This is a genomic window from Pseudomonas sp. HN8-3, from assembly GCF_020790195.1.
In the GTDB taxonomy this organism is placed as follows: Bacteria; Pseudomonadota; Gammaproteobacteria; order Pseudomonadales; family Pseudomonadaceae; genus Aquipseudomonas; species Aquipseudomonas synxantha_A.
Window position 1 is genome coordinate 2,972,280 of the sequence record NZ_CP086206.1, and the last position, 57,671, is coordinate 3,029,950.

At 58.2% G+C, this 57,671-nt stretch carries 45 protein-coding genes and 2 pseudogenes (1 of these 47 only partly in view); 26 read left to right on the top strand and 21 right to left on the bottom strand.

What is annotated here, in order from left to right:
* The first annotated feature begins 155 nt into the window (after positions 1-155).
* A complete protein-coding gene (locus tag LJX92_RS13010) occupies positions 156-1,085 on the top strand; it encodes a cupin (protein ID WP_032875291.1) in 930 nt (309 codons plus the stop codon).
* A gap of 1 nt (position 1,086) precedes the next feature.
* Here the strand turns inward: LJX92_RS13010 and LJX92_RS13015 are convergent, their stop codons facing one another.
* Positions 1,087-1,992 (bottom strand): LysR family transcriptional regulator, encoded by a 906-nt coding sequence (locus LJX92_RS13015; protein ID WP_148853229.1) that lies wholly within the window; start codon positions 1,990-1,992, stop codon positions 1,087-1,089.
* A 207-nt stretch (positions 1,993-2,199) separates the two neighbouring features.
* Between LJX92_RS13015 and LJX92_RS13020 the strand changes: the two genes are divergently transcribed.
* The gene (locus LJX92_RS13020; RefSeq protein WP_228309868.1) at positions 2,200-3,921 is read left to right on the top strand and encodes a hydrogenase maturation protein; all 1,722 of its coding nucleotides are present in this window, start codon (positions 2,200-2,202) and stop codon (positions 3,919-3,921) included.
* A gap of 149 nt (positions 3,922-4,070) precedes the next feature.
* Positions 4,071-4,679 carry a dTMP kinase gene (locus tag LJX92_RS13025; RefSeq protein ID WP_103735177.1) on the top strand — a complete coding sequence of 203 codons (609 nt, stop codon included), beginning with the start codon at positions 4,071-4,073 and terminating at the stop codon, positions 4,677-4,679.
* Positions 4,680-4,808: 129 nt separating this feature from the next.
* Here the strand turns inward: LJX92_RS13025 and LJX92_RS13030 are convergent, their stop codons facing one another.
* Positions 4,809-6,239: an amino acid permease gene (locus LJX92_RS13030; protein ID WP_228309869.1), complete on the bottom strand. Its 1,431-nt coding sequence runs from the start codon at positions 6,237-6,239 to the stop codon at positions 4,809-4,811.
* A 191-nt stretch (positions 6,240-6,430) separates the two neighbouring features.
* Positions 6,431-7,465, bottom strand: a complete 1,035-nt coding sequence (locus LJX92_RS13035; protein ID WP_228309870.1) for a histone deacetylase family protein — start codon at positions 7,463-7,465, stop codon at positions 6,431-6,433.
* A gap of 119 nt (positions 7,466-7,584) precedes the next feature.
* Between LJX92_RS13035 and LJX92_RS13040 the strand changes: the two genes are divergently transcribed.
* Both LJX92_RS13040 and LJX92_RS13045 read left to right on the top strand, forming a co-directional pair.
* A complete protein-coding gene (locus LJX92_RS13040) occupies positions 7,585-8,085 on the top strand; it encodes an Lrp/AsnC family transcriptional regulator (protein ID WP_216091352.1) in 501 nt (166 codons plus the stop codon).
* 50 nt (positions 8,086-8,135) lie between these two features.
* Positions 8,136-8,834, top strand: a pseudogene (locus LJX92_RS13045) (IS3 family transposase); the annotation flags it as partial.
* A 237-nt stretch (positions 8,835-9,071) separates the two neighbouring features.
* Here LJX92_RS13045 and LJX92_RS13050 read toward each other — a convergent pair.
* The 3 genes and pseudogenes from LJX92_RS13050 to LJX92_RS27120 form a co-directional block, all read right to left on the bottom strand.
* Positions 9,072-9,506 (bottom strand): hypothetical protein, encoded by a 435-nt coding sequence (locus tag LJX92_RS13050; protein WP_050549419.1) that lies wholly within the window; start codon positions 9,504-9,506, stop codon positions 9,072-9,074.
* 194 nt (positions 9,507-9,700) lie between these two features.
* Positions 9,701-10,564 (bottom strand): methyl-accepting chemotaxis protein, encoded by an 864-nt coding sequence (locus LJX92_RS27115; protein WP_410457907.1) that lies wholly within the window; start codon positions 10,562-10,564, stop codon positions 9,701-9,703.
* A gap of 42 nt (positions 10,565-10,606) precedes the next feature.
* Positions 10,607-11,314: pseudogene (locus LJX92_RS27120) on the bottom strand (methyl-accepting chemotaxis protein); the annotation flags it as partial.
* 159 nt (positions 11,315-11,473) lie between these two features.
* Here LJX92_RS27120 and LJX92_RS13060 point away from each other — a divergent pair.
* Positions 11,474-12,685 carry a multidrug effflux MFS transporter gene (locus LJX92_RS13060; RefSeq protein WP_032875311.1) on the top strand — a complete coding sequence of 404 codons (1,212 nt, stop codon included), beginning with the start codon at positions 11,474-11,476 and terminating at the stop codon, positions 12,683-12,685.
* 22 nt (positions 12,686-12,707) lie between these two features.
* On the opposite strand, the gene LJX92_RS13065 is transcribed toward LJX92_RS13060, so the two are convergent.
* Entirely contained in the window at positions 12,708-13,622 is a 915-nt protein-coding gene (locus LJX92_RS13065; RefSeq protein WP_103735172.1) for a site-specific integrase, read from the bottom strand.
* Between the two features lie 106 nt (positions 13,623-13,728).
* Entirely contained in the window at positions 13,729-14,541 is an 813-nt protein-coding gene (locus tag LJX92_RS13070; RefSeq protein WP_228309871.1) for a M949_RS01915 family surface polysaccharide biosynthesis protein, read from the bottom strand.
* A 410-nt stretch (positions 14,542-14,951) separates the two neighbouring features.
* On the opposite strand from LJX92_RS13070, the gene arnC reads away from it, so the two are divergent.
* The 12 genes from arnC to LJX92_RS13130 all read left to right on the top strand — a co-directional run bounded on the left by arnC (position 14,952) and on the right by LJX92_RS13130 (position 28,048).
* The gene (gene arnC, locus LJX92_RS13075; RefSeq protein ID WP_228309872.1) at positions 14,952-15,998 is read left to right on the top strand and encodes an undecaprenyl-phosphate 4-deoxy-4-formamido-L-arabinose transferase; all 1,047 of its coding nucleotides are present in this window, start codon (positions 14,952-14,954) and stop codon (positions 15,996-15,998) included.
* A complete protein-coding gene (gene arnA / locus LJX92_RS13080) occupies positions 15,995-17,986 on the top strand; it encodes a bifunctional UDP-4-amino-4-deoxy-L-arabinose formyltransferase/UDP-glucuronic acid oxidase ArnA (protein WP_228309873.1) in 1,992 nt (663 codons plus the stop codon). The genes arnC and arnA overlap by 4 nt, the downstream gene beginning before the upstream one ends.
* Positions 17,986-18,870, top strand: coding sequence for a 4-deoxy-4-formamido-L-arabinose-phosphoundecaprenol deformylase (gene arnD / locus LJX92_RS13085; RefSeq protein WP_103735168.1), 885 nt, complete (start codon positions 17,986-17,988; stop codon positions 18,868-18,870). Before arnA ends, arnD begins: the two co-directional genes overlap by 1 nt.
* Positions 18,867-20,522 carry a lipid IV(A) 4-amino-4-deoxy-L-arabinosyltransferase gene (gene arnT / locus LJX92_RS13090; RefSeq protein ID WP_228309874.1) on the top strand — a complete coding sequence of 552 codons (1,656 nt, stop codon included), beginning with the start codon at positions 18,867-18,869 and terminating at the stop codon, positions 20,520-20,522. The genes arnD and arnT overlap by 4 nt, the downstream gene beginning before the upstream one ends.
* Positions 20,519-20,866 (top strand): 4-amino-4-deoxy-L-arabinose-phosphoundecaprenol flippase subunit ArnE, encoded by a 348-nt coding sequence (arnE, locus tag LJX92_RS13095; RefSeq protein WP_032875331.1) that lies wholly within the window; start codon positions 20,519-20,521, stop codon positions 20,864-20,866. The genes arnT and arnE overlap by 4 nt, the downstream gene beginning before the upstream one ends.
* Entirely contained in the window at positions 20,863-21,276 is a 414-nt protein-coding gene (arnF, locus tag LJX92_RS13100) for a 4-amino-4-deoxy-L-arabinose-phosphoundecaprenol flippase subunit ArnF (protein ID WP_078821367.1), read from the top strand. Before arnE ends, arnF begins: the two co-directional genes overlap by 4 nt.
* On the top strand, positions 21,273-22,655 hold the full coding sequence (locus LJX92_RS13105) for a UDP-glucose dehydrogenase family protein (RefSeq protein WP_032875337.1): 1,383 nt from the start codon (positions 21,273-21,275) through the stop codon (positions 22,653-22,655). The genes arnF and LJX92_RS13105 overlap by 4 nt, the downstream gene beginning before the upstream one ends.
* On the top strand, positions 22,656-24,278 hold the full coding sequence (locus LJX92_RS13110; RefSeq protein ID WP_223018319.1) for an ArnT family glycosyltransferase: 1,623 nt from the start codon (positions 22,656-22,658) through the stop codon (positions 24,276-24,278).
* Between the two features lie 333 nt (positions 24,279-24,611).
* Complete coding sequence (locus tag LJX92_RS13115) at positions 24,612-24,788, top strand: hypothetical protein (RefSeq protein ID WP_078821364.1); 177 nt, start codon at positions 24,612-24,614, stop codon at positions 24,786-24,788.
* 165 nt (positions 24,789-24,953) lie between these two features.
* Positions 24,954-25,661: an HPP family protein gene (locus LJX92_RS13120; RefSeq protein ID WP_078821363.1), complete on the top strand. Its 708-nt coding sequence runs from the start codon at positions 24,954-24,956 to the stop codon at positions 25,659-25,661.
* A 131-nt stretch (positions 25,662-25,792) separates the two neighbouring features.
* The gene (locus tag LJX92_RS13125) at positions 25,793-26,893 is read left to right on the top strand and encodes an enoyl-CoA hydratase/isomerase family protein (RefSeq protein WP_228309876.1); all 1,101 of its coding nucleotides are present in this window, start codon (positions 25,793-25,795) and stop codon (positions 26,891-26,893) included.
* 3 nt (positions 26,894-26,896) lie between these two features.
* The gene (locus LJX92_RS13130; RefSeq protein WP_148853335.1) at positions 26,897-28,048 is read left to right on the top strand and encodes an acyl-CoA dehydrogenase family protein; all 1,152 of its coding nucleotides are present in this window, start codon (positions 26,897-26,899) and stop codon (positions 28,046-28,048) included.
* Positions 28,049-28,184: 136 nt separating this feature from the next.
* On the opposite strand, the gene LJX92_RS13135 is transcribed toward LJX92_RS13130, so the two are convergent.
* From LJX92_RS13135 to LJX92_RS13155, 5 genes are read right to left on the bottom strand one after another with little or no spacing between them, the layout of a single operon-like run.
* Positions 28,185-28,958, bottom strand: a complete 774-nt coding sequence (locus LJX92_RS13135; protein ID WP_103735162.1) for an enoyl-CoA hydratase — start codon at positions 28,956-28,958, stop codon at positions 28,185-28,187.
* An 11-nt stretch (positions 28,959-28,969) separates the two neighbouring features.
* Positions 28,970-30,097 (bottom strand): acyl-CoA dehydrogenase, encoded by a 1,128-nt coding sequence (locus LJX92_RS13140; protein ID WP_228309877.1) that lies wholly within the window; start codon positions 30,095-30,097, stop codon positions 28,970-28,972.
* 9 nt (positions 30,098-30,106) lie between these two features.
* Positions 30,107-31,291: an acetyl-CoA C-acyltransferase gene (locus tag LJX92_RS13145; protein ID WP_228309878.1), complete on the bottom strand. Its 1,185-nt coding sequence runs from the start codon at positions 31,289-31,291 to the stop codon at positions 30,107-30,109.
* Positions 31,292-31,302: 11 nt separating this feature from the next.
* On the bottom strand, positions 31,303-32,070 hold the full coding sequence (locus LJX92_RS13150) for an SDR family NAD(P)-dependent oxidoreductase (RefSeq protein WP_005788301.1): 768 nt from the start codon (positions 32,068-32,070) through the stop codon (positions 31,303-31,305).
* A gap of 21 nt (positions 32,071-32,091) precedes the next feature.
* The gene (locus LJX92_RS13155) at positions 32,092-33,741 is read right to left on the bottom strand and encodes an AMP-binding protein (protein WP_228309879.1); all 1,650 of its coding nucleotides are present in this window, start codon (positions 33,739-33,741) and stop codon (positions 32,092-32,094) included.
* 245 nt (positions 33,742-33,986) lie between these two features.
* Between LJX92_RS13155 and LJX92_RS13160 the strand changes: the two genes are divergently transcribed.
* The 4 genes from LJX92_RS13160 to LJX92_RS13175 all read left to right on the top strand — a co-directional run bounded on the left by LJX92_RS13160 (position 33,987) and on the right by LJX92_RS13175 (position 39,317).
* A complete protein-coding gene (locus LJX92_RS13160; protein ID WP_103735159.1) occupies positions 33,987-34,880 on the top strand; it encodes a bestrophin family protein in 894 nt (297 codons plus the stop codon).
* Between the two features lie 76 nt (positions 34,881-34,956).
* A complete protein-coding gene (locus LJX92_RS13165; RefSeq protein ID WP_032875361.1) occupies positions 34,957-36,015 on the top strand; it encodes a tetratricopeptide repeat protein in 1,059 nt (352 codons plus the stop codon).
* A gap of 132 nt (positions 36,016-36,147) precedes the next feature.
* Positions 36,148-37,650, top strand: a complete 1,503-nt coding sequence (locus LJX92_RS13170; protein ID WP_228308367.1) for an ATPase domain-containing protein — start codon at positions 36,148-36,150, stop codon at positions 37,648-37,650.
* A gap of 71 nt (positions 37,651-37,721) precedes the next feature.
* Entirely contained in the window at positions 37,722-39,317 is a 1,596-nt protein-coding gene (locus LJX92_RS13175) for an ATP-binding protein (protein WP_228309906.1), read from the top strand.
* A 55-nt stretch (positions 39,318-39,372) separates the two neighbouring features.
* On the opposite strand, the gene LJX92_RS13180 is transcribed toward LJX92_RS13175, so the two are convergent.
* The 6 genes from LJX92_RS13180 to LJX92_RS13205 all read right to left on the bottom strand — a co-directional run bounded on the left by LJX92_RS13180 (position 39,373) and on the right by LJX92_RS13205 (position 50,141).
* Complete coding sequence (locus LJX92_RS13180; RefSeq protein WP_228308368.1) at positions 39,373-43,212, bottom strand: hypothetical protein; 3,840 nt, start codon at positions 43,210-43,212, stop codon at positions 39,373-39,375.
* A gap of 361 nt (positions 43,213-43,573) precedes the next feature.
* Complete coding sequence (locus LJX92_RS13185; protein ID WP_005788286.1) at positions 43,574-43,951, bottom strand: response regulator; 378 nt, start codon at positions 43,949-43,951, stop codon at positions 43,574-43,576.
* A 78-nt stretch (positions 43,952-44,029) separates the two neighbouring features.
* The gene (locus tag LJX92_RS13190; RefSeq protein WP_078821356.1) at positions 44,030-45,223 is read right to left on the bottom strand and encodes a hybrid sensor histidine kinase/response regulator; all 1,194 of its coding nucleotides are present in this window, start codon (positions 45,221-45,223) and stop codon (positions 44,030-44,032) included.
* Positions 45,217-45,816 (bottom strand): chemotaxis protein CheB, encoded by a 600-nt coding sequence (locus LJX92_RS13195; protein ID WP_005788283.1) that lies wholly within the window; start codon positions 45,814-45,816, stop codon positions 45,217-45,219. Before LJX92_RS13195 ends, LJX92_RS13190 begins: the two co-directional genes overlap by 7 nt.
* Complete coding sequence (locus LJX92_RS13200) at positions 45,813-46,643, bottom strand: CheR family methyltransferase (RefSeq protein WP_171905487.1); 831 nt, start codon at positions 46,641-46,643, stop codon at positions 45,813-45,815. Before LJX92_RS13200 ends, LJX92_RS13195 begins: the two co-directional genes overlap by 4 nt.
* Positions 46,644-50,141 carry a response regulator gene (locus tag LJX92_RS13205; protein WP_032875383.1) on the bottom strand — a complete coding sequence of 1,166 codons (3,498 nt, stop codon included), beginning with the start codon at positions 50,139-50,141 and terminating at the stop codon, positions 46,644-46,646.
* 283 nt (positions 50,142-50,424) lie between these two features.
* On the opposite strand from LJX92_RS13205, the gene LJX92_RS13210 reads away from it, so the two are divergent.
* The 3 genes from LJX92_RS13210 (at position 50,425) to LJX92_RS13220 (ending at position 56,094) form a co-directional block, all read left to right on the top strand.
* Entirely contained in the window at positions 50,425-54,012 is a 3,588-nt protein-coding gene (locus LJX92_RS13210) for a hypothetical protein (RefSeq protein WP_228308369.1), read from the top strand.
* A 197-nt stretch (positions 54,013-54,209) separates the two neighbouring features.
* On the top strand, positions 54,210-54,572 hold the full coding sequence (locus LJX92_RS13215; RefSeq protein WP_078821353.1) for a response regulator: 363 nt from the start codon (positions 54,210-54,212) through the stop codon (positions 54,570-54,572).
* A 121-nt stretch (positions 54,573-54,693) separates the two neighbouring features.
* Positions 54,694-56,094 carry a DUF1254 domain-containing protein gene (locus LJX92_RS13220; RefSeq protein WP_228308370.1) on the top strand — a complete coding sequence of 467 codons (1,401 nt, stop codon included), beginning with the start codon at positions 54,694-54,696 and terminating at the stop codon, positions 56,092-56,094.
* Positions 56,095-56,113: 19 nt separating this feature from the next.
* Here LJX92_RS13220 and LJX92_RS13225 read toward each other — a convergent pair whose 3' ends face one another.
* Together LJX92_RS13225 and LJX92_RS13230 are read right to left on the bottom strand one after the other, a co-directional pair.
* Positions 56,114-56,785, bottom strand: a complete 672-nt coding sequence (locus LJX92_RS13225) for a DUF3313 domain-containing protein (protein ID WP_228308371.1) — start codon at positions 56,783-56,785, stop codon at positions 56,114-56,116.
* A 105-nt stretch (positions 56,786-56,890) separates the two neighbouring features.
* The gene (locus tag LJX92_RS13230) at positions 56,891-57,385 is read right to left on the bottom strand and encodes a hypothetical protein (RefSeq protein ID WP_032875395.1); all 495 of its coding nucleotides are present in this window, start codon (positions 57,383-57,385) and stop codon (positions 56,891-56,893) included.
* Between the two features lie 165 nt (positions 57,386-57,550).
* Between LJX92_RS13230 and LJX92_RS13235 the strand changes: the two genes are divergently transcribed.
* A protein-coding gene (locus tag LJX92_RS13235; protein ID WP_103735153.1) for an aspartate/glutamate racemase family protein crosses the window boundary here: on the top strand, positions 57,551-57,671 show its beginning. It continues 572 nt past the right edge of the window; 121 of the gene's 693 nt are visible here — the first part of the coding sequence; its start codon is at positions 57,551-57,553; its stop codon lies beyond the right edge, outside the window.

Sequence of the window (57,671 nt, forward strand, 5' to 3'; positions counted from 1 at the left end):
AGCGGTGTCGACAGGGAGCCAAGCACCTCCCCATTTCGCATAACTGCTGTGCAGTACCAGGGATTAATCCGCCTGCGCGCACTGCCTATAGTTCATTCACACACCGCAGCGTTTAAAAGCGCTGCGGGCTCCAGCCAAAAACTGAGATGAGCCTGATGAACGAATTCAACCCTGTGCCGACGGATATAAACCAAATGGACGCCGAGTACTTCGAGTACAGCAAAGCGGCCAACCCCATCAGTGCCAACCTTATTGCGCGCATTCCCTACCACAGCTTTCCCGCCTCGTTATACGACAGTGGCCCTTCACGCGTGGTACCGCTGGACCTCAGCGACGCTTTGGGCTGCGAAGGCCCTGCGACAGGCCCCGGGCTGTGCGCGAATTTCATGCGCCTTAACCGTGGCGACACGCTGACCGTGCAACCCAATGCGACGTCCCAGGTGTTCTACGTGATCGCCGGCGAGGGCAGCGTGGTTCAGGGCGAACATGAGATTCAATGGTCAAAAGGTTGCTTTATGGCCTTGCCTGGCTTGCAGGCAGCACACTTCAGCGCCCGCCAGGATGCCCGTCTTTACTACGTGCACGATGAACCGTTATTGCGTTACCTGGGGGTGGCACGCAGCGCAGACCGCTTCGCACCGACGCTGTACCCCGCAGAACTGGCTAACGCCAAGCTGCGTGAAGCGGCCGACGATCCTCGTGCGCAAGACCGCAGCCGCATCAGCATTTTGCTGGGCAACCGCAATTTCCCCCAGACGCGCACCGTGACCCATGTGCTGTGGGCCATGTATGGGATCCTGCCGGCAGGCTCGGTACAGAAACCTCACCGGCATCAGTCGATTGCGCTGGACTTCATTATTGATTGCCCGCCGGGGTGTTACTCGCTGGTGGGCACCGAGTTGGACGCGGACGGGCAGATCCGCAATCCGCAGCGGGTGGACTGGTCGCCTGGCCTGGCATTTGTCACGCCGCCGGGGTACTGGCACGCGCACTTCAATGAATCGGACACCGAGGCGTTCCTGATTCCGATTCAGGACGCAGGGCTGCAAACCTATCTGCGCTCCCTGGATATTCGTTTCAGTTGAGTCATGTCCACTCAGGCGTTTCGCCCAGTCGCTCAACGATAAAGTCGATAAAGCACCTGACCTTGGACGACACGATGCGCTTGGGCGGGTAGACAAACCACACGGCGAAGTCGCGCTCGACATCGCGTATTTGCCATTGCGGCAGCCACACGAGCAACTCGCCGGCCTGGATGCTCTGGGCGACCAACCAATCCGGCAAAAGGGCAAAGCCCAGCCCCTGGCGTGCGGCGATCAGTTGTGCGTCGAGATCATTTATCCGAATGCAGCCGTTGTGCAGCAGCGGTGATACCTGGTCGCCGCAGTCAAAGCTGATAGCGCCCGTAGGCAGCGTACCCAACACCGCGGGCAAACCGGCGAGGTCGGCAGGGGTTGAGGGTGCAGGGTGCTGCCTGGCAAAAGCCGGGCTGACCACCACACGGTAATGGCCATCGCAGAGTTTGCGGGCCTTGAGCGTCGAATCGGCCAGCGCGCCAATGCGTATGGCTAGATCGACGCCGGCATGAATCAGGTTGACCTGAGCATTATCCAATACCAATTCCACACTGATTTGCGGGTAGCGCGCGCAAAAGTCCTTCAAGGCTGGAAGGATGTGATGGCGGGCGAATGCCGGCGGCAGGTTGAGCTTCAACAAGCCCCTGGGCTGCTGGTTCAACGCAGACGTCGCCGCCTTGGCGTGTTCCAGTTCATCCAGCACCCTGCGGGCGTGCATCAGGAAGGTCTGGCCGCCTTCGGTCAGGTGCAAGGTGCGCGTGGAGCGGTTGAACAACGCGATACCCAGGTCCTGCTCAAGATCCTTTATATAGCGTGAAACCGTGGACGCCTTGATCCCCAAACGCTCGGCTGCGCGGGAGAAGTTATTGCCTTCGGCAGCTTCGACGAAGGCGGTGAGGGCACTGAAATAGTCCAAGGGCAGCCTCGGGGCAGGGCAGGAAAGTTGGCAGGTTGTTGAAGTTTGCAGGGCGCTGTCAACTCGAAACTATCGTCATTTGCTGGCACAAGCTTGATCCTGGTCAGGTAACGCTGCTGCCACGCTCTATAACCTTGAGCTTCCATCAAAGGCCAGGGACGGCTCAAGGAGCACCTCTGGTTGCCCAATCTCAAGGAAGAGTCAGCCATGCGATCATTGAAGATCCTGTTGTTATCCTCGGCATTCAACGGTTTGACCCAGCGGGCCTGGCTGGATTTGCGCCAGGCGGGTCACGACCCCAGCGTTGTGGTATTCACCGATGAAACTACGGTGTGTCGCCACGTCGAGGCGTCAGGCGCCGACCTGGTGATCTGCCCATTCCTGAAGGACCGTGTACCACAGCAGCTATGGAGCCACCCGCAGCGCCCGGTGGTGATCATCCATCCCGGCATCGTCGGTGACCGTGGCGCCAGCGCACTGGACTGGGCCATCACCCAGCAGGTCCGGCGCTGGGGCGTCACGGCCCTGCAGGCCGTGGAGGAAATGGACGCCGGGCCGATCTGGTCGACCTGTGAATTCGACATGCCCGCCGATGTACGCAAATCCGAGCTGTACAACGGCCCGGTGAGTGACGCGGCGATCGTCTGCATCCGCGACGTGGTGGAAAAATTCGCCAATGGCTTCGTCCCGGAGCCCCTCGACTACACGCAACCTAGCGTTATCGGGCGGTTGCAGCCGAACATGACCCAGGCTGACCGCACCTTCAGTTGGTTCGATTGCGCAAGCTTCATCAAGCGCAGCATCGACGCCGCCGACGGCCAACCCGGGGTGTTGGCAAGCCTGCTGGGCGGGCAATATTACCTGTACGACGCGCACTTGGACTCACGCCAGGGCACCCCGGGAGACATCCTCGCGGTACAGGACGACGCCGTGTTGGTGGCAGCAGGGGATCACAGCCTGTGGATCGGCTCGCTCAAACGCAAGGCCCAGCCAGGGGAGGAGACCTTCAAGCTGCCGGCTCGCCATGTCTTGGCTGAACAACTGGCTGACATTCCGGTGTTGAACAGCTCGATCGCGCAACAAAGCTTCAATGCGCTGGCCTATCAACCGATTCGCTACCGGGAGGCCGGTCACGTCGGCGAACTGACATTCGAGTTCTACAACGGCGCCATGAGCACCGAACAATGCCAACGACTGGTGGCAGCATTGCACTGGGCCAAGGCGCGAGACACCCAAGTGTTGTTGATCAAGGGCGGGCGAGGGAGCTTTTCCAATGGTGTACACCTCAATGTCATCCAGGCCGCCAAAGTGCCGGGGCTGGAAGCCTGGGCCAATATTCAAGCCATCGACGATGTGTGCCGAGAGCTGCTAACCGCCAGGCAACTGGTGATCAGCGGCCTGACCGGCAGTGCGGGCGCAGGCGGCGTGATGCTCGCGCTGGCCGCTGATATTGTCTTGGCACGTGAGGGCGTAGTGCTCAACCCGCATTACAAAACCATGGGGCTCTATGGCTCCGAATACTGGACCTACAGCCTGCCCCGAGCCGTAGGCCGTGAGATCGCGCACAAGCTCACCGAAGAGTGCCTGCCCGTCAGTGCCGTCCAGGCCTTGCAGCACGGCATGGTTCAGGACATCGGCCCACGCTGCCCACACGCCTTTGATCTGTGGCTCTCTCAACAGGCCCAAAGCGCGCTGACCGATGAGAAGTATCTGTACGCACGCACCCGTAAAGCCACGCTGGATAGTCAGCAGGTTGAACGTTGCCGCGAACATGAGCTGGTACAGATGCAGTTGGATATGGTGCAAAACCGCCAACAGTTTGCCGAAAAGTGCCGAAACTTCGTGTTTAAACGCAAAACCTGCCAGACCCCGCAGCGCTTGATCGCGCCCTGGGCGGTGACGTACGAGGCCGAAGTCCCGGAATGCTGAATGGCTGACCGATCCTCTACGGTCGACGCGGGAAGGGCCCAGCCTCGCATTGGGCAATAGGGTTCCCCATAATGGAGGCCAATTCGCCCAAACGCTCAGACCAGAGGCCCCATGGAACTGCACAACCTCAACGATAACGCAGCGCTCGTATGAATCGTGCGCTGTTTATTTCGTTGGATGGGCCCAAGGGCACCGGCAAAACCACGCTGTTGGAGGCCGTTACGACAGCATTGAGGGCCGACAACAAAAAGGTTGTCCGCCTGTGCGAGCGCAAGAGCGATCCCTATCGAGCGCAAACGATGGCTCTGGTTAACACATTCGCCAGAGACCCCAGCCGGGATCTGGAACTTGAGGTGTGTGAACGCTTTGCCGACAGCCGTCGCTGGATTACCCGGCACGTACTGGCTGCCCAGCCACCTGACAGCATCATCCTGATGGACCGTTGGTACCCCTCCGATGCCGCGTTTCGGCGGTTGATACCGTTTAAAGACATTCTTGCGCTGAACCTTGATCGACAGGTGCAAGTGCCGGATCTACATGTGGGGGTTGTCACCACTGCGCAAATATCCTGGGCGAGGGCAGCGGCAAGGCGACGCGGGCTGAGCAGTACGGTGATGCATAAGCTGGAGGAGCAGGTTGTGTGTACAGAGGCGTTTGAGCGGGCGGTTGTGGGGCAGGGGTGGGTGATGTGTCGCAATGAAGGGACGATTGAGGAGGCGATGAGGCGGGTGGTTTCGCAGATATATAAAGTCCTTTGATCGAATTCAACATGAAGGGCGCTAGGCTAAAAACAGAACGGCTGCGACACATCAGTAGCTTCAATAAGGTTTCCCTCGTACCCCCTAGAGTTCCACGCCAGGAGGTACGAGAGAGGTAAGCCATAGCCCTTAAACCAATCCTTCGCGTTTGTATTGATTTGCCGAACTGTCAGCGGGCTTGGGTTTTCTGGAACAGGTCAGCTGGTAAGCAATTGCCAACCATAGGAACCATCCCGGCATGACCATCAACGCAATTCGGGTATCTGGTCTCAATGCCAGCAGACAAAGAACAAAGCCCAGAAACGCCAAAGAGAACCAGGCCATCGGCGCACCGCCAGGCATCTTGTAGGCCGATTTTGCATGCAGGTCAGGACGAGTTTTGCAATAGGCAATGTACGACGCGAGGATCGTCGACCAAGTGAAAATCACCAGAATTGCTGACACGGTAGAGACGATGGTGAACGCGGTCATGACTTCTGGAACGATGAACAGCAACAACACGCCCAGCAGCATCAACAAGGTGGTGAACGCCAAACTCAGCAGAGGCACGCTGTTGCTCGACAGACGCCGGAAAATCCCCGGAGCGTTGTCCTGATTGGCCAGCCCGAACAGCATCCGGCTGGATGAAAATACGCCACTGTTGGCCGATGAGGCGGCGGATGTCAGCACCACAAAGTTGACGATACCGGCTGCTGCGGGGAACCCCGCAACCAGAAACAGCTCGACGAAGGGGCTCTTGTTGGGCGAAACCTGTTGCCAGGAAGTCACTGCAATAATGCAGGCCAGTGCCAGCACATAAAACAAGATGATTCTGAGCGGAATCGAGTTGATGGCTTTAGGCAGGGTCTTTTCGGGGGAGCGCGTTTCGGCGGCTGCGGTGCCGATCAGCTCGGTGCCCGCAAATGAGAAAATCGCCATCTGAAACCCGGCAAAGAAACCGAACAAGCCGTTGGGGAATGCGCCCTGTTTATCCAGCAAGTGGTTCAGGGACGCAGTGACGCCACTGGGTGAGACAAAGGAGCTGGCAATCATCACCATGCTCACGCCAATCAGGGCAACGACGGCAATGATTTTGATGATCGCGAACCAGAACTCCACTTCACCGAAGAGCCTGACAGTCAGCACGTTCAAGGCGAACAGTGTTATCAGCATGCCGATGGCCGGTATCCAGGCGGGTAAATCAGGGAACCAATACTGAAAAAATCCACCCACCACAACTGCATCACCTATCACTGCAACGCTCCAGCTTAGCCAATATGACCAGCCGAGAAAGAATGCTGCGCGTGGGCCAAGATAGGCACCGGCAAAATCAGCGAAGGTTTTGAAGTTCAAGTTGGAAAGTAACATTTCGCCCATGGCACGCATGACGAAGTAGACGAACAGACCGATGATCATATAGATGAGGATGATCGACGTGCCGGAGAGGGCGATGATCTTCCCGGACCCCATGAACAGGCCTGTCCCGATAGCACCGCCCATGGCCATTAACTGAATGTGACGATTGCTGAGCGTGCGCTGCAGCGCGGGCTGTTCAACCCGTTCGGACGGAGTCGATTTCATTACAAAACCTCTTGATTTTATGTTTTTGAGTTTTGGTAGAAAAGTGGGAATCACGTGACCTTGATAGAGATGTAATGGCTACTGACGGTGGTGGTTTGCGGATGGCAGGCTTTTCCTCCGCTAACAAGGTGCACGGCCAATAAAAAGAGTCATGTTTTTGTTCTCCGATTCAACAGTCGAAAGGCTGCGATTCAGGCGCGTTTGCTCTCGTAACCATGCAGCACATTGACGGCATTGATCCCGATTTCATCAACCATGTACCCGCCTTCCATCACAAACAGGGCAGGGCAGCCCACGCCGGCTATCAGCTCGCCGATGCCGATGAAGTCTTCGCTTTCAAGCAAAAAGTGGCTGATGGGGTCGTCCTTGAAGGTGTCGACGCCCAGTGAAATAACCAGCACTTCAGGGGCAAATTGTTGGAGTTTCTTGCAGGCGTGGAGCAAGGCGTTGCGGTAGCTTTCCCAAGAGGTGTTCTTCGGCAGCGGATAGTTCAGGTTGTAACCTTCGCCGTGACCAGCGCCGACTTCGTGGCTGTAGCCTGAGTAGTACGGGTAGGACACCGTCGGTTCGCCGTGCAGCGAGACAAACATGACGTCACTGCGCCCGTAGAAAATATTCTGGGTACCGTTGCCATGATGAAAGTCGACATCCAATACCGCGACACGCTTGGCGCCTCGGGTAATAGCCTGCTGTGCGGCAATGGCTGCGTTGTTCAGATAGCAATAGCCGCCCATGTATTCACGTGCTGCGTGATGGCCGGGCGGGCGGCATAGGGCAAAGGCACTGTCGTGACCTTCATCGATCAGCGCCAGTCCGGTCAGCGCGATATCGGCACTGGTTTTTACCGCTTGCCAGGTGGTGGCGGTAATGGGGGAGCCGGCGTCCATGGCGTAGAAACCCAGCTTGCCGTCGATGAAACTCGGAACTTGCTCGTTGGCCAGATCACGCACTGGCCATACCAGCGGCAAGGCGTCGTGGGTGCGCCCGGTTGCACACCATTCAGACCAGGCAGATTCCAGAAAAGTTACGTAGCGCTCGCTGTGCGCGTTGACATAGCACGACCGATCAAATGCTCGCGGTTCGATGATCTGGCCAAGACCTACCTGTTTGACCCGATTGTGGACGGTATCGGCCCGACTGGGCTGTTCGAAGGACGGCTTGAGCACGCCGTCTTTCAATTCGGTGCCGTGGTGCAAACGGTGGGAATCACTGAAAACTGTAAACATTGTGCGCATCCGTTGATGTGAGCCAGTGCAAATATTCTGTTCCGGCTCTGATGCGCTTTCTTTGCTTTGTTTTCGTGGTTTACTGGATTATTCGGGCGTTTTTACTCAGGAATGACGTAATGCAGAAAAAAACATCCAAACGCATCAGTCTCGATGACACCGACCTGGCGATTCTCGCGTTGCTGCAGGAGGATGCGAGTATTTCCAACTCCGAGCTCAGTGAGCGCTTGTCGTTAAGCCTGACACCTTGTTGGAGGCGGCGTAAGAGAATGGAGGAGGCGGGCGTGATTAAAGGCTACCAGGCGAACCTTGATCGACGAATGCTGGGGCTGGATATCATGGCGTTCGTGCACATCCGTTTTTCCACCCACGCCGACCATGCTCCCGATGCTTTTGAGGCGGTGATTGCTCAACTGCCTGAAGTGTTGTCTTGTCACAAGATCACCGGGGATGCCGATTACGTGCTGCAAGTGTTGGCAGAGGACCTTGATAGCTACAGTGACTTTATCGAACAGGTGCTCAGGCGTCAGGTGGGTATTGCGTCCATCCAGTCCAGTCTGGCTTTACGCGAAATTAAGACCAGTAGCCGTATCGCGATACCTAAATCGATTAAGGCGTGAATGGGCAGGGGTTAGACCACGAAGTGGAACCCTGTCTTTAACCGCATAGCCAAGGAGTGCGGCTGAAGTACGCCTTTATCAAGCAGCGCGCAGGCGACTATTCGATTTGACGGCTTTGCCTGACGCTGAAAGTCCATCCCAGCGGTTATTACGCCTGGCTGTCTGAGCCGCAATCTGTACGCGCTAAAGGCGACCAGCGACTGCTGGGTTTGATCAAGCATTCCTGGCTGGAGAGCGGCGGCGTTTATGGCTATCGCAAAATCCACGACGATCTGCGCGAGGTCGGTGAGGATTGTGGTCGTCATCGTGTGGCGAGGCTAATGCGTCTCGAAGGTCTGCGTTCTCAGACAGATTATCGACGCCGCCCTGGAAAGTACGGCGGTAAGCCAGCGGTCGTCTCACCCAATTTGCTGAAGCGCCACTTCGATGTTGTGGAACCCAACAAGGTTTGGGTAACCGACATCACGTACATTCGTACGTATGAAGGCTGGTTGTATTTGGCGGTGGTACTGGATCTGTTTTCTCGGCAGGTCGTTGGCTGGTCAATGAAGTCGCAGATGACCAGTGATTTGGCCATTGATGCGTTGTTGATGGCGGTTTGGAGGCGTAAGCCGAAGCAAGAGGTGATGGTTCATTCCGACCAAGGCAGCGAGATGTTCTACAACGTAAAACGCCGCCATGGTTTCAACAATCAGCTGTCGCCGGTAGGGTTTGAAAAGCGTTACGCAATGAGCTTGCAAGGTGTCTAGAGCATCCGGGGCGATTCAAGGTAACCGAGAAGAAGGACAGGATAGTCGTCAGTGACAGGGTTCCTTCACAATATCAAATTTAACATAATATACATTATGCGAACCACTGAGCCATCCTTCAGGGGCTCTGTTCGGCGCATTTCACTAAGCGACCTAGACCACCGCGCGCCAGATTCATAAGCAGCCATCGTTGCCCTCGCTGACCTGCCTCCGTTTGACCCTTGGGCCACCGGGCATTTACGGCGAGTCAGCACACGGTTCACCAACGCTGTGGTGAAATCGATAACGTTGCCCGTCATAACGCAGTACTGGGAAACAAGAGCCCGGGCCGCCGACCTCGACATCAGGCCAACCATTACTGCCTTTGCCAGGGAGAAACTCAGCGACGCCGCTTTCTTTGAGCATGAGTTTCCAGTGACCGTCAGTCTGCTGGCTGACTAGATAAAATCCAGTACCCGCTTGCCCATAACAGTCAGTGCTGCCTTCGGTAATCAACGCATCCGGCCGACCGTCGCCGTTCAGGTCCTTGATCAGCTCCATGGTTGCCGGCGTGTAGCTACCTGTTGTCTCGATTTCGCACTCCGACGTCTCTTGGTTAAATCCAGCAGCGCGGAAAGCTTTTATCTGCTCGCTACGCGGCAGTTCATCCGCCAGCGCCGTGGCACTGATCACGAAACATGCCACCCATAGACCTGACGTAAGCCTTCCCCGCATATAGACCGTCCCTTTATGATGCTCAAATGTAAAGTATCGTGCACGTACCCACACTAGCGTGAAGGATGAGCTAGCTCTGCCCTTATTATATAACCACTGACTATAACTAAACTAAATGACTATTTAGTTGAGTTATATATAGATAGGCCGGTTCACAACCTGAACCGATCCACCGACTGCGACAGCTTCCCCGCCAAACTCGACAATTCATCCGTCGTTGACGCCGTGTCTCCAATCACGCGGCTGTTGTTTTGCGACATACCTGCAATCATCTCCACCTGGTGAGCAATTTCATTGCTGGCCAGGCTTTGCTCGCTGATGGTGCGGGAAATATCGTTGACCAATTCGGTGGTGCTGAGCGTGGCCTGAAGGATCTCGCGAATGGCGCGTTCCACTTCGGCGGTAACGGCCATGCCCTTGTCCACTTGAGCAACGCCCTCCTCCATGCTGGTCACCGCTTCCCGGGTGTTCAGCTGGATGCGCCCGACCATACTGGCGATCTCCTGCGTGGATGCGCTGGTGCGTCCGGCCAGGCTGCGCACTTCATCGGCGACGACTGCAAAGCCGCGGCCCTGCTCACCTGCACGGGCGGCTTCGATGGCGGCGTTCAGGGCCAGCAGGTTGGTCTGGTCGGCGATGCCTTTGATCACTTGAATAATGCTGTAGATCGCCTCGGACTCCTTGTCCAGTGTGCGGATCACTTGGGCCGATTGCTGCGCTGAACGGGCAATGCCATCCATGTCGCTGACAACCTGGTGAATGACGCGGCCGCCGTCCTTGGCCAGGGTTTCTGCCTGGTTGGCCATGTCGAGGGCGCGTTGGGCGTGGCGAGTGATTTCCTCAATGCTGGCAGTCATTTCGCTAGCGGCGGCGGCCATGGTGCTGGCGGCGGCGCTTTGCTGTTGACTGCTGCCTGCGACTTCATGGCAACCCTGGCTCAGTTGTTCGCTCATGCCATTGACGCCGTGGGCGTTGCTGCGAACCACTTCAATCATGCCGCGCAAATCCCGCTGCATGGTGGCCAGGCTGCGAATCAGCGCACTGGCTTCATCGTGATTTCTGGGCTCGATAATAGGTTCGCTCAAGTTGCCATGGGCAATGCTGTCGGCAATGCGGCTGGCGGTACGCAGTGGCCCCATGATGCTCAGGATCACCCAGCGCCCTTGTGCCAGCAGCAGTAACAGGCTGGCGATCAGTACCACGGCCAGGGTCCAATTGGCGTGGCTGATGGTTTGTCGGGTACCGATACTGGTCAGTTGAGTCTTGTTTTCGATCAGTTCGCTCAAGGCCGCCATTTGATCTTCCAGCCGACTGAACGCGGCATTGAAGGTCTCCAGCTCACCACGGGCGGCTTCGGGGTTGTCCAGGGCCAGCGCGACGATACGCTCACCGGCGCTGATATAGGTATCCAGGCTGGGCTTGATGTTTTCCAGGCTCGCCTTGATTGCATCGTCCAACGGCTGCTTGAAGTTGTCCGCCAGCACCTGGCGAAAGTGTTCGGCATGTTCCTTGAGCGAGCTGTTGACCTGGGCCGGTGTGCTGGTGCTTTTGCCTAGCCCCACCAACATGGCCGACAGCACGTCGGCACGCAGGGCGTCGTGCATCATGTCGGCTTCCATGTGATTACGCAGCACGGTCATGCTGACGTCATTGTCCTGTACCGCATCGCCCATCCGGGTATTTCCCAAATAGCTGGCCAGGCTCATGATCAAGGCGGTGAGCAATCCGGTCCCAATCAACAGCATCAAGCGTAATTTGATCGTCATGCTGGTATCCCCGTGCCAGGACCATCGGTTGGGAATCCAACCGTTCAAGTGCTCACTGTTAGCTGTATCGGCAACAACTCCTTGTTAGTGAAGCCTAAGTTTGCGGATCTGCGCGTTTCACTTAAGCTGACCGTCCTTTGCTCCAGCCGGACCTGCCAAATGTCTCGAAGTATCGCCCATCTCGCCCTGCTGCTGGGCTTGATCACCGCCGTCGGCCCGTTTGCCATCGACATCTACCTGCCCGCGCTGCCAACCCTGGGCGCAAGCCTTGGGGCCTCACCGGCGGCGGTGCAGATGAGCCTCACCGTGTTCTTCATGGTCATTGGTGTGTGCCAGTTGTTCTACGGGCCGATCAGCGATGTGTTCGGGCGCAAACTGCCGATTTATGCGGGTTTGGTGATCTTTACCGTTGGCAGTATCGGCTGCGCATTGGCGCCGACGATCGAAGTATTGATCGGATTTCGTGCCATACAGGCGTTCGGTGCCTGTGCGGGGATGGTGATCCCGCGGGCGATCGTGCGCGACCTGTACACCGGCCATGAGGCAGCGCGCCTGATGGCTTTGCTGATGCTGGTGATGAGTGTTTCGCCAATCCTCGCGCCGCTGGCCGGCAGCCTGGTGATTTCGATCTGGAGTTGGCGCGAAGTATTTGCTGTGCTGGCGGTGGTCGCCGTGCTGTGCCTGGTCATGACCATCGTGCAACTACCGGAAACCCACCCGGCCGAACGCCGTTTGGGCAAGACCCTGGGCAATGCATTCGGCAGTTATGGAGCGCTGTTGCGCGACCCGGTATTCACCGGGTTATCGGTGGTGTGCGGGTTTGGCCTTGCGACCTTCTTTGTATTTATCGGCAGCGCGCCCTTCGTATACATCGAATATTTCGGCCTGACACCGACGCAGTTCAGCCTGTGTTTTGCCCTCAACGCCGCCTCGTTTTTTGCCATGAGCCAACTGACCGCACGCCTGAGCGCACGGTTTGGTCTGGCGCCGCTTATTCGTTGGTCGGTGGTCACAGTAGCCACGATCATGGCCCTGTTGGCAGCCACCACATTCTGGGGTGATAGCCTGCCCTTGATGATGGGCCTGCTGTTTATCGGGTTCGGTTTTCTCGGCCTGTTGCTGCCGGCGGCAGGTGTGCTGTCGCTGGAAGATCATGGCGCGGTGGCAGGCTCTGCGTCTGCCTTGCTTGGCGCGATCCAGATGGTTACCGCGGCCGTTTCGATGACCCTGGTGGGCGTGTTCGCCGACCATACTCCTGCACCGATGTTGATCGGCATTGCGCTATGTGCGCTTGCCGCGATGCTCACCACGTTGTGGACCTTGCGCCGGTTGCCGGCGCACCTGGCCTCAAGCGTCCCGCCCTCCTCCTGAGGCTTGCCCTACCCCGCCCAGCTCACAGATCAAAGCGGTCCACTGCCCTGCGCCGCTCATTGTCGTCGCGTACGTCGTAGCTGGCGGTGGTCTGGATATTGGTGTGATGCGCCAATTTCTGGGCAATCGACAAATCATGCTCTTCGATCACTCGGGTGATGAACGAACGGCGGAAATCATGGGGCATGATTTTCACACCCACCTGATCACCGCGCTGCCGAGCAATGTAATAAATCGCATGTTTGGTAATGCGTTCGCGCGTGATGTGGCTGCCCCGGCGGATACGGTTGAACAGAAAGGTGTCGTCCTGCTCACCTTCCTTGAGTTGTTCACGACGAAACTCAAGCCACGCCCGCAGTTTTGCGAACGCCCAGTCCGGCGCGTACTTGATCAGTTCCTTATTACCTTTGCCGATCACCCGCAGGCTGCGCTGATCAAAATTGATCTGCTCGAGGTCGAGATTGACCGACTCCGACTTGCGCATCCCGGAGCCATACAACAGGCCGATCACTGCGGCATCCCGCAGGCCCTGGGGCCGAGGATCGGCGGCGCATACATCGAGCATCTCGCGGATCAGTGTACGACGCAGGTTGCGGCCCTGCCCCAGGCGCGTACCGGCGGCAGCCTTGACCGAGCGCATCTTCAACAGGTGATCCTGGCTGATCAAGCTCATGCGCCACGCTTCATTCATCACTCCTCGTACCGCATTCACGTACAGCGATGAGGTATTCGGCGCATAGCCGTCCTCGCGCAATGCGGCCACCAGTGCGACGACGTGTTCGGGTTGCAGTAGATGCCAGTCAATGTCTTCGAGATTGAGGTCTTCGAAACCCAGGCGGTCGGCGGCATCCTGCAGCACGTAGCGCATGGTCAGTTGGCTGGAGGGCGCCAGGCGAGTGAGGTAGAGGGTCAGCGGGTTGCGGATAGTCTCGGTCAAGGGATCAGCCTTTGGATTAAATACATCAATCAACTCGTTGATTAATCGATGTATTTAGTGGGTTGGCGAAGACTGAGTCTAACCCAGGCGCGGCCCTGGCACAAAATCACGGCGCCAATTCGACTTCCTCTGCCGGTTCCTGCGGTTGCGCCAGGGACTGGCTCCAGTCAGCGTCCTGTCGCTGCATCAGCGCAAACCAATGCCCACGCATAAACGTCAGGTAGCCAGCCGGGGCCTTGGCAAAGTCCTTCTCGTCGCCATAGCAGCCTGGCAGTGGCAGTTCGGTGCCCTGCTCCTTGTACTGGCTGACCAACTTCTGTTGGGCCTCGACGCTGCAGTCAGTGGGCAAGGGCATGCCGCGCAGGGCACCGGCATCTTCGTCCCACCAACTGGCGCCGACGCGATCGAGGCCGCGCAGGCGATACTTGCCGGACTTGCCGACCCGCATGATCAGCTTGAACTCATTGGGGCTCACATCACTGGTACAGGTGCGCGAATAACCGACCGTGACCTGGGTATTGCCGTCGCGCAGCAGGTCGGTGACTTTGGTGGCCGCCTGATCAAAGCGCAGGCTGGCGTCGAACTCGCAGTGTTGCACGTCGTCGTGCAGCATCCAGACCCGCTTGGGGCGATCGCCCGTGAGCAGGTACTGCGCTGCGTAGACAAACGCCGACTGGGTGCCATCATCCTCCCGCTCGCTGACCTGCTCGGCGAGTACCAGCAGGTTCTTGCCCTGAAGGTCATCCCAGGTATAAGCAGCGACTTGCTTGCCGGGCACTTCCACACCTTCCGGCACCTGTTCGATGCTGGTCAGTGCGATCCCTTCATCGGCGCGTACGCTGGTGAAACAGGCCATCGTCATCAATAATCCCATCAACGCAGGCCGCAACTGGCCGCGCAAAAGCTGCACGCTATTCATCCGAGTACCCTGGCAAGAGATGGCTTACTTTACCGGCACTTGAGCGCCAATGCAGAGAAGATTGTTCAATCACCGGCATTGGCCGAGCGGGAGCGCCCGGATTGAACCAAACGCCCGGCACAGCGTTCCGATCTGACCATCCGGCCTGCACATGTAACGCCTTGATTACTTAGCTGAACCCTAGCTGTCTACCTGTCAAATAAACGAGTTTTTCATCCGCCTTTCATATTCGTTGCACACATTTGCGCTTAACCTTGTAAGCAGTACTTCAGGGCATTCCGTGGTTTATCGACTAACCTGTTGATTACGCTTTATCTTTAGCGCCGCGTTGTCATCTGCGGGCTGTAGTTCTGCCCGATGATTGCTGCTGTTTTCACGCGTCAAGTTGCTCCAGCCGAGGTCATGAAACTTTGAAACCCTACCCTATTCACTGCGTGTCGATCGTTATCCCGGTCTACAACGAACAAGAGAGCCTGCCGGAGCTGCTGCGTCGTACTACAGCAGCCTGCAAGCAGCTGGCCTACGAATACGAAATCATCCTGGTGGATGACGGTAGCCGCGACAATTCGGCCCAACTGCTCGAAGACGCCGCCGCTGAAGAAGGCAGCCATGTTGTAGCGGTGATCCTCAACCGCAACTACGGCCAGCACGCCGCGATCATGGCCGGCTTCGAACAGTGCCGTGGCGAAGTCGTAATCACCCTCGACGCCGACTTGCAGAACCCGCCGGAAGAGATCCCGCGCCTGGTGGAGCAAGCTGCCCTGGGCTACGACGTGGTCGCCACGGTGCGTAACAACCGCCAGGACTCAGCGTTCCGTCGCTGGCCGTCGCGCTTGATCAACCTGGCCGTGCAGCGCTCTACCGGCGTGGCCATGACCGACTACGGCTGCATGTTGCGTGCCTACCGCCGCACCATCGTCGACGCCATGCTCGCCTGCCGTGAACGCAGCACCTTCATCCCGATCCTGGCCAACGGCTTTGCCCGCCATACCACGGAAATCCTCGTGCACCACGCCGAGCGTGAGCACGGCGAGTCCAAATACAGCGCCATGCGCCTGATCAGCTTGATGTTCGACCTGCTGACCTGCATGACCACCACACCATTGCGCCTGCTGTCCATCGTCGGTTTCAGCCTCGCGGCGTTGGGCGTGCTGTTCGCCTTTGCGCTGATCGTCATGCGCCTGGCCTTCGGCGCCGATTGGGCGGGTGATGGTCTGTTCGTGCTGTTTGCGGTGCTGTTCGTGTTTACCGGTGGCCAGTTCATCGGCATGGGCCTGCTGGGCGAATACCTGGGCCGCATGTACAGCGATGTACGCGCCCGCCCGCGCTTCTTTATTGAAAAAGTGCTGCGCAACCAGCCGGCAGCACCGACTCCAGTCGTCGTCGTTGACGGCCTGGTGTCTTCCCATACTTCTACTTCTACTTCTACTTCTCCTTCGGATCAGGTTCAGTCATGAGTTCAAAAGCTGTTGTCTTCGCTTACCACGATATCGGCTGTGCAGGCATTGAAGCCCTGCTCGGTGCGGGTTACGACATTGCTGCCGTGTTCACCCATGCCGATGACCCCAAGGAAAACAATTTCTACGGCTCCGTCGCCCAGCTCTGCGCACGCCATGGCATCCCGGTGCACGCCCCGGAAGACGCCAACCACCCGCTGTGGGTCGAGCGCATCGCCAAGTTGAACCCGGAGTACATCTTCTCCTTCTACTACCGCAACCTGCTGAGCGAACCGTTGCTGGCCACCGCCCGCAAGGGCGCGTTCAACCTGCACGGTTCGTTGCTACCTAAATACCGTGGCCGCGCCCCGGCCAACTGGGTGTTGGTCAACGGCGAAACCGAAACCGGCGTCACCCTGCACCGCATGGTCAAGCGTGCCGATGCCGGCGCCATCCTCGCCCAGCAGAAAGTCAGCATCGACCGCACCGACACCGGCCTGAGCCTGCACGCCAAATTGCGTGATGCGGCCACAGCCTTGCTGCGCGACGCGCTGCCACAATTGGCCATGGGCAAGCTGACCGAAACCGCCCAGGACGAAAACCAAGCCACCTATTTTGGCCGCCGCACTGCCGCCGATGGCAAGCTGGACTGGAAAAAGCCTGCCGAACAACTGTTCAACCTGGTGCGCGCGGTGACGCAGCCGTACCCGGGCGCCTTCTGCGCAGTGGGCGAGCACAAGCTGATCGTATGGCAAGCCGACGTGGTCAAGGGCAACGACGGTTTGGCGCCAGGCCGTGTGATCAGCGTCAACCCGCTGCGTATTGCCTGCGGTGAAGACTCCTTGGTCATCAAGTTTGGCCAGCGTAACGAAAACGGCCTGTACCTGGCCGGCCCGGCCCTGGCCGATGAACTGGGCCTGGTGGATGGCTCCGTACTGCGTGGCGCCGAGTCTGGCCGCAAGCCACGTCGTACCCGCGTGTTGATCCTGGGCGTAAACGGCTTTATCGGTAACCACCTGTCCGAGCGCCTGCTGCGTGACGACCGTTACGAAGTCTATGGCCTGGACATCGGCTCCGACGCCATCGAGCGTCTGCGCAGCCACCCTAATTTCCATTATGTGGAAGGCGATATCAGCATCCACACCGAGTGGATCGAATACCACATCAAGAAATGCGACGTGGTCCTGCCATTGGTTGCCATCGCCACGCCAATCGAATACACCCGTAACCCACTGCGTGTGTTCGAACTGGACTTCGAAGAAAACCTCAAGCTGGTGCGCTACTGCGTCAAGTACAACAAGCGCGTGATCTTCCCCTCGACCTCCGAAGTCTATGGCATGTGCCAGGACCAGTATTTCGATGAAGACACCTCCAACCTGGTGGTCGGCCCGGTCAACAAGCAGCGCTGGATCTACTCGGTGTCCAAGCAGCTGCTGGACCGCGTGATCTGGGCCTACGGCGACAAGGGCCTGAAGTTCACCCTGTTCCGTCCGTTCAACTGGATGGGCCCGCGTCTGGACCGCCTTGACTCTGCGCGTATCGGCAGCTCCCGCGCCATTACCCAATTGATCCTGAACCTGGTGGAAGGTACGCCGATCCGTCTGTTCGACGGTGGTGAGCAGAAGCGTTGCTTCACCGACATTGCCGACGGTATCGAAGCGCTGGCGCGCATCATTGATAACGACAATGGCGTGTGCGACAGCCAGATCATCAACATCGGCAACCCGGAAAACGAAGCGAGCATCCGCCAGTTGGGCGAAGAGCTGCTGCGTCAGTTCGAGGCTCACCCACTGCGCCACAACTTCCCACCGTTCGCCGGTTTCCGCGACGTCGAAAGCAAGGCGTTCTATGGCACGGGCTACCAGGACGTGGCGCACCGCAAGCCGAGCATCGAGAACGCCAAGCGCCTGCTGAACTGGGAGCCGAGCGTGCAGATGAGCGAAACCATCGGCAACACGCTCGATTTCTTCCTGCGTGAAGCCATGCTTGAAATTGCGGATAAAAAGTAATGCAGGCAGGTCTTCGCATCGACGTCGATACCTACCGTGGCACCCGTGAAGGTGTGCCGCGGCTGCTCGAATCCCTGGATGAAGCCGGGGTAAAGGCGACGTTCTTCTTCAGTGTCGGCCCGGACAACATGGGCCGACATCTGTGGCGCCTGATTCGGCCACAGTTTTTGTGGAAGATGCTGCGTTCCAACGCCGTCGGCCTGTATGGCTGGGACATCTTGCTGGCCGGCACCGCCTGGCCAGGCAAGCCAATCGGCCGCGACCTGGGGCATCTGATGCGCCAGGCCAAGGCCGCCGGGCATGAAGTCGGCCTGCACGCCTGGGATCACCATGGCTGGCAGGCCAATACCGGGCGTTGGAGCGAGGCACAGCTGGTCGAGCAGATTCGGCGTGGTGTGCAGACTTTGAGCGACATTCTAGGCGAGCGCGTGGACTGTTCAGCCGCCGCCGGGTGGCGCGCCGACGAACGTGTGGTGCAAGCCAAGCAAGGCTTCAATTTTCGCTACAACAGTGATTGCCGGGGCACCAGCCTGTTTCGACCGACACTGGCCGATGGCAGCGCGGGCACCCCACAAATTCCGGTGGACCTGCCGACCTTCGACGAAGTCGTCGGGCCGGTGGTGGCTGCCAATGATTTCAACCGCTTCATCCTGGACCGGTTCAGCGCAGCGAAGCTGAACGTCTACACAATCCACGCAGAAGTTGAAGGGATTCTGATGGCCAATGATTTTCGTCAGTTGCTCGCCCAGGCAGGGCAGCGCGGCATTGATTTCAAACCCTTGGGTGATCTTCTGCCCGCAGATGTAACCACCCTGCCCCAACAAAAACTGGTGCGCGGCGCATTGAGCGGCCGCGAGGGTTGGCTGGGAGTACAGCAGGCATGATTCGTCGCTGGGCCTTGCCCCTGCTCCTGCTGGCGTTTGCCGCGTTTTACCTGCTGCCGCTGGCCACCCATGGCCTGTGGATTCCCGATGAAACCCGCTATGCGCAGATCAGCCAGGAAATGCTGCTGACCGGCAAATGGTCCTCACCGCACTTCATGGGCATTCGTTACTTCGAAAAACCCGCCGCGGGCTACTGGATGATTGCGCTGGGCCAGGCGATTTTCGGGCAGAACCTGTTCGGCGTGCGGTTTGCCTCGGCCTTGAGCAGCGCCTTGAGCATTGTGCTGGTTTACCTGGTATCCCGCCGGTTATGGAGCGACCCGCACAAAAGCCTGGTCAGCACCCTGCTGTACATGAGCTTCGTCAGCGTGGCGGCCCTCGGTGGTTATTCCAACCTGGACCCGCAGTTCACCTTCTGGGTCAACCTGACCGGCGTGGCGTTGTGGTTCTGCTTTGACAGCAGCACGCGGCGCGGCCGACTGTGGTCATGGGCGCTGTTGGGTTTCGCGTGCGGCATGGGCTTCATGACCAAGGGCTTCCTGGCCTGGTTGCTACCGGTATTGATCGCCCTGCCCTACGCCCTCTGGCAAAAACGCCTGGGTGAGTTGTGCACGTTTGGCGGCGTGGCCGTGGTGGTTGCAATTGCTGTCAGCGTGCCGTGGGCATTGGCTGTGCACCTGCAAGAACCGGACTACTGGCATTTCTTTTTCTGGCACGAGCACATCCAGCGCTTTGCCGGGGAAGATGCCCAGCACGCTGAGCCGTTCTGGTATTACCTGCCGCTGCTGGTAGCGTTCGCGCTACCGTGGGTAGCCCTGTTGCCGTCCACGCTCAAGCAGGCATGGCTGCAAAAGCGCGCGCCGAAAACCGCATTCCTGCTGCTATGGCTGTTGATGCCGCTGGCGTTTTTCAGCCTGGCCAAGGGCAAGTTGCCCTCCTACATCATGCCTTGCATGCTGCCCCTGGCGTTGCTGATGGGCTCGACCTTGAGCGACAAGCTCAAGCAAGGCCACGGTCGCGTCCTGCGCATCAATGGCTGGCTGAACCTGGCGATCGGTGTGCTGGTATTGCTGGCCCTCAGCTGGTTCCAGTTGAAAAAACCGGTGTACGAGCCGGGTGAGGAAACCTTCAGCCTGGTGCTGGTGTTCATCTTCCTGTTCGGTTGGATCGTGGTCAACCTGCTGCAAGCGGCACGGCCCTTGACGTTGTGGGCCGCGCCTCTGATTGGCAGTGGGCTACTAGTGGTTTTGGTGCCTGCGGCATTGCCCCATTCGGTGGTTTATAACAAGACCCCGGACCAGTTCATCATCGATCACATCGAGGAATTACAGCCCACTGTCGCCCTGTTGAGCAACGATCTGGGCGCTGCTTCTGCACTGTCCTGGCGTCTCAAACGACCGGATATCACGCTCTACAACACCTCGGGCGAGGTCAAGTACGGGCTGGCTTACGCCGACACGGCCCATCGGCTGGTCGACCGTAACGCGATCCAGGCATGGATGGCGCAAACCCGCCGCACCGGTGCCGTGGGTGTGGTGATGCGCGTCAACAGCCAAGGTGAAAAGGACGAGCTCGCGCTGCTGCCCACCGATGGCAAGCGTTATGCCCAAGGCAAGATCGTGATCCTGATTTTCCCGCAGGTCGCGCCATGACCACCCTGCTGCTGCTGCTCACAGCCTGCTTGCTCACCTGCATGGGCCAGGTATCGCAAAAGTTTGCCGTGGAAAGCTGGCGGAACCTGCCTCAAGGCTGGGCATTGAAGGTGCGCTCGCCGTGGTTATGGTCAGCGTTGGTGTGCCTGGGCCTGGGCCTGGTGGTGTGGCTGCTGGTATTGCAACGCCTGGAAGTGGGGATTGCCTACCCCATGCTCAGCCTGAATTTTGTGCTGGTCACGCTGATGGCGCGCTTTGTATTTCACGAACCCATTGATGGCCGCCACTGGCTGGGTGTGGGGCTGGTGATTGCCGGCGTCGTGCTGCTGGGGCGCCAGGTATGAGCCGCATAAAGGGTTTCGCCCTGGCCCTGGGCAGTGTCGGCCTGGTGAGTGGCGCCCAACTGGGCATGCGCTGGAGCATGACGCGCCTGCCCTTGCCCACCGAGTGGCTGGCCGCCTTCGCCCACAACAGCATCGACCTGAGCGCCCTGGGCGTGGTGATCCTGGCGATCATCGCCTACGCGCTGTCGATGCTCTGCTGGCTTGGCGCACTCAAGCATTTGCCTCTGGGCCGTGCCTACTCGCTGCTCAGCATCAGCTACGCGTTGGTCTATCTGCTGGCCGCCAGCCTGCCGGTGTTCAACGAAGCTTTCTCGCTTTCAAAAACCCTGGGGGTGGCCTTGGTCATCCTCGGCGTACTGGTTATCAACTCTCGTCGTGCATGCACCTCAAGTCCCAGGAATACCCCATGAAAATCAGCGTATTTGGTAGTGGTTACGTTGGTCTGGTACAGGCCACTGTATTAGCCGAAGTCGGTCACGATGTCATTTGCATGGACGTTGACAAGAGCAAGGTCGAGTCGCTCCAGAAAGGTCACGTGACCATCTTCGAGCCGGGCCTGGCCGCGATGGTCAAGGACAACCTGGAAAGCGGACGCCTGCATTTTACCTACGACGAAAAACTCGCTGTCGAGCACGGTGAAGTGTTGTTCATCGCCGTGGGTACGCCGTCGGATGAAGACGGCTCTGCCGACCTGAAATACGTGCTGTCGGTGGGTGACGCCGTGTCCCGCCACCGCGTGCAGCCGGTAATCCTGGTGGAGAAATCCACCGTGCCGGTCGGCACCGGTGACACCCTGCGCGCTCATATCGAAAAGAACCTGAATGCCGCTGGCCGTCAGTTGGAGTTCGATATTGTCTCCAACCCGGAATTCCTCAAGGAAGGCTCGGCCGTTGCCGACTGCCGCCGCCCGGACCGCATCATCATTGGCTGCGAGCGCGAGGAAGTACGTGAGGTCATGCGCGACCTGTACGCGCCGTTCAATCGCAACCACGACCGCATCATTTTTATGGACCTGCGCAGCGCCGAACTGACCAAGTACGCCGCCAACTGCATGTTGGCCACCAAGATCAGCTTCATCAACCAGATTGCCGAACTGGCCGAGCACCTGGGCGCCGATATTGAATCGGTGCGCCTGGGCATTGGTGCCGACTCGCGAATCGGCTACCACTTCATCTACCCAGGCTGTGGCTACGGCGGCTCGTGCTTCCCCAAAGACATGCGTGCCTTGATCCATAGCGCCAAGCAAGCCAACTGCTCCAGCGACCTGCTCGAAGCAGTGGAAGCCATCAACCAGCGCCAGAAGAGCAAGCTGTTCGAGCGCATCAATGCGTTCTTCAAAGGCAATCTGAAGGGCAAGACCTTCGCCCTGTGGGGCCTGGCCTTCAAGCCCAACACCGATGACATGCGCGACGCTCCCAGCCGCGTGCTGATGGAAGCCTTGTGGGCCGCCGGTGCCAATGTGCGCGCCTTCGACCCGGAAGCCATGCAGGAAACCCAGCGGATCTATGGCGACGACCCGCGCCTGATGCTGATGGGCACCCCGGAGTCCACCCTGGGCGGCGCCGATGCGCTGATCGTGTGCACCGAATGGCAACAATTCAAGGCGCCGGACTTCGACCTGATTCACCAGCGCTTGAAAACCCCGGTGATCTTCGATGGCCGCAACCTGTATGACGGCGAACGCCTGACACGCAAAGGCTTCAAGTATTTCCCCATTGGCCGTGGCGATTCCTGCGAGTTGCCGATTCCCCAGCAAAACTGGGTGGAACAGGTCAGGGATGTCGGCTAGGTGAACAAGGCTTTCCCATCCATGCAGAGCAGCACAATCCGCCGCCATTCACTGGGGCTTGGGCTCTTGGCGCTGGTGCTGTTTATCGCCGGCAACTGGCACCAGGCAATTATTGGCTTTGATTCACGCTTCGTGGTGTTTGCCCAGGAAATGCTGCGCCACGGGCCTGGTTTCTTCCCCACGACCTACGGCCAACCGTATGCCGACTACCTGGCGACTTCAACGCTGCTGACCTGGCTGCTGTCGTTGCCATTGGGCCAGGTCACCAGCCTGACGGCATGGCTGCCCACCGCGGTCGCGTCAGCAGTGATCGTAATGCTGGTCTACCGCCTGACTGCGCCCTACTCCCCGCGCTGGGGGCTGTTGAGCCTGGCAATGTTGCTGCTCAGCAGCACCTTTGTCAGCGAAACCCGCGCGGTCTCCTTGGACCAGATGCTCGCCGCCGTGACCCTGGCGGTGTTCTATCTGGGCTATGCCCATGATCACTTCGCTGCTGCCAAGCGCTTGCATTGGGTGTTTGTGTTGCTGCTGCTCGGGTTTGCACTGCGTGGGCCGATTGGCCTGGTGATCCCCACAGGCGTTTTGTGCAGCTATTACCTGATCAACCGCCAATGGCGCAGCCTGTTCAGCTTCGGCCTGCTGGCGTTGGCGCTGCTGGCGGCGTGCGTCGGTCTGTTGCTGCTGCTGGCCAAGCTCAGCGGCGGCGAAGACTTCATGCATGACGTGATTCGTATGCAGTTCCTGGGGCGCATGGATGGCAGCGAAGGCTCCGGCGGTGTGCTGTATTACTTCACCAGCTCCATGGGTAACTACGCGCTGGCTTATCCGCTGGCAATATTGGTACTGGTGGCGGTCATGATCGGCGGGCGGCGCACACCGGATCCGGCATTGAAGCTGGTGTTGTATTGCGCAGCCGCGGGTGTGCTGGTGATGGTGGGCCTGTCGGTGCCCCAGGCGAAAAAAGCGCGCTATATCCTGCCGATGTTGCCGATGGCAGCGATCATTGCCGCGTATCCGTTCCAGGCGACACAGGGGCGACTGTTTGCCTGGCTGCGCGGCCTGATGCTGGGCGTCTGGACGCTATTGCCGACGCTGTTGGTGATTGGCCTGCTAGTGGCGCGGCGGCGTTATCCGGAGCCGCTGGCCCACCTCGAAGTGATCTTCGCCGTGCTTGGGCTGCTTCAGATCCTGGCGCTGCTGACACTGCTCAAGTCCCGACTGCGTACGTATGGCCCGGCCCTGGCTGCAGTGCTGGCCCTTTGGACAACCTACATCCTCGTGGTCGAACCCCTGGAGCGTCGGTTATACGACACCCGCACGTTCAGCCTCGCCGTCAAGGCTCAAGTCCTGCAGCAACCGGCGCCCGTGGTGCTGCACGCGCTGGGTAAAGACGCGAAAGCCATCAAGTTCATGGTCAACTTCGATTGTGACAAGGTCCCGCTGTTTACCCAATTGCCCATTGAATTGAAGCCGATCCAGGCCCCGGCATGGTTGGTCATGAGCCAGGCCGACTTCGAAGGGCTGGACGATCCACGCTTGCGTTCGATCACGCCCACGCTGACCGGCGAGTTCGACAAGAACCCCTACGTATTGTTGCATCTGGTAAAAACCACGGTGCCATGAGCACTTTTCCAGGGGCATTGTAAGAAAGAACGCCGACTCTTTAACCAGTAGGCGTCTTTCATCACAAGCACCAAGAAAACACCTACATTCCTTTGCGTAATAGCTGGTGCACTTTCCCTTCCTGTGCATGGAACCCGACGGTAGACTCGCTGCCACGTGCGTTAAGTATCTACCACCCGATCGTCAGGGCTGTCCCGAAAGCGCTTGGGTCAAGGCACGCCATAACTACAAGGACGCTGTAGGCTGCCCAAGCGCGATGGCTTACTTCATTGAGAGGACAATGCCGTGCGAGAGGAACTGTTGAATGTACCTTTACCAAGACTGGATCGTTTGATGGCATTGCGCGACGCGCTGGTGGCGTTGAAGGGGCCACTGGCCGACGACGCCAAATTGCGCGAAAACCTGCATGAGCGCTTGTTCAATGAAGAGGCCAATAACCGGGTGCTGGGCAAACTCTGCACACCAGCGCCCACTGTGGCAGGCCCCATTACCTTCGGAGACACCCTTTAACTGCATAATATTTGCGTTTAACCTTCATTAATATGCAGTGGTGCGATCAGACCAACCTCGGCACACTGCACGGGTTCCTCCCCCAAATGTTGGAACGTTCAAAGGGCTGCACCGGGAAACCAGGCAGGCCTTTTTTTTCGCCCGCCGTTTATGGATCGTCTTTAAATGCTCGCTCGCTGGTTACCCGCTGCAATCAACACCCGCCCCGCTGAATGGAGTCGTGCCGGCATCGGCATGGCTTTGGGCACAATGTTCAGTGTCTGGGCTTGCGCCCAGGTATTCGGCATGGAGGTCGCCCTGCATTTGCTCGGCCCCCTTGGCGCTTCGGCCGTGTTGCTGTTTGCGGTGTCATCGGGAGCGCTGGCCCAGCCATGGTCGATCATGGGCAGTTACCTGTGTGCCGGCATCGTTGCATTGCTGGTGGCACGGGTACTGGGGCGAACCCTGGGTAGCGCGTGCCTGGCGGCGGGCATGACGGTAATCCTGATTTGTTGGCTGCGTTGCCTGCACCCACCGGCCGGTGGCCTGGCCATGACCCTGGTACTGGCCGACCCTGCGTCCATCGCCCTGGGCTGGTATGAACTGGCGCCGGTCATGCTGGGTGCCGGCGCTCTGCTGGGATGCGCACTGCTCTATAACAATGCCACGCGCACACGTTACCCCAAGGGGCCAGCCGAGCCTGCTCCTGTCGTCCTCGGCATTCAGCCCGTGAGCGATCCATCGATTACAGCGGCCGACCTCAAGCTGGCGCTGGCCGAAATGGAGCAATTTTACGATGTCGAGCCCACTGAGCTGGAACAACTGATCCACGCAGCAGAAGGCCATGCACGACGTCGCAGTATCGGTGAGGTCCTGGCCAACCGCGCGGCTTGATCCCTACGGCATAAATGCAAAAACGACCTGCATGATTACCGGTTGTACTGGGCAAATTTGCACTGGTAGGATCGCGAGAAGGTTCGCCCGCGAACATCTTGATAAAGAACAATAAAAGCAGGGAGTTAGTGATGACTGCTCAGGTTTCATCCGAAGCAAGCCACGCCGATATTCAGCAGGAAGTACTGAGTGAAGTGCGTAACCATATCGGCCACCTCACCCTCAATCGCCCCGCCGGCTTGAATGCCATCACCCTCGACATGGTCCGCCAGTTGACGGCGCAGTTGCAGGCGTGGGCGGATGACCCGCAGGTTTATGCCGTGGTGCTGCGTGGCGCCGGCGAAAAAGCCTTCTGCGCTGGCGGCGACATCCGCTCGCTGTACGATAGTTTCAAGAACGGCGACACCCTGCACCAGGATTTCTTCGTGGAGGAATATGCCCTTGACCTGGCCATCCACCATTACCGTAAACCGGTCGTGGCACTGATGGACGGCTTCGTCCTCGGCGGCGGCATGGGCCTGGTACAAGGCGCGGATCTGCGGGTCGTCACTGAACGCAGTCGCCTGGCGATGCCGGAAGTGGCTATCGGCTACTTCCCTGATGTAGGCGGCAGCTATTTCCTGTCGCGTATTCCCGGTGAGCTGGGGACTTACCTTGGCGTGACCGGGGTGCAGATACGTGCCGCCGATGCGCTGTATTGCGGGCTGGCCGACTGGTCTATCGACAGCGCCAGACTCCCCGCCCTGGACAACAAGCTCGACCAGTTGCAATGGAGCGATTCCCCCCTCAAGGATTTGCAAGGTGTGCTCACCAAACTGGCGGTGCAGCAATTGCCCGATGCGCCGCTGGCGGCCCTGCGCCCGGTCATTGATCACTTCTTCGCCCTGCCGGATGTACCGAGCATCGTCGAGCAATTGCAGGCGGTTACGGTCGCCGACACCCACGAATGGGCGTTGACTACCGCCCATCTGATGCAGACCCGCTCGCCCCTGGCCATGGCCGTGACCTTGCAAATGCTGCGTCGTGGTCGGCACCTCCCGCTGGAACAGTGCTTTGCTCTGGAGCTGCACCTGGACCGTCAATGGTTCGAACGTGGCGACCTGATTGAAGGCGTTCGCGCCCTGATCATCGACAAGGATAAAGCCCCGCGCTGGAACCCGCCCACGCTCAATGCGCTGGATGCCAGCCACGTCGAGAGCTTCTTCCACAGCTTCGCGCAGATTGAGAAATAAGCCATGCAAGATCTTGAATACACAGAAGAACAAATCATGATCCGCGACATGGCGCGGGACTTCGCCCGTGGCGAAATTGCTCCCCATGCCCAAGCCTGGGAGAAAGCCGGGTGGATCGACGACGCGCTGGTGGCAAAGATGGGCGAACTGGGCCTGCTCGGCATGGTGGTCCCGGAAGAATGGGGCGGCACCTATGTGGACTACGTGGCCTACGCGCTGGCCGTGGAGGAAATTTCCGCGGGTGACGGCGCCACGGGCGCCTTGATGAGTATCCATAATTCAGTGGGTTGCGGGCCTATCCTCAACTACGGCACAGCTGAGCAAAAACACATATGGCTGGCCGAACTCGCCAGCGGCCAGGCCATCGGCTGCTTCTGCCTGACCGAACCTCAGGCCGGCTCCGAAGCCCACAACCTGCGCACCCGTGCCGAATTGAAAGACGGCCAGTGGGTGATCAACGGCGCCAAGCAATTTGTCAGCAACGGCAAGCGCGCCAGGTTGGCCATCGTGTTTGCGGTGACCGATCCGGAACTGGGCAAGAAGGGTATTTCAGCGTTTCTGGTGCCTACCGACACCCCGGGTTTTGTGGTCGACCGCACCGAACACAAGATGGGCATCCGTGCGTCGGACACCTGTGCCGTTACGCTCAACCAATGCAGCGTGCCGCAAGCTAACCTGCTGGGTGAGCGCGGCAAGGGCCTGGCAATCGCCCTGTCCAACCTGGAAGGTGGGCGCATCGGTATTGCCGCCCAGGCCTTGGGCATCGCCCGCGCCGCCTTTGAAGCAGCGCTGGCTTATGCCCGGGATCGCGTGCAGTTCGACAAGGCGATCATCGAACATCAGAGCGTGGCCAACCTGTTGGCTGACATGCAAACGCAGCTGAATGCAGCACGCTTGCTGATCCTCCACGCTGCGCGCCTGCGCAGTGCCGGCAAACCATGCTTGTCCGAAGCTTCCCAGGCCAAGCTGTTTGCCTCGGAAATGGCCGAGCGGGTCTGCTCCAAGGCGATGCAGATTCATGGGGGGTATGGGTATCTGGAAGACTATCCGGTGGAGCGTTACTACCGGGATGCGCGGATCACGCAGATTTACGAAGGCACCAGCGAGATTCAGCGGATGGTGATTGCCAGGGAACTCAAGCACTACCAGCTCTGACTGACACACTGCAAAAAACTGTGTCAAACGCTGCAGTTCAAATGTGGGAGGGGGTTTGCTCCCGATGGCCGTGGTTCAGTAGCTGATGTGCTGACTGATCCACCGCCATCGGGAGCAAGCCCCCTCCCACAGCGTTTTACTTATCCTTGAACTCCGGCGCCCGCTTGGCCACGAATGCGGCCATGCCTTCCTTCTGATCCTGGGTCGCAAACGCCGCGTGGAACACCCGGCGCTCAAAGCGCACGCCTTCGGACAGGCTGACTTCAAAGGCGCGGTTCACGCTCTCCTTGACCATCATGCTGATCGGCACTGACTTACTGGCGATCAGGGCAGCGACTTTCAGCGCTTCTTCCAGCAACTCATCGGCCGGCACGATACGCGCCACGATCCCGCAACGCTCGGCTTCGACGGCGTCGATAAAGCGCCCGGTCAGGCACATTTCCATGGCCTTGGCCTTGCCCACGGCGCGGGTCAGGCGCTGGGTGCCGCCCATGCCCGGCAGCACGCCGAGGTTGATTTCCGGCTGGCCGAACCTGGCACTGTCACCGGCCAGGATAAAGTCGCACATCAACGCCAGTTCACAGCCGCCACCGAGGGCAAAGCCATTCACCGCCGCAATGATCGGCTTGCGGCGGTTGGCCACACGGTCACTGTCGCTGAACAGGTCGTCCATGTAGATCTGCGGGTAAGTCAGCTCGGCCATTTCCTTGATGTCGGCGCCGGCCGCAAAGGCTTTTTTCGAGCCGGTGAGCACGATGCAGCCGACCTCTGGGTTGGCCTCCAGGTTATCCAGCGCCTGGTTCAGTTCGCTGACCAGTTGCGCGTTCAAGGCGTTCAACGCCTGCGGGCGGTTGAGGGTAATCAGCCCGACGCGGCCCTGGACGTCAAGCAGGATGGTTTCATAACTCATGTATCGGCTCCTTATAGATTGCGTGAGATGACCATGCGTTGAATATCGCTGGTGCCTTCGTAAATCTGGCAGACCCGCACATCGCGGTAGATCCGCTCCAAGGGGAAGTCGCTCAGGTAACCGTAACCGCCCAGGGTTTGCAAGGCGGCCGAACAGACTTTCTCGGCCATTTCCGAAGCAAACAGCTTGGCCATGGATGCCTCCACCAACGCCGGCTTGCCGCTGTCACGCAGGGCCGCGGCGTAATGCACCATCTGCCGGGCCACGGCAATTTGCGTGGCCATGTCCGCCAGGCGAAAGGCGACGGCCTGGTGCTCGATCAACGGTTTGCCGAAGCTTTCCCGCTCACGGGCATAGTCGCGGGCTGCTTCGAAGGCGGCGCGGGCCATGCCCACCGACTGGGAAGCGATGCCGACACGGCCACCCTCAAGGTTGGCCAGGGCGATCTTGTAACCCTCGCCCTCCTCGCCCAGGCGATTGGCCACGGGCACCTTCACGTCTTCAAACAGGATCTGGCACGTGTCGGAAGCATGTTGCCCGAGCTTGTCTTCGACTCGCGCCACGGTGTAGCCCGCAGAGTCAGTGGGTACGATGAAGGCACTGATCCCGCGCTTGCCCGCTGCCGGTTCGGTGACGGCAAACACAATCACGATCCCGGCGTTTTGCCCGGAGGTGATGAACTGTTTGCAGCCATTGAGCACATAGTGATCGCCTTCAAGGCGTGCACGGGTCTTCAAGCTGCTGGCATCGGAACCGGCCTGGGGTTCGGTCAATGCGAAGGCACCGAGCATGGTGCCACTGGCCAGGGGCGTGAGGAATTGGGCCTTTTGCTGGTCATTGCCGAATTTGAGGATCGGCACGCAGCCCACCGAGTTGTGCACACTCATGATGGTCGAGCACGCGCCGTCACCTGCGGCGATTTCTTCCAGGGCCATGGCGTAGGCCAGGTAGCCGGTGTCGCAACCGCCCCACTGTTCCGGCACCAACATGCCGAAAAAGCCCAGTTCGGCCATTTCAGCGATGGCTTCCTTGGGAAAGCGATGCTCGCGATCCCATTCGGCGGCGAACGGCTTCAAGCGTTCCTGGGCAAATTGCCGGGCGGCGTCGCTGATTTGCAGTTGTTCGTCATTGGGCAGCATAAGTCATCCTTAGTAGAGGCATTCAACGGCCATGGCCGTGGCTTCACCGCCGCCGATACAAATGGCCGCGACGCCACGCTTGAGGCCCTTCTGGCGCAGGGCCGACAGCAGTGTCACCAGGATCCGCGCACCCGAAGCACCAATAGGATGGCCTAGGGCGCAGGCACCACCATGCACGTTGACCTTGTCGTGAGGGATCGCAAGCTTGCTCATGGTCACCAGGCTGACCACGGCAAAGGCTTCGTTGATTTCGAACAGGTCGACGTCTTCCAGGCGCCAGCCAGTCTTGCTCATCAACGCGCGTATCGCCCCCACCGGCGCCACCGGAAACAGCCCCGGCTCATCGGCAAACGCGGCGTGCCCGTGGATCAACGCCAACGGCTTGAGGCCACGTTTATGGGCGTCCGACTCGCGCATCAGCAGCAATGCCGCGGCGCCGTCGGAGATCGAGCTGGAATTGGCCGCGGTGACGGTGCCGCCTTCACGGAACGCCGGCTTCAGGCTGGCGATCTTGTCCAGCTTGGCTTTAGGCGGCTGTTCATCGTGCAGGATGGTTTTTTGTTCCTTACCCACGGTGACCTGCACCGGGACGATCTCGCTGGCGAAGCTGCCATGGGTGATGGCCTCCTGCGCGCGCGTCAGGGACGCGATGGCGAAGGCATCCTGAGCTTCCCGGGTAAAGCCGTTGTGCTCGGCGCAGTCTTCGGCAAAGGTGCCCATCAGGCGGCCCTTGTCGTAGGCATCCTCCAGGCCATCGAGAAACATATGGTCAAGCACCTTGCCGTGCCCCATGCGGTAGCCGCTGCGCGCACGATCCAGCAGGTACGGTGCGTTAGACATGCTTTCCATGCCGCCGGCGATCACCACATCGACGCTGCCGGCGCGCAATGAGTCGTGGGCGAGAATCGTCGCCTCCATGCCCGAGCCGCACATCTTGTTCAGGGTGGTGCAGCGGGTGGACTTGTCCAGGCCGGCGCCCAGGGCCGCCTGGCGTGCAGGTGCCTGCCCGAGCCCGGCCGGCAGTACGCAGCCAAACAACACCTCGTCCACCGCATCGGTGGCGATACCGGCGCGTTCAACGGCGGCACGAATCGCTGCGGCGCCCAGCTGCGGTGCGGTCAGGCTTTTGAGGTCGCCCTGGAACCCGCCCATGGGCGTGCGCACGGCGCTGACAATCACAATAGGGTCGTTCATACAGGCACTCCTTACTTGGCGGCCATACGCAAGGCACCGTCGAGACGGATCACCTCACCATTGAGCATGCTGTTTTCAAGGATATGTCGCACCAGCGCGGCATATTCGGCGGGTTTGCCCAGGCGCGGTGGAAACGGCACGCCAGCGGCCAGGGAGTCGCGAACTTCCGGAGTCATGCCGGCCATCATCGGGGTTTCGAAAATGCCCGGGGCGATGGTCATCACGCGGATGCCGAAACGCGCCAGTTCCCGAGCGGCGGGCAAGGTCAAACTGGCAATCGCACCTTTGGACGCGGCATACGCGGCCTGGCCGATCTGCCCATCGAATGCCGCCACCGAGGCGGTATTGATGATCACACCGCGCTCGCCGTCAGCATTCGCTTCGGTTTCTGCGATCGCCGCAGCGGCCAGGCGCAAGAGGTTGAAGCTGCCGATCAGATTGACGTTGATCACCTGGGCAAAGCTGGCCAGCCCATGCGGGCCGTTCTTGCCAAGGATTTTCTCGCCGCGCACGACACCGGCGCAGTTGATCAGGCCATGCAAACCACCAAACGCCTCCACCGCTGCCTTCACGGCAGTTTCGGCAGCGGCTTCCTGGCAGATATCTGCCACGGTGCTACGAGCGTTGTCGCCCAGTTGCGTGGCCTTGGCGGCAACGGCGTCGGCGTTCAAGTCCACCAGCATGACTTTGGCGCCGGCCGCGATGAGCATGTCAGCCGTGGCCGCGCCGAGGCCAGAAGCACCGCCGCTGACCAGAAATACCTTGTTTTCAATCTGCATCGTTGTTTCCTTTGAAAGGGATCAAGCCAAGGCCGCCTGGGCCTTGGCTATTTCCTGATTGCGCAAAATGAAGCGTTGCAGCTTGCCGCTCGGGGTTTTGGGCAAGTCGCTGACAAATTCGATTTCCCGTGGGTAAGCATGGGCGGCCAGGCGCTGGCGTACATGCAGGCGCAGCTCTTCGGCCAGTTCCGGGGTGGCGCGGTATTGCTCGCTGATCACCACGAAGGCTTTCACCAGTTCAGTACGCTCAGGGCATGGTTTGCCGACCACGGCGGCCTCGACCACCGCCGGGTGTTCGACCAGGGCGCTTTCGACATCGAATGGCCCCACGCGGTAGCCGGAAGTGGTAATCACGTCATCGCTGCGCCCGACAAAACTGATACTGCCGTCGGGGTTCAATTCCACCGTATCGCCACTGAGGTAGTACTTGCCGACGAAGGCTTTGGTCTTCACACCGTCGTAGCCGGCAAACCAGCACATCGGCGATTGCTCGCGGTCGATGGCCAGAATGCCGGGCTGCCCGGCTGGCAGTTCCTGGTGGTTGTCATCCAGCACCACGATGCGGTGCCCGGGCGAAGCGAACCCCGCCGAGCCCACATGCACCGGATGCGTCAAGCCGTGGTGATTGCACAAGACCATGCCCAGCTCGGTCTGGCCGTAGTGGTCGTGGATGGTCACCTCCAGGTTGTCGGCGAACCAGCGGATCACCTCCGGGTTCAACGGCTCGCCGGCACTGCTGACGATGCGCAGCTTGCCCTTGATTGAACGGGCGAACTGCTCGCCGCCGGCAATCAGCAATCGATACGCCGTGGGCGAGCCGGTCAGGTTGGTGATCGCGTATTTATTGATGACCCGGCAGGTGCTTTCCAGGGTGAACGGGCCGTCGTAGAAGGTAATCGGATGCCCCATGGACAACGGCCCGGTCACACCGAAATAGATGCCATAGGCCCAACCGGGGTCGGCGACGTTCCAGAACGCGTCTTCAGGGCGCAAGTCCACGGCGTCGCGCATATAGCCCTGGAACGCGACAATGGCTTTGAGCGGCACCGAGAGTGCTTTGGAGGGACCGGTGGTGCCCGAAGTGAACATCAGCAGGAACGGATCCTCCGCGCCCAGCAACACCGGCTCGCAGACGTTGGAGTAGTTGGGCAGCTCAGCCCAGAAGCTATAGTCGCCACGCACGATGCCCTCGCCCTTGGCGCCGGTGACCGTGACAATGGTCGGGCAGCCGGCGACTTCGGCCAGCTTGGGGCGGTTCACCGCGTCGGTGACCACCAGCGCCGCGCCGGAGCTGGTCAGGCGATGTTCAATGGCCTTGGGGCCGAAGGCGGTAAACAGCGGCTGATATACCGCGCCGATGCGCCAGGTTGCGAACACCACCACCAGCAACTCGGCCGTACGTGGCAGCAGGCCCGCCACCTTGTCGCCGCGCTTGACGCCCTGGGCCAGGAGGAAATTGGCGAAGCGTGCGGCCTGATCCTGCAATTCAGTAAAGGTCGACGTGGCGCTGCGCCCGTCCCGACCCTCCCAGAACAACGCGATGCGCCCTGGCAGCGCGTGGCGGTCACAGCACTCCACGCAGGCATTGAGCGCCTGCAGGTTGCCAGCCAGTGCGGCATCGACAGTGCGCTGATAATCAAACTCGGTGGTGGCGGCCAAATACTCACGCATCGTTTCAATCCTTCTGTATTTTTATTTTCAGGACTTTTTAACTGGATAAATCGGCTGAAATAGTCGCTCCAGAGCGTTGCAGGGGCAATGGTCAAAGCCTTCAACTTGGCTGACTGGTTTGGCCAATCCTGCTATCGGCGGCTACGCCGATCATTGGTCCCACCGATCAAACGGTCGATCCAAGTGATTGGACGCTCTGCAAGCCAGCTTCTACCCTGATGCCTGCACCCTCACAGAAGCCTGCCATGATCGTTCGCCCCAAGCCCAACCTGCTGGGCATCCTGTTTTCCCTCAAGGGCTCGATTGCCAAGCGCATTGCCTGGCGCAGCCTGTTGGTCACGCTGCTGGCTTCAGTCATCGTGCTGGTGGAAACCCTGCACCCCGCCTATTTTTCCAAGGTCAACGCTACGCCCTTTACCTTGCTGGGCTTGTCGTTGTCGATTTTCATGAGTTTTCGCAACAACGCCTGCTACGACCGCTGGTGGGAAGGCCGCAAGCAACTGGGACAGATGATCATCGAGGTACGCTCGCTGATTCGTGAAACCCAGGTGCTCGGCGATACCCCCGAGCGGGCCGGGCTGTTGCGTGAGCTATGCGGTTTTGCCCATGGCTTGATCGCGCATTTGCGCCATGAAGATGAGGTGCGCGCCATACAGCCCTGGGTTACCGTGCGCGCGAGCCACCCCAACTTGCCTGACAGCGTGCTGCAGATGCTCGGTGCGCGGTTGTGCGTTCTGGCCCGGCAGGGTGTGATCAGTGAATGGCGCTACACCCAGCTGGAAGCTCGGCTAGTCGGCCTCAGCCAGGTGCAGGCGTCCTGTGAGCGCATCAAGACCACCCCGCTGCCCTTCCCCTACACCTTGCTGCTACACCGCACCATTTACCTGTTCTGCATCCTGTTACCCTTCGCCATGGCCGAACCGCTGGGCTGGTTGACGCCGGTGTTCACTGCAATCGTCAGCTACACCTTCTTTGGTCTGGATGCGATCGGCGATGAATTGGAAGACCCGTTTGGCTTTGACGAAAACGACCTGCCGTGCGATGCCATCCTGCGAACCCTGGAGCGCGAGATCCTGGCGGCCCTCGGTGAAGTCGACTTGCCTGCTGCGCCGCAACCGGTGGAGTACGTGCTGACCTGACGCCGGTTTGACACTGGCCCTGCACTGACCGAAGCTGATGGCTTTGCACTAGCAACCACAGTTTTCGGACGCCCGCATGTCAAAGTCACGCCGTAACTCCATCATCGGCCTGTGCGCCCTGTTGTTGATCGTGTCGATCACTTGGTTTTTCTCTCGTCCCCCTCAAGTCACCGTGGCGCCCGCCATTGCCCACGGTTATTCCAAGGCGTTGAAACAGGCCCAAAACGGTGAGCCGGGCGCTGCGCGCGTGTTGTACCAACAGTTGGGACGGCCTGATCTGTCGCCTGAGCGCCGTGCCGCCCTGCACGCCCAATTGCCCAATTACCCCAGCCCCCAAGCGCTGAAGCTGGCGGATAAAGACCTGGCCGATGAATCTGCAATGGTTCGCGAAGCGGCGATCCACAGCATCGTCGGCCTGGTACCTAGCGGCCAGCGCACCCTGTTGCTCGGTCCGGTACTGGATGATCCCGAACAGGCTGTGCGCTTTGCTGCGGCCAATGCCCTGCTCGGTCTGTCGCCGGACACCCTGGGCTTGTATTTCGGCCCCTTGCAGCAGGTACTCGACGAGTTTGTGAAAACCCTCAAGGCCCAGCCCGAAACCGCTGAAGGCTGGATCCAACTGGCGCGCCTGTACATCCACAGCGCGATGCTGGCACCGGCGCAAGACGCTCTGGAACAGGCAATGCGCCTGGAACCGGACAACCTGCAAGCAGGCGTGGCGCAAATCGAACTGCTGGACAAGCAAGGCAAGAGCGAGGAGTCGCGCCAACTGTTGGCGCAGCAATTGGCGGCGCATCCGGAGTCGGCCTACCTGCAACACGCGTTGGGCATGTGGTTGCTGCACCACGGCGAGCGCCCCTATGCCTTGCTCGGCCTGTCCAAGGCGGTGGAGCTTGAGCCGGACAACCAGGATTATCGCTTTGACCTGGCCACCACACTGCACGACCAGGATGAACTGGAGGCGGCCCAGCGCCAGTTGGAAGAGATCGTTCAGCGCCACCCGGCCAATCGCAAAGCACGTGTACTGCTGGTCAATTACTGGAAAGAGAGCGGCCAATTGCAGAACGTCCAGGTGCTGCTGGCACAGTTGGAGCAGCAGAACCCGGATGATCCAGCCTTACAGCAAGGCCTGTAGGAACGAGCTTGCGCGCTCCTACACGACTGCAATTCTTAAGAAACGTTGAACCGCCACATGCCGATACGGTCAAGTGAATATGGCGCGCCCCTTCGGCGTGCACCCAACTTGTACGTGACCTGAGGGCACTTCTTGTCTACATCCAATGCGCTTTTAAGTGAAAAGGCGGCCACCGGCATCGAAGGTCTTGATGACATTCTTTCCGGCGGGCTATCACGTAGCCATTTGTTTCTCCTTGAAGGTGAGCCGGGCACCGGTAAAACCACCGTCGCCCTGCACTTCTTGCAGGCAGGGGCGAAAAACGGTGAAAAATCGCTGTATATCACCTTGTCAGAAACCGAGCGGGAACTGCGCCAAGGTGCCAAGTCCCACGGTTGGGACCTGGACGACAACATCCATATCTTCGAATTGACCCCGCCCGAAAGCTTGCTCAATGCAGAGCATCAGCAGAGCTTGCTGTATTCCTCCGACCTGGAGCTGGGCGAAGCCACTCGGCAGATTTTCGAAGTGGTGGAACGCGTCAAACCGACCCGCGTGGTAGTCGACAGCCTGTCGGAGATCCGTCTGCTGGCGCAAAGCTCGCTGCGCTATCGCCGGCAAATCCTGGCGATCAAGCACTACTTCGTGCGTTATGACGCCACGGTACTGCTGCTCGATGACCTGACCACCGAGTCTCTCGACAAAACCGTGCACAGCGTGGCTCACGGCGTCATCCGCCTGGAAGAGTTAACCCCTGACTACGGCGCCGAACGCCGTCGTGTGCGAATCGTGAAGTACCGCGGGCAGAAATACCGGGGCGGCTTCCACGACTTCACCATCATAGGAGACGGTGTACATGTGTTCCCGCGTCTGGTAGCGGCCGAGCACCGTGGTGGCTATGTACGGCAAACCATGAGCAGCGGCATTGCCGAACTGGATGCCTTGATGGGCGGCGGTGTTGAGACCGGCTCCAGCAGTCTGATCCTCGGTCCGGCCGGTACCGGCAAATCCTTGATCTCGATGATTTTTGCCGCCGCCGCCGTAGAGCGCGGAGAAAAGGCGGCACTGTTCATCTTTGACGAAGAGATGGGTCTGCTGTTCGAGCGCATGAGGAACATGGGTATTGACCTGGAGGCTATGCAAGCGACCGGCAATCTGTTGATCGAACAGGTGGACGCGGCCGAGTTGTCCCCGGGTGAGTTTTCCCATCGGGTACGACGTTGTGTGGACGAACGCGGCATCAAGACGGTGGTAATTGACAGTATCAATGGTTATCAAGCGGCGATGCCGGAAGAAAATGCACTGATCCTGCATATGCACGAACTGCTGCTCTATCTCAACCGCCGCGGCGCTGCGACCTTTATGACCGTTGCCCAGCACGGCCTGGTCGGCGATATGCAAACCCCGGTAGACATCACCTACCTGGCCGACACCGTTATCCTGCTGCGTTATTTCGAAGCACTGGGCAAGGTCCGCCGCGCGATTTCCATTATCAAGAAACGCACCGGTTCCCACGAATCGACCATACGCGAATACCGTATCAGCAGTCGCGGCATGACCGTAGGCCAACCCCTGGATAATTTCCAGGGCGTGTTGCGCGGCATTCCGACCTACATGGGCGCCGGTTCACCCCTGCTCAAGGAAGAGGACGTGTGACCCCGCCTCCTTCTGCCTTCGAACGAGCCATCATCCTTGCGCCCCTGGGGCGAGACAGCTCACTCGCGCTGATGATGCTCAATGAAGCCGGTTACCAAGGTGTGGTTGCCGGCAGTCTTGAGGATTTGTGCGCAGCGCTGAACGAGGGTGCCGGCCTGCTCATCATTGCGGCTGAAGCCTTGCGTGGCGTGAACCTGGAACCTTTGCTGGAGTTCCTGCACCGACAGCCGGCCTGGTCGGACCTGCCCATTGTGTTGATGACCCATCACGGCGGCAGTGAACAAAATGGCTCTTCACACTTGAGCGGGCTACTGGGCAACGTCACGTTCCTTGAGCGCCCATTCCATCCTGTGACGCTTATCAGTCTGGTCAGTACTGCACTGCGCGGTCGTCGACGCCAATACGAAGCGCGCGACCGGCTGATCGACTTGAGCCAGAGCGAACTGCGTTTGCAGCGCACCCTGGAAACCCTCGAACAGCAAGTGGAAGAACGCACTGCGCAACTGCGCAACAACGAAGAAGCGTTGCGCCAATCGCAGAAAATGGAAGCCGTCGGCCAGTTGACCGGCGGTATCGCCCATGACTTCAACAATATGCTCACCGGAATTATCGGCAGCCTGGAATTGCTGCGCAGGCGCGTGTCCCGCGGCAAGCTGGATGACCTGGACAGCCTGATCGACCTGGGCGTGACCTCCGCCAACCGTGCGGCCAGCCTTACCCACCGACTGTTGGCGTTCTCCCGTCGACAATCGCTGGATTCCAAACCCGTGCAGATCAATCAGTTGGTCATTTCCATGGGCGAGTTGCTGCAACGCAGCATCAACGAAAGTATCAGCCTGGACATGCGCTTGAGCGAGGTGTTGTGGACAGCCGAAGCCGACCCGAACCAACTCGAAAGCGCCCTGCTCAACCTGGTAATCAATGCACGCGACGCGATGCCCACGGGGGGCACGCTCAGGGTGGAAACCACCAATCGCCACCTCGACAGTGTCTTCACCGCCGCCTACGGCTCCCTGACACCGGGCGATTACGTAGAGCTGAGTGTCAGCGACAACGGTTGCGGCATACCGCAACACTTGATGGGCCGTGTGTTCGATCCGTTTTTCACCACCAAACCCATCGGCCAGGGCACCGGGCTGGGGCTGTCAATGATCTATGGCTTCGCTCGCCAGTCTCGTGGGCATGTGACCATCCACAGCGAAGTCAACAAAGGCACCACGGTCAGCTTGTTCCTACCGCGTTTTATCGGCGAGCCCCAAGCCCAGGAACCGCTCAATCCGACTTTGCTACCGTTTGCCAATGCAGGGGAAACGGTGTTGATCGTCGAGGATGACCCCGCAGTACGGGTGCTGGTCAGCGCCGTGCTCAAGGAACTGGGTTATGGGTTTATCGAGGCTGAGGACGCGAATACGGCGGTGCCAATCATTGAGTCCGAACAACGCATTGACCTGATGATCAGCGATGTCGGGTTACCCGGTATGAATGGCCGGCAATTGGCGGAAATCGGCCGGCAAATTCGACCTGAACTCAAGGTGTTGTTCATTACAGGCTATGCCGAACACGCAGCGGTGCGCGGTGGTTTCCTGGACCCAGGGATGCAGTTGATCACCAAGCCGTTTACGTTTGATTTATTAACGGCCACAGTACGGGAGATGATTCGGGAGTAAGGGCCTTTATCAGAACTGACAGCCCTTTCGCTGTGACGAAGGGGCTGATCATGTTTTAGCTTGCCTTAAACTTTACTGGGCGATAATAAAAGGGTATTTCCTTTCCAGACCGAGAGCCGCTAATTCCTTTAGAGCTGGTTTTACTTGTGCCAAGGGATAAATTCAGCTGAAGCTGATTGTAGATCCTCTGGTTAATATCAGCGGCTGAAGCTCCGGGACTTGTCAGATTTATATCTGCCTTTAAAGCATCAACATGTTCAGGCACGACATACGCACGAACAGGCCCTTGAAACGCCTTGACATCACGCTTTATTAATTTCCCAAACTGACTCCCAAAAGAATTGGCAGAACCATTGGCTGAGTGACACATCAACAAGCGTACATTGTTGAACTTTTCAGGGCTAATACCCGAAGCGCGAAGATGCTCCAGCAGATCAGCGGGCGTGTTCTTCTTACCATTAAAAAACATACTCATTGGCTCATCAGTGAGAAGCTGTTTAAAGTTCGGATTGACGCCATGGGCACAGATATTAAGCCTCTCCACGCCTTTATATTTATCCACATAGCAAAAAATACCATCGCCGAGCACCTTGAAGTCCTTGATTTCGCGCCCTAAATGTATTGCGCGATCATTGGCCAGGCTTTTTTCCAGGTGATTGGTTTTTTTTCTGCGGCGTACCACTTCACCGACGCCATCTGCAACATCATCTGCAACGCCCAAGCTGTCCTCAAAATACCTGGCGGTTTCAGGGGTGAAGTTTTCCAGGGGTTTGCCATAGACTTTGTTTTTGGTTACATCATAAGGTGACCATCTGCCAGTCGCCTCATCGAACTTCGCAGCGACGTTCGATATTGGCTCGCCGTTGAGCGGTTTATAAGTACCTATTGCAATATCGTGTCTATTGGAGAGCTTAAGTAAGTCGACACTGTCGGAGGATCCTGTCAACCTGCCGAACCACTGACGGCCTGTGGATACCAGTTTCCCCCCACCGTTTGTTGTCGACCTAAGCAAGTTACCCACGCCAGCTGTCGATTTGCCAGCAGTCAGGAACTTTCCGAAGTGGCTTGACCCCGCACGAGATGCTCCACTAACCGGCTTTCCTAGCCCTGCGGTGGCGCCGTATAACACGATATCAAAAATGATATCCGCAGCTGCATCTTTGTAATTGCCGTGTGCCAAATTCCACACGGCAGACCCTCCGGGGATTAAACCCAGGATCAGGTTACGAAAAAACGTCTGTTTTTCTTTTTCTTGATCAAACGTTGTTACTTCGCGAGTGGAGGCCTTCACCTCCTCCATGCCGTAGGATCCTATAATGTTTTTAGAGAGCAGCATGCCCAAAAAATTACTTCGGTCACTGGAAAATGAATCAGGTAGGAAATCTTCGTTCTCTGGGGCTCCCCGCCTAGTGGCGGCGTCATCAGAGGCCGGATGTTTTTGAATGGTATCAACGGTGAATTGTTTGCCAAGACCGCCGTACTGGATTTCAGTCTCTGGACCTTGAGGCCCCTCATGGAAGGTGTCCTTCCAATCGTCTCGTTTTCGTATCGCCTTGCGTTGAGGATCAAACTCATAGTAAGTCTCGACACCGTTACGAACGGTTTTAATAATCAGTGACCTATCTTCTTTAGGCCGTGAAAAACCGTTGGAATAGTGTAGAGCTCCCGCACGGCCTGCGATTGTTTCCGTACGCGTTGTCTGACCTTTTTCATAAAACTCCAAATCGCCCCATTCGATGTTTTTGCGGTCTTCCAGAGGTAAGTTGGAAATAAGCTTTTTGGTCACTGTACTCCAGGCCTGCGACAAATCCTCCGCGTACTGATCGAACACCTCGCTGTGTTTTGTTATCGGATCCGGCAACGTTAAAAGTTTGTTGATGACTGTTTCAGTAATCTTGGGGTTGGTGGAGTACCAACCCACCGTCAACCCTGCCTTCTTCGCCAGAAAAAGGTCCAGCAATGAATAACTGCCTTCAGGATCTAATGTAAGCGATGGAGTTAACCTGTAGCCATCCGTCCGAGTGACGTGGCTACGGATACTCTTTTCTTCAAACGGCATGTCCTCACCGAAGTGCGCCTTGAGCTCGGCCAGTGCTATAGAACGCTGCGTCGGGGGTGAGGACGTCAATACGTCAGCGGCGCTCAATATCTGCTGTTGCTCCTGACTGAATGCCTTCTGGGTTTCTTCCAGCTGTTGAGCTGTATGCTCCTTTGTTAGCGAGAGCTTGCCATGAGCTTTGCCCCATTCGCGGAGCCCAGGCAAGGCCGTCAGCGTTTGAATCTCTTGCTCATGGTCTGTAATAGGCTCAATAGCGTCGAAATTAACAATTTCGCTAAAGCTCATGCGTGTCGCGGCACCCGGGCTGGTTGCTTCGAGCCGGCCTACCGCTGCCTTGAGCTTGAGCCAGTTAGCTGAGAGATAGGTCACGTCTTCGGGAATGTCTTTGACACATAGCTCTGGTGCGGCACGACTCAGTAGAAGCATTGCTGCAACTGGCGCGGCCTCTGGTGTGGTTTTGTTGGTCTGCACCAGATGATCGATCAGCCCTTGTTTGATGACGGACAAGGGCTGGTGATTGAACTCGGGCGCGGTGAGATTAAACCCGGCAATGTAATCGGGCTTTGCCTCAACCAGACTTTGTGAGTCCAGTGTCACAGCCAATACCGTCAACAATACTTCCCGTGGTGTGGAGTGTTGCGCCACCTCCCCCATTCGCTTTTTCAGCTCCGTGCCTAATTTTTGGCCCACACCGCTGTTGAGGATCCATTCTACGGTGGCGACTGGATCCCCTTGATCGAGTACGGCACGGGGGACCTGCTTTACCAATGCCCCCAACACATCAGCGCTGCCAAGCCGAGCGTCACTGCTCAAGCCAGGCAATGGCGGCTGGTTGTCAATGACTATGCGCACCAGTTCAGACTGGTCCTCGGCGGACATTGGCGTGGGCCATGCCAATGCGCCGGCAAAGTTTCCGTCGGTTGTTTGAGGCAATGCAGGGGAGCCCAGAACATGGATCAGATTTTTCAGTTCGTCCACATTATTTGGCACGTACCAGCCGTTTGCATGAAGCAGGTCTTGCAGACTGGCGTCGGGCTGTTGAGTGTCTTGTCGGTAGGATGAGTCTGGGTGGGCCGAGACCCGTGTATCGGCCAGATACCCGGCAAGGAACTGAGGATGGACGTGGTTGAATTTCTTCAGTTTTTCAAGCAACGCGAATTTGTTGGCGCTATCGCCTAGCTCGCGCTTTTGCTGTTCCAGTATCTCGGGCGATTGAGCGCCAAGATCGACATAAGTCTCAGCTCCCAACACATCGGATTCCTGATTATGTTCAAGCTGCGTGGCTCGGGCGAGCACTTCTTCTTTTCTGTAAGGCAGCAGTACCTCACCATAAAATCGAGCAACCAGAATCAACGGCGCCAGCTCTGGGCGGGTTGGCGCGTCGACGGTGGAAGACCCCAACGCTTTCGCGGCCACCATGATCGGGCCCGTAGCCTCCCGCCAGCCGGGGCCTTGTTCCGAACCGCGCAATTCAGTACGTTCGCCATTGATCGTAACGGTCAGCACGTCACTGTGAGGGTTGATGGTGATGGCTTGTGAGGTATCGATATTCTTCGATTTCGCCCATTCCAGGAAAACCGGGCTATGGGTAGCGTTGTACAGTTGCTGCCACCATGCGCCAAACCGCGAGTCATTAGGAATATTGTCAATTGTTTCATCGCCCGTGTTTGTCTGCGTTGCTTGGCGTATGGCACTCGCATAAAGCTCCAACAGCCGCCTATCGTCAGTTGCCCCGGTGGCTTGGGCTTGTTGTATGGGCGCCTCGATAGAAAGCGGGTGCGAGTTCATTACCGGATCAGACAGGCGGTTGCTTGAGGAAATATTGGATAGGGTCATGGGTCAACCTTCTGAAAGACAAATTAATAAAGTCAGTGATGAATGTGGCTCATCACCGACGAGATTAATGGGCTGAATCTGTCAGAAGGTTCCGATCAGGATATATAAAGCAACGATATTTCGACGCCGCCTTGGCAAAAGGCCGTCATGACAGGCTGAAATATACTTTCGTTATGTCATCCGACATTGTTACCACTTTCCTCGCTTAAAAAACCAAGATCGATATGAATGTTGCCACTACCTTTTTGCTTGAGTCAGCCTTTCACCGGGTTAGCAGAGTTGCCCAACCTGAAGTTATTACTCCATCGGCTGATGTTGGACTCATCCGCGAGGATTTTCCCTCGCGGTGGAGGACGTGTACTTATGCAAGCAAACGCTGGATATGCTCTTGCAACGTATCCAAATCAAACGGCTTGGCGAGGATAGGTGCATTGCGCGTGATCGGGCTGTTGCAGTCGAGGATTTCCTGCGGGTAGCCGCTGATAAAAATCACTTTCAATTCCGGTCGCAGCTTGAGCGCCGGCTCGGCAATCTGCACCCCGGAAATCCCGCCAGGCAGGCGATAATCGGTGACCATCAGGTCCAGGTGCGGCTTGGTCGCTAGGATTTCAAAGGCCTGCTCCCCATCGATTGCCTTCAAGACCCGGTAGCCCAAACCTGCCAGGTATTCACCCAGCACAAACATAATGGATTCGTCATCCTCGACGATCAGTACGACATCTTGCGCATCTTCACTCATGGGAAGCCTTTGTCCGGTCAATTGCTGCAGTTACGACCATGGGGTCACGCAGAGGTTGCGTTGAGCTGACGATTGATTTCACGCAGCCGCCTCAAGGGGCAGGCACACCCGAAACAGGGCGCCCTCGCCTATCTGGCTCTCGACCTCAATGGTGCCGCCATGGGCGGCAACAATCTGCTCGGAAATAAACAACCCCAGGCCCAGGCCAGCGGCGGCATGGTTGGCAGAAACCCGTTCGAACTGCTGAAAAATGCGCTTCTGGTTGGCTTCACTGATACCAATGCCACGGTCCCGTACTTCCACGCGCGCCTCGCCATGCTCGGTATACACCCGCACATCCACCGGGCTTTTGGCCCCGTAGCGCAGGGCATTGGTCAGCAGGTTGGTAATCACCTGCTCGATACGAAACTCATCCCAGTTGCCTTCCACAGCCTCGTCGGCCACCAACTGCATCGACGACTCGGCAGCGGCGACCTGTGGTTCGAAGTTATGTACGAGGTTGCGCACCAGTTGCGCCAGATCAAAACGCGCCGGGCGTATGGACAGCTTGCCGGTGCGGATGCGCGACACATCGAGCATGTCTTCGATCAGGCGGATCAGGCTTTTGATCTGCCGCTCATCGCGGTCGACCATCGCATGCATCTTGTCCAGGGTAAACGCGGCTGCGTTGTCACGGGCCAGGTGCATCTTGCGCAGCTGGGTCTCCAGAATCAGCCCGTTCAGAGGCGTACGCACTTCGTGGGCGACAATCGACATGAAGTCGTCTCGCATACGCACCGCCTGCTCCAGCTCGGCCTGTGTAGCTTGCAGGCGCGTAAGCAACAGCTCCTGCTCGCGGCGGCTGCGCTCTAGTTCCTCGACTTGCAGCTTCATCGCCTTGCTCTGGCGATACAGGTCGACGAACACATTGACCTTGCTCTTCACCGCGTGGATGTCCAGCGGCTTGTGCAGGAAATCTACCGCCCCGCTTTCATAGCCCTTGAAGGCATAGTTGAGTTCGCGGCCGGCAGCGCTGACGAACACAATGGGAATGTTCTTGGTCTTTTCGGTGCCGCGCATCAGTTCGGCCAGTTCGAAACCGTTCATGCCGGGCATCTGCACGTCAAGAATCGCCATGGCGAATTCGTGTTCCAGCAACAAGGACAACGCCTCGTCGGCACTCAATGCCTTGAAGACCTGGCGATCCTCGCGCTTGATCAGCGCTTCAAGGGCCAGCAGGTTTTCCGGCAGATCGTCGACGATCAGCAGTTTGGCCTGGACAGTACTTAACATGGGAAGGGTTCCAGGGAAGCCAGCAATGAGCCGATCTGGCTCAAGGAAAGAATATGGTCAGGTGTATGCAAGGCCAGGGCCGCCAGGGGCATCACGGCGATCCGTGCCTGTTTGGGGTCCTGCACGATGGTGGTGCCGCCGGATTGCTTGACGTGGGCCAGCCCCTGCGCACCGTCCTGGTTGGCGCCGGTCAACAGGATCGCCAGCAGGCGCGGCCCATACACATCGGCAGCCGAGGCAAACAGGTAGTCGATGGCCGGCCGTGAGTGGTGCACACGGTCTTCCTGGCTCAGGGACAGGCTGCGGTCATGTTCCACCGACAAGTGATAACCAGGCCCGGCAAAATACAAGGTGCCCGCTTCGACCGCCTCTTTGTCCCGGGCTTCCTTGACCGGAATGCTCAGGCGCCGCGCAAAGACTTCTGCCAACTGGCTGCGACGCTCATCCGGCAGGTGCAGCACGGCGATGATCGGCAGGCTGAAGGTCACAGGCAGTTCACCAAAAATGCTCAGCAAGGCCTCAACGCCGCCGGCGGAAGCGCCGACAACGATAGCTTCAATCCCACGCATCGGGGGGTCATGCGCCTCGCTCATGATTTTCGGTAGATCCGTTCCTGTTTGACCAAGGGTTCGAATTGCTTGCTGTAGGCAGAAAAATCCAGGGTTTCCTTGCTGCCCAAGACGAGAAAGCCACGATGACACAGCGACTCATGAAACAATCCGAATGCGCGATCCTGCAACTTTTTATTGAAGTAAATCAATACGTTACGACATGAAATTAATTGTGTTTCTGAGAATACGCTGTCGGTCGCCAAGCTGTGGTCGGCGAAGGTCACGTTCTCGCGCAGCGTCTTGTCGAAGATCGCATAATCGTAGGCTGCGGTGTAATAGTCGGCAAATGAACGCTGCCCACCTGCCTGCTGATAATTGGCTGTGTAGGCGCGAACGTTCTCAAGGGAGAAGATGCCCTGCTTGGCTTTCTCCAGCGATGCCGGATTGATGTCCGTGGCGTAGATGATCGTGCGCTCCAGCAACCCCTCTTCGCGCAACAGGATGGCCATGGAGTATACCTCCTCGCCCGTGCTGCAGCCGGCGATCCAGATCTTGATCGACGGGTAGGTCTTGAGCAGCGGTACCACTTCCTGGCGGATGGCGAGGAAGTGCGACGGGTCGCGAAACATTTCGCTCACCGGGATCGTCAAGAATTGCAGCAACTGCATGAACGCTGCCGGGTCGTGCAGCACTCGCTCCTGCAGCGCCGAAATAGTCGCGCAGTCGAACTGGCGCAAGGCGTGGGCCACGCGCCGTTTGACCGACGCACCGGAGTAGTCACGAAAGTCGTAGCTGTACTTGAGGTAAATCGCCTCAATCAACAGGCGCAGCTCAATGTCGCTGCTTTTGTCCAAAAAACACTGCTCCACTTAAATACGTTCCATCTTCGGTAGCCATACGCGAATCAGCGAAAACAGACGGTCCAGGTCAATCGGCTTGGCCAGATAGTCGTTGGACCCGGCCGCCAGGCAGCGTTCCTGATCGTCTTTCATGGCCTTGGCCGTCACCGCAATGATCGGCAGTTTTTTCCAGCGCGGGTCCTGGCGGATCAAGGCCGTGGCCTCGTAACCGTCCATCTCGGGCATCATGACGTCCATCAATACCAGGTCGACATCCTCGACTTCGTTGAGCTTGTCGATAGCTTCGCGTCCGTTACGTCCGATAACCACTACGGCGCCCTTGTGCTCCAGGGCGCTGGTCAGGGCGAAGATATTGCGTACATCGTCGTCCACCAGCAGGATCTTGCGCCCCTCGAAGACCTTGTCGCGGCTGCGGGCAGTCTTGAGCATCTTCTGGCGGTCATGGGACAGCTGGGATTCGACTTTGTGCAGAAAGAGTGTGACTTCATCCAGCAGGCGTTCAGGTGAGCGTGCACCCTTGATAATGATCGAGCGGGAATACTTGCGCAGCTCAGCTTCTTCATCGCGGGTCAGGTTGCGCCCGGTATAGACGATTACCGGCGGGAACGAGCAGATGTCTTCGGTGGCCATGCGTTTGAGCAGCTCATTGCCGAGCATATCCGGCAACTTGAGGTCGATGATCATGCAGTCGTAGATGTTGTTGCGCAGCAGGTCGAGGGCTTCCTGGGCAAAGCCTACGGCGGTGATCTCGATGTCATCGTCGCCGATCAGGCGGGCAATGCTGTCACGTTGCAGATCATCGTCCTCTACCAGGAGCACGCGCTTGACCTTCTGGGTCAGCTTGGCTTCCAGGCGGGCGAACACGTCCTTGAGCTCTTCACGAGTGGTGGGTTTGACCGCATAGCCGATGGCGCCCATGTGCATGGCAGCTTCGACGCGGTCTTCCACGGAAATCACGTGCACGGGGATGTGGCGGGTGTTGGCGTGTTCTTTGAGACGCTGCAGCACGGTCAGCCCGGAATGGTCTGGCAGGCGCATGTCCAGCAGGATCGCGTCCGGGATGTATTCCTCGGCAAGGCTGTAGCCTTCGTCGGCGCCGTGGGCGACCAGGCAGTGGTAGCCCAGCTCATGGGCCAGGTCGAACAGGATGCGCGCGAAGTTGGGTTCGTCTTCCACCACCAGGATGCAGCGGGTGCTGAAAGGGGCCTTTTCACGGTCATCGGCAAAACGTGGGATCTGCTGGGTATCAGTGACTGGCAGCGCAGAAATCTTCACCGGTGCAGGGCTTGGCGCGACCACGGCTTGGCGCGGTTGCTCGATAGGTGCTGCGTCTTCCTCACGCTCCACGTACTGCTCCGGCAATACCAGTGTGAAAATGCTGCCTTTGCCTGTTTCGCTGGTCACGCTGATGTAGCCGCCGAGCAACGCCGCCAGGTCGCGGGAAATGGACAGGCCCAGGCCGGTGCCGCCATAACGGCGATTAGTGGTGCCATCAGCCTGGCGGAAGGCTTCGAAGATGCTTTCCTGCTGGTCCAGGGCGATACCGATGCCAGAGTCGCGCACGGTAAAGGCAATGCCCTCCCCTGGCGCCCTGGAGACCGTCAGGCTGACCTCACCCTGTTCGGTGAACTTGATGGCGTTGGACAACAAGTTCTTGAGGATCTGCTCCAGACGCTGCCGGTCGGTAAACAGCAAAGTCGGTGCACCCTCCTGCACGTCCACCTCAAAGCCCAGCTTGCGATCTGCCGCCAGCGGCTCGAACATGCCCCGCAAGCCGTCGACAAGGCGTACCACACTGGAGTTCTCCGGGCGCACTTCCAGCTTGCCGGCTTCAACCTTGGAAATATCCAGAATGTCGTTGATCAGGTTGAGCAAGTCATTGCCGGCCGAATAGATCGACTCGGCAAACTTGACCTGCTCGGCGCTGAGGTTTTCCTGGGGGTTTTCTGCCAACAACTTGGCCAGGATCAACGAGCTGTTCAGTGGGGTGCGCAGCTCGTGGGACATGTTGGCGAGGAACTCGGACTTGTATTTGCTGGAGCGTTGCAACTCATCGGCGCGGTCTTCGAGCTCCAGTTGGGCCTGGTTGAGCTGGATATTCTTGCGATCCATGGCGTCGCGCTGCTCGGCCAGGGTCTGGGTCTGCGCGGCCAGTTGCTCGTTGGTCTGCTCAAGCTCGGCCTGCTGGGTTTCCAGGTGGGCCTGGGATTCCTTGAGGATACGCGACTGTTCTTCCAGCTCTTCGTTGGCGGTCTTGAGTTCTTCCTGCTGCACTTGCAGCTCTTCGTTGAGCTGTTGGGTTTCGGCCAGTACTTCCTGCAAGCGCTGGCGATAGCGGGCGGCTTCGATAGAGGTGCCGATATTGCCGGCGATCAGTTCCAGCAGTTCGACATCGCGCTCATCCAGCGCACGCAGGAAGCCCAGTTCAACCACACCGTTGACGCGGTCTTCATCGCTGGTCGGCATCACCAGCACGCTGCGGGTAGCGCCTTCGCCCAGGCCGGAGCTGACCTTGAAGTAATCCACCGGCACATCGTCCAGGCGAATCAGGCGATCCAGCTGGGCGGCCTGCCCGACGATGCCTTCGTCGCTATAGATCGACTGCTCCTGCTGCTCTTGCTCGCGGGAGAACCCATAAGTGGCCACGCGCTTGAGGCCGCCGTGCTCATCGCGCACATACAAAGCGGCAACGGCCGAGCCCATGTACTGAGCGAAGAACTGCAGGATGTTGCGCCCGAGCATGTTCAGGGTCAGCTGGCCAAGCACCTGTTCAGCCAGTTCGGTCTGGCCATTGCGTAGCCAGGCTTGCTGTTCGAGGCGTCGCGCAATCTTCTGTTGTGACGCGAGGTTCTTACTGTAACTGTCTGAAAGTGAAACTAAATTCTTTCTACCGATATAAGCAAGAAACCCACTCAGTCCCAGTACGAACACCAGGTACAGGGTGACGCTGAGCACCGTCGTGCGGGTGACCTCTTGGTTACGGGTGATGCGGAACTGCTGCTCCATCGCCACCGCGTCTTCGTACTCCCGGCGAATCTCGTCCGTCAGGCGTTTGCCACGGCCAGCCTTGACGGCGCCACGGTAGTCACCGTTCTGGCGCTGCATATCAATCATCGACTGGGCGTAGGTGTTCCACTCGTTCTGCAAGGCTTCCAGGCGTTTGAGGCGGTCGACCTGCTGGGGGTTGTCTGCCACCAGGTCTTGCAAATTACGCAGGTCGGCAATGATTCGCGGCTTGGCCACTTCATAAGGGTCGAGAAAATGCTCGTCACCGGAGATCAGAAAACCGCGCATGCCGGTCTCCAGGTCAACTGTCAGCTTGGACGTCTCATTGAGGTTATTGATGACCCGATCGGTGTGCTCCACCCACTGGATCACCGAAAGCAGATAGGTAATCAGGCAGACGAAAAATACCGCACTGAGCACCCCCACGCCCAAGGGTAGGGCCACGTTACGGCTCAACAGAGTACGAAAGCTCTTTTCATCGACGGACGACGTGGGAGTCATGGGGATGCCTTGGCCAAATGCGGAAAAACCGGGAGTTTGCCCCAAAGTTGCGCTTGAACGCTATTTTTCTAAGGCCGAAATACACAAGAAGCATCACCCGCGAGCAAAAAATACGCCATGGCTTTGCCTGTTTTACATTCGGTTATTGACGTTATTTCTCACACAGCGGAGTAGGAAGTATCGGAACCTGCCCCATCCACCCCTCCACTCAGGAGGGCGTCTCGGGACAAGGAGGCTCCATTAGGAGGGCGCATTTCCTATCCACATTTAAGGTTTATCTATCATGTTGAATATCGAGCGACGTGCTTTGTCCTCTGTGTCAAGCGCCATTCCATTCCCTGAAGAAACACAAGCCCCCGACACCCCTCAAACTCAATCGACCCTATCGTCCCCCCCTGCGCGCACCAGCCTGATACCTTCCCGGAAAACCGGTTTGGTCGCCCAGTTGGCAGACAAAGAAAATTTGAAGTCACTGGGCCAAAAGCTCCAGCAGATTGCGGCGAAACTGGGTGAAGAGGCGCAGCCCTCAGCCGTCCTCGCCGCGCTGGGCAGCACCCCGCTGGATATTCACCCTGGATCTTCCTACGCTGAAGAAGCGGGTGGCAGTGTGACCCTGGAGACCTTCATCAAGAAGTTCCTGGGGTTGCCGTTGCCCAGTAGCCATGTCCAACTCACGGGCCTCGCGTCCACGGTGACCAGCCGCTCGATGGAAAACCCGCTGGGCAACCTGAGCGGCGCGCTGTCCTGGCCGGTGCCCTTGAGCAAAGATGAACAACAACGCTTGCGTAACATCAGCCTGAATCAAGAACATGCGCTGGGTGATAAGCCGTTATTGATGCAAACCAAAGGCGGTGTATTGGAGTTCCTGCGCTACCAGCAACCCATTACCACAGGGCCTCAGGATGATCCGGCTAAAATACTGCTGGCACTGATCCGTACCCCGCAGGCACAGTTGATGGGCAAAGACCTGCAGGAGCGAATGCAAGGCCTTGCCAGCGACAGCAGCGTGACCGACTACCTCTTGGCGGGCATCACATTGCAGTTGGACCCGGAGTCGATCACCGCTCCTCATCGCAATAAAATCGCCGGTTTCGATCTGGCCAGCAACCAGCACTGGGGTAAGCCTGCGTCCACTATCATCGATAACCTGTCCAATTGGCTGATCGATAAAGGCAAAACGTCCCCGGAAATGGCCAAGGTGGGGGCCTACCTGCTGTTGGCCGGCCGTGCGCCTGAGTACCTGATCAAGGACATCCCTTCCAGCGTGAAAGTCGGCAGTGCCCTGTGGGCCCAACTGACCATCGCCGCCGCAAAAATCGAAGCCCACACACCTGGTCGGGTTCCCGGCATGACCTATGCCGAAGTGCTGATAGCAGCAGAATCCTTACCGGCCAATACCTACGCCGTTCAAACGGCCCAGCGCGATGCCCTGATACTTTGGGGTGGGGCGCGAAACCTGCTGGATCGCCATAACAGCGAACCTACACCTTCACAAATCGAACAGGTCAGGGTGGCTTACAACAACCATCTGAAAACGTTGACGGATATCTCGTCCTCCATACAGGTGCCTATCCCCAATCGCACGGAGATGGCGCTTGACTGCCTGAAAGCTGAGTTTCCCGACGTAGATCCGGCGGTTTTCGAAGCCCGAGTATTGGCCAAGCGTTACACCGGTGATGGCCGCGCTCCCAGCGGTGACCCGAGAATGCGCTCCATGCTCGATATTCTGCTGGAGGGGGAGCGCCTAGGACAGAAATACGCATGGATCACCAACGACAAACGGATTCCGATCACTGCATTCAATCGCTTTGCACGCACCGAAGAGTGTGACATCACCGCAAACTTCATGGACCAATATGAAAAGGCTATAACGGCACAAAAGAAAGGCCACCATGGGATGGTCAAACATCTGATTGGCGAGCTGCCATTGGAAGATCGCAAAAACTTTGAATTCGGCAAACTTGAATACTTCTACAACGATGAATACCGCAAAACAAAGAACGGCAGATTAGAGTTGGTCAAACGTGACCGTACCTTGTATGTGAAAACCACCCGAGAAGGTGTGGAAACCCTTTACCACATCAACACCAGCACCGGCAGTATCGAGAAAAAAAACGAGCTGATCTCAAATTTCCCTGGCCTGCTCCCCCTAGAAAAAACCAATAAGGCCGGGGAACAACTCCACGCGATATCAAGGCCTTATCACCCTTTCACTAACTCGCCCGCCCCTGACTCTGCAGAAAAACCTGGCAGTGATGCGATTCCCAATAGCTTCGACTCCAGCCGAACCAATGCGATTGCCAGTTTCTACCTGGAAAAAATGGACCTCGACCGCAAGGAGTTGCTCAATTACGCCAAGAGCGTTACTTCCTTCGAGCATGATCGGATGGGCGATAGTCAGGTGGGTGAGTTCCTGCTCAATTTGATCCCATTTCGGCCTGCCGTTAACAACATTCGGCAAGGCAACTACGGCGAGGCGGTATCTGACCTGGCCTTCGATATCCTCGGATTCCTCACTTTTGGCGTGGGCAAAGCTGCGCAAGCCGGCAATGCCGCGCTCAAGGGCGTGCGGACCTTGAGTGCTGGCGTCAGGGCCGTGAAGACAGCAAAGCTCTTCGGTGCAATGGCAATTGATTCACTCAACGTACTCGGCGGTCTGGTCGGCGGGATAACCGGGGTTGGGACCGTGCTACATAAAATTGCGACCAAGGGGCTCGAATGCGTGAACATGCTCAAAGGCGCAACCGGTAGTTATGACCTGCTTAAAGCCGCCAGTAAACAGGAGGGCATCGTCGCAACCGGCACCTACAAGGTTACAGAGCAGACGGTCGAAGGCGGCGCTGTGTTTCGAGAGGGCAAGTGGTACGCCTATGACCCGATCACGCAGAAGCCTTACGGAGCTGCGCTGGTTGATTTCACACCTGCGACCGTTGCCGCCAATGGTCAGATAAACAGTAACTTTATTGACTGGATAGCCAGGTATGCCGCGCCCAATCCATCCACCAGTCGCGAGATATTCAGAGACACATTAGAGAGCGCCCAGAGAAATGATAGCGTTGCCTACATGCGAGGCTTTAACTCGGGCCGGGTCGAAGATGTCCCAGGCTACCACCCAACGATGAAGCAATCGGAGGTTAGGGATCTGGCAGCCACGAAGACCAATGATCCTGAGGCGGTAGGCACATTGGCCAAGGAAATACAGAAACGCATGGCGCACACTAGCCTTGAACATTACAAAGCTTTTCAAAATGAGATGGTTGCCCAAGGGGGTAAAGCCTACGCGATGCCGCAAAACCTCTACCTCAGCCAAACGGACCTGGCTTCTAATGGGGAGTGCGCAGCTATCGTGAATACCATGGCGCTGGCGATTCTGCACGGTCGCAGGGACCAGTTCATCAGTAACTTCATGAAAGCAGTTGGGAATGCTGACGACCCCAACGTAAAGGCTTTTCGTAAGCAACTGAACCAAATGCATCAGGTTCTGAGTAGTCAGTATCACGGTACGCAACCTTTCAGCCAATTGCCGTACACCGACATTATCGACAATCTCAGCAAGGCAACTCCTCCGACACTCTTGGCGATCAGTACCAAAGATCATGGGCTGCTCGCAGGCGTCACCCTGAACAAAAACAACGAGAAAGAATGGTTTTTCTTCAACCCCAACTTCGGGTTGGCGACGTTTGCGGATGAGGCCTCAATGCGCCGGGGGCTGGAGGTCTCTTTGAACAGTGGATGGGCCGCCGGCACGCTTAAACCCGTCGACGTTGCCAGCGGCGTACCAGAGTTCAACGTCAGTTATTTCAACGAACAGAGCTTTGTCAACACCGTGCCGTACAACGAGCCCTATCCGCTGATCACCGCAAATCTTTGACCTTCGTTTGAATCACTTGCGTCAATGGCATGGTTGCGCAGTGCCATTGACGTTCTTCCCTTTGTTCCCGCGACATTTGCTCGCATACCCTTCACAATGCCCCACCGCAACGGAACTTGCCGAGATCGGCGCGACTCATTAGAGAATGGTCTTTCAAGCGTTGAAGACACGCCCTTTATTTTTCAGGAATCTCCCTTATGTCCGCTGAAGCATCCACCATCCTTGTAGTCGAAGACGATGCCATCGTGCGCATGCTGATCGTCGATGTACTCGAAGAGTTGGAGTTCAAGGTGCTTGAGGCCGCTGACGCCGAAGAGGCACTCTCTATGGTGCAGGACACTAGCCAGGTGATCGACCTGATGATGACCGACGTCGGCCTGCCAGACATGAATGGCAGGGAGCTGGCGACCAAGGTCCGCGAACTGCGCCCCACCCTGCCTATTCTATTTGCCAGTGGCTATGCCGAAAATATTGATGCGACGTCCGGCATGCAGGTGATCGCCAAGCCATTTTCCATCGACCAACTACGTGACAAAGTCAAATCAATGCTTCCAGCCTGACACCTCCTTTAGGATCTGTCCGCGTCGGCGAAGGGATTAACGTGACGTTCAGCCAATAAAACTGGAAACTCTGCGCCTTCACCTCACGCTCTTAGACAGAACTCAGGAAGGACGCAACAACATGATTGGAAAACCGACGCGCCTGCTGTTGGCGAGCCTCTCGATATTTATGAGTACCGGCGCCTGGGCTGACTTCACCGCCAGCCCGAGTGAAGCCCGGGCAATCGCCAAGGAAGCCTACCTGTACGGTTTCCCGGTGGTGCAAATGTACAAGACGCTCTACACCCAGGCCGTTGACAAGGGCGGCGCCCACTTCAAGGCGCCGTTCAACCATATCGGTAATACCGCGCAGGTATTGACCCCCAAGGACACCGCGCTCCCTAGCCCGAACGCCGACACACCCTACTCATTCGTATGGATGGATCTGCGCAAAGAGCCTCTGGTACTGACCCTGCCCAGGATTGAAGACGAGCGCTACTACTCGGTGCAGTTGATCGACCTCTATTCCCAGAACATTGCTTATCTGGGCACCCGCAGCACCGGTAACAACGGCGGTCACTACATGATTGCCGGGCCTGACTGGAAAGGTCAGCAACCGGTGGACATCGACCGAGTGGTCTACAGCGAAAGCAACATCGCCTACGCCCTATACCGCACGCAGCTGTTCGATGACAAGGACCTGGGCAAGGTCAAGCAAATCCAGAGCGGCTATAAAGTGCAGCCCCTGAGCAGCTATGTGAAGCAGCCTGCCCCGGCCAAGGTGCCGAAGATCGAATGGCCCAAGCCGACGGCGACCATGACCGAAGGCCCGCAACTGTTTCGCTACCTGAACTTCATGCTGGCCTTCGCCGCCCCACAGGACAGCGAAAAAGACCTGCTGGCGCGCTTTGCCAAAATCGGCATAGCGCCGGGTGCGCCGTTCAAGGTCAACCAATTGACAGCAGAACAGCGCAAGGCCCTGGAAGAAGGCATCGCCGATGGCCGGGCCGAATTTGCCGCGTTCAAAAAGGACAAACTCGACACTCATCAGGTTGCCCAGGCTGATCTGTTCGGTAGCCGCGACCGCCTGCAAAACAACTACCTGTATCGCTACGCCGGTGCCGAGTTAGGCATTTTCGGTCACTCCAGCGACGAAGCGGCTCACCTGACCTACGACGTCGACAGTGAGGGTAAGCCGGCCAACGGCGCACGCCACAGCTACACCGTGCATTTTGCCAAGGACCAGCTGCCACCGACCGATGCGTTCTGGTCGCTGACCCTGTACGACGCCAAGACAAAAATGCTGGTGCCTAACCACAAGAAACGCTATCTGATCAACTCGCGGATGTTATCGACCCTCCAGCGTGACGCCGACGGTGGCCTCACCCTGGCGCTGCAACACCACGAGCCACCGAAGGCCGAACAGAGCAATTGGCTGCCGGCCCCGCCCGGTCCGTTCTATGCGATCCTGCGTATTTACCTGCCCAAGCCCGAGGTGGGTAACGGTCAATGGAAGCTGCCCCCGTTGACACCGCTGAAATAGCACCTGGGCTTGCCGAGGCTCAATGTTTCTTGAGCTTCACGTAGGACTGATGCAGGTCCGACGCCCAGCCGTCAATGACGACTTTCACGTCGTCGGCCTTGAGCACCTGTGAGTCGTTGGCCAATGGCTTGCCGGTGCCTTTGCGTACCACCTGGGCCACCACTTTGTTCGTGCCTCCATCGAGGAACTGCGCCTCAGTGCCCAGCGTGGTCTCCTGATCGCGGATGCCCGTGCCGGTGCTGACTGCTGCGGCCACCAGCGCCACGGGGATAAACTCATAGGGCTTGAGGCTTTCGGTCTTGCTGCTCACGGCGGTAATCGCCGCACGCACCACGATCACGCCTGGGCCCGGAGCATTGGCCAGGGGCAGTGACTTGGCCAGTTCACGCCTGAGCGCCTGGTTGTAATAATCGCTGATGCCCCGCAGGGTGCTGTACGGAATCTTTGCGGTGGCCTGGGGTTTGGGATAGAACTGGGTAGGCTCGATGTACGCCGCGGTGTAGCGGCTCAAGTCCAACTGCGGATCGACCCAGCGCATCACCTCTGCCCCGGAGGGCGACTTGGCTTCCTTGAGCTGGCTGTAATTGGAGAGAAACCCTGAATACTCATCCGGTTGCGGCACCTTGCTGGCACAGCCTGCCATGCCGAGCGAGGCGACGCACAGTGTGCTGATCATGAGCCTTAATTTCATTGTTGAACTCCCTGGCGACCATCATCGTAAGAATGAGTTTTAGGTATAGCCAATACTTGGGCAATGCACCTGATTAAATGCAGAGCCTGTTTTCTTCTGTGCCGATCATGCGCGTTCGCGCGGGATCAGGCTCTGTAGCTGAGTGGCCAGGAAGTTGGCGTCGAAACCGAAGGTGTCCGGGTCTTTCAGGCCGTTGGTTTTCTTCCACAGCCAGTCGTGCTTATCCACCGGCAGGACCAGCGACACACTGCCGTGGCGAGCGGCGGTGAGGCCCATCACCGATACTGAAATCAAACCACCGACGCCCATCACATCCGGCACGAACTCCACGCTTTTGCCAGTGATGTGCACACTGAGTTTTTCGCTCTTGAAGGGTGAACTCTCCACCGGCACGCTCGGGCTGCTGGCGGTGTAAGCCTCACGCTGAACCTCCAGCAAACCTACGGTTTTTACCGGCTCCAGCCACTGTTCAATCTGGCCGAACAGCTCGCCAAGCTTCTGCGCCCAACGTGCTGATTGCAGGTCGAACTGCTGTTGTTTGTGTGCTTCGCTATCGGCGTAATGACGAAGCATCTCGCCCAGTTGCTGTACATCGTCCATTGCGGATTTCCTTGGGTGAGCCAGGTTGCCAAGCCTGATCATGGCAGATGCAGAGCATTACCGTATGGGTTAAAAACTGCTCCGGTGATTTTGTCGGCAACTGCGTATGACGAACCCACCGTCGATGAGTAAGGTGGTGCCCTACCCCCTTGTCCGGAGCATTGCATGCGCACCATCGGCCTTATCGGCGGCATGAGTTGGGAATCCAGCGCCGAGTATTACCGCCTCATCAACCAGCGCGTACGTGACCAGCTTGGCCCTTTGCGTAGCGCGCAGATTTTGCTGT

Bases quoted from the DNA above. Each gene is read 5' to 3' on its own strand.
- LJX92_RS13205 (WP_032875383.1), bottom strand. From the start codon at position 50,141: ATGACTCCCACGTCGTCCGTCGATGAAAAGAGCTTTCGTACTCTGTTG.
- LJX92_RS13145 (WP_228309878.1), bottom strand. From the start codon at position 31,291: ATGAACGACCCTATTGTGATTGTCAGCGCCGTGCGCACGCCCATGGGC.
- LJX92_RS13025 (WP_103735177.1), top strand. From the start codon at position 4,071: ATGAATCGTGCGCTGTTTATTTCGTTGGATGGGCCCAAGGGCACCGGC.
- LJX92_RS13040 (WP_216091352.1), top strand. From the start codon at position 7,585: ATGCAGAAAAAAACATCCAAACGCATCAGTCTCGATGACACCGACCTG.
- arnF (WP_078821367.1), top strand. From the start codon at position 20,863: ATGAGCCGCATAAAGGGTTTCGCCCTGGCCCTGGGCAGTGTCGGCCTG.
- LJX92_RS13175 (WP_228309906.1), top strand. From the start codon at position 37,722: ATGATGCTCAATGAAGCCGGTTACCAAGGTGTGGTTGCCGGCAGTCTT.
- LJX92_RS13210 (WP_228308369.1), top strand. From the start codon at position 50,425: ATGTTGAATATCGAGCGACGTGCTTTGTCCTCTGTGTCAAGCGCCATT.
- LJX92_RS13030 (WP_228309869.1), bottom strand. From the start codon at position 6,239: ATGAAATCGACTCCGTCCGAACGGGTTGAACAGCCCGCGCTGCAGCGC.
- arnA (WP_228309873.1), top strand. From the start codon at position 15,995: ATGAGTTCAAAAGCTGTTGTCTTCGCTTACCACGATATCGGCTGTGCA.
- LJX92_RS13220 (WP_228308370.1), top strand. From the start codon at position 54,694: ATGATTGGAAAACCGACGCGCCTGCTGTTGGCGAGCCTCTCGATATTT.
- LJX92_RS13070 (WP_228309871.1), bottom strand. From the start codon at position 14,541: ATGAATAGCGTGCAGCTTTTGCGCGGCCAGTTGCGGCCTGCGTTGATG.
- LJX92_RS27115 (WP_410457907.1), bottom strand. From the start codon at position 10,564: ATGCAGCGGGATTTGCGCGGCATGATTGAAGTGGTTCGCAGCAACGCC.
- LJX92_RS13010 (WP_032875291.1), top strand. From the start codon at position 156: ATGAACGAATTCAACCCTGTGCCGACGGATATAAACCAAATGGACGCC.
- arnE (WP_032875331.1), top strand. From the start codon at position 20,519: ATGACCACCCTGCTGCTGCTGCTCACAGCCTGCTTGCTCACCTGCATG.
- LJX92_RS13185 (WP_005788286.1), bottom strand. From the start codon at position 43,951: ATGAGTGAAGATGCGCAAGATGTCGTACTGATCGTCGAGGATGACGAA.
- LJX92_RS13060 (WP_032875311.1), top strand. From the start codon at position 11,474: ATGTCTCGAAGTATCGCCCATCTCGCCCTGCTGCTGGGCTTGATCACC.
- LJX92_RS13195 (WP_005788283.1), bottom strand. From the start codon at position 45,816: ATGAGCGAGGCGCATGACCCCCCGATGCGTGGGATTGAAGCTATCGTT.
- LJX92_RS13020 (WP_228309868.1), top strand. From the start codon at position 2,200: ATGCGATCATTGAAGATCCTGTTGTTATCCTCGGCATTCAACGGTTTG.
- LJX92_RS13215 (WP_078821353.1), top strand. From the start codon at position 54,210: ATGTCCGCTGAAGCATCCACCATCCTTGTAGTCGAAGACGATGCCATC.
- LJX92_RS13180 (WP_228308368.1), bottom strand. From the start codon at position 43,212: ATGACCCTATCCAATATTTCCTCAAGCAACCGCCTGTCTGATCCGGTA.
- LJX92_RS13115 (WP_078821364.1), top strand. From the start codon at position 24,612: ATGGCATTGCGCGACGCGCTGGTGGCGTTGAAGGGGCCACTGGCCGAC.
- LJX92_RS13190 (WP_078821356.1), bottom strand. From the start codon at position 45,223: ATGTTAAGTACTGTCCAGGCCAAACTGCTGATCGTCGACGATCTGCCG.
- LJX92_RS13140 (WP_228309877.1), bottom strand. From the start codon at position 30,097: ATGCTGCCCAATGACGAACAACTGCAAATCAGCGACGCCGCCCGGCAA.
- LJX92_RS13125 (WP_228309876.1), top strand. From the start codon at position 25,793: ATGACTGCTCAGGTTTCATCCGAAGCAAGCCACGCCGATATTCAGCAG.
- LJX92_RS13120 (WP_078821363.1), top strand. From the start codon at position 24,954: ATGCTCGCTCGCTGGTTACCCGCTGCAATCAACACCCGCCCCGCTGAA.
- LJX92_RS13130 (WP_148853335.1), top strand. From the start codon at position 26,897: ATGCAAGATCTTGAATACACAGAAGAACAAATCATGATCCGCGACATG.
- LJX92_RS13225 (WP_228308371.1), bottom strand. From the start codon at position 56,785: ATGAAATTAAGGCTCATGATCAGCACACTGTGCGTCGCCTCGCTCGGC.
- LJX92_RS13165 (WP_032875361.1), top strand. From the start codon at position 34,957: ATGTCAAAGTCACGCCGTAACTCCATCATCGGCCTGTGCGCCCTGTTG.
- LJX92_RS13160 (WP_103735159.1), top strand. From the start codon at position 33,987: ATGATCGTTCGCCCCAAGCCCAACCTGCTGGGCATCCTGTTTTCCCTC.
- LJX92_RS13035 (WP_228309870.1), bottom strand. From the start codon at position 7,465: ATGTTTACAGTTTTCAGTGATTCCCACCGTTTGCACCACGGCACCGAA.
- LJX92_RS13230 (WP_032875395.1), bottom strand. From the start codon at position 57,385: ATGGACGATGTACAGCAACTGGGCGAGATGCTTCGTCATTACGCCGAT.
- arnT (WP_228309874.1), top strand. From the start codon at position 18,867: ATGATTCGTCGCTGGGCCTTGCCCCTGCTCCTGCTGGCGTTTGCCGCG.
- LJX92_RS13135 (WP_103735162.1), bottom strand. From the start codon at position 28,958: ATGAGTTATGAAACCATCCTGCTTGACGTCCAGGGCCGCGTCGGGCTG.
- LJX92_RS13150 (WP_005788301.1), bottom strand. From the start codon at position 32,070: ATGCAGATTGAAAACAAGGTATTTCTGGTCAGCGGCGGTGCTTCTGGC.
- LJX92_RS13105 (WP_032875337.1), top strand. From the start codon at position 21,273: ATGAAAATCAGCGTATTTGGTAGTGGTTACGTTGGTCTGGTACAGGCC.
- arnD (WP_103735168.1), top strand. From the start codon at position 17,986: ATGCAGGCAGGTCTTCGCATCGACGTCGATACCTACCGTGGCACCCGT.
- LJX92_RS13155 (WP_228309879.1), bottom strand. From the start codon at position 33,741: ATGCGTGAGTATTTGGCCGCCACCACCGAGTTTGATTATCAGCGCACT.